59 protein-coding genes and 1 tRNA gene (2 of these 60 cut by a window edge) are annotated in these 55,235 nt (G+C 72.8%); 15 read left to right on the forward strand and 45 right to left on the reverse strand.

Annotated elements, in window-relative coordinates; all coding sequences use genetic code 11:
- The 7 genes from BM223_RS11050 to BM223_RS11080 all read right to left on the reverse strand — a co-directional run.
- On the reverse strand, positions 1-335 hold the 5' portion of the coding sequence (locus BM223_RS11050; protein WP_038677836.1) for a hypothetical protein. 55 nt of this gene lie to the left of the window's left edge; only the first 335 of its 390 coding nucleotides appear in the window; it begins with the start codon at positions 333-335; its stop codon lies off the left edge, out of view.
- Positions 332-1,753, reverse strand: coding sequence for a hypothetical protein (locus BM223_RS11055; protein ID WP_038677835.1), 1,422 nt, complete (start codon positions 1,751-1,753; stop codon positions 332-334). The genes BM223_RS11050 and BM223_RS11055 overlap by 4 nt, the downstream gene beginning before the upstream one ends.
- Before the next feature lie 65 nt (positions 1,754-1,818).
- On the reverse strand, positions 1,819-2,397 hold the full coding sequence (locus tag BM223_RS11060; RefSeq protein ID WP_038677834.1) for a hypothetical protein: 579 nt from the start codon (positions 2,395-2,397) through the stop codon (positions 1,819-1,821).
- A gap of 10 nt (positions 2,398-2,407) precedes the next feature.
- Positions 2,408-2,770: a DivIVA domain-containing protein gene (locus tag BM223_RS11065; protein ID WP_235319215.1), complete on the reverse strand. Its 363-nt coding sequence runs from the start codon at positions 2,768-2,770 to the stop codon at positions 2,408-2,410.
- Positions 2,771-2,779: 9 nt separating this feature from the next.
- Complete coding sequence (locus tag BM223_RS11070; protein ID WP_038677833.1) at positions 2,780-3,508, reverse strand: LOG family protein; 729 nt, start codon at positions 3,506-3,508, stop codon at positions 2,780-2,782.
- Entirely contained in the window at positions 3,505-4,602 is a 1,098-nt protein-coding gene (gene dapE / locus BM223_RS11075) for a succinyl-diaminopimelate desuccinylase (RefSeq protein WP_141267203.1), read from the reverse strand. Before dapE ends, BM223_RS11070 begins: the two co-directional genes overlap by 4 nt.
- A 36-nt stretch (positions 4,603-4,638) precedes the next feature.
- Positions 4,639-5,349, reverse strand: coding sequence for a hypothetical protein (locus BM223_RS11080; protein ID WP_038677831.1), 711 nt, complete (start codon positions 5,347-5,349; stop codon positions 4,639-4,641).
- Positions 5,350-5,407: 58 nt separating this feature from the next.
- Here BM223_RS11080 and BM223_RS11085 point away from each other — a divergent pair, with 58 nt between their 5' ends.
- Positions 5,408-6,007, forward strand: a complete 600-nt coding sequence (locus BM223_RS11085; protein WP_052138396.1) for a DUF6891 domain-containing protein — start codon at positions 5,408-5,410, stop codon at positions 6,005-6,007.
- Positions 6,008-6,059: 52 nt separating this feature from the next.
- On the opposite strand, the gene ileS is transcribed toward BM223_RS11085, so the two are convergent.
- Positions 6,060-9,275 carry an isoleucine--tRNA ligase gene (gene ileS, locus BM223_RS11090; protein WP_038677830.1) on the reverse strand — a complete coding sequence of 1,072 codons (3,216 nt, stop codon included), beginning with the start codon at positions 9,273-9,275 and terminating at the stop codon, positions 6,060-6,062.
- 289 nt (positions 9,276-9,564) lie between these two features.
- Between ileS and BM223_RS27875 the strand changes: the two genes are divergently transcribed.
- Together BM223_RS27875 and BM223_RS11105 are read left to right on the forward strand one after the other, a co-directional pair.
- Positions 9,565-10,809 (forward strand): DUF429 domain-containing protein, encoded by a 1,245-nt coding sequence (locus BM223_RS27875; RefSeq protein ID WP_158510188.1) that lies wholly within the window; start codon positions 9,565-9,567, stop codon positions 10,807-10,809.
- Between the two features lie 28 nt (positions 10,810-10,837).
- Entirely contained in the window at positions 10,838-11,638 is an 801-nt protein-coding gene (locus BM223_RS11105; protein WP_038677829.1) for an acyl-CoA thioesterase, read from the forward strand.
- 11 nt (positions 11,639-11,649) lie between these two features.
- On the opposite strand, the gene BM223_RS11110 is transcribed toward BM223_RS11105, so the two are convergent.
- Positions 11,650-12,042: a hypothetical protein gene (locus BM223_RS11110; protein WP_038677828.1), complete on the reverse strand. Its 393-nt coding sequence runs from the start codon at positions 12,040-12,042 to the stop codon at positions 11,650-11,652.
- 57 nt (positions 12,043-12,099) lie between these two features.
- Between BM223_RS11110 and dapD the strand changes: the two genes are divergently transcribed.
- Positions 12,100-13,041 (forward strand): 2,3,4,5-tetrahydropyridine-2,6-dicarboxylate N-succinyltransferase, encoded by a 942-nt coding sequence (gene dapD / locus BM223_RS11115; protein ID WP_052138395.1) that lies wholly within the window; start codon positions 12,100-12,102, stop codon positions 13,039-13,041.
- Between the two features lie 45 nt (positions 13,042-13,086).
- Positions 13,087-14,049, forward strand: coding sequence for a VldE C-terminal domain-containing protein (locus BM223_RS11120; protein WP_075018559.1), 963 nt, complete (start codon positions 13,087-13,089; stop codon positions 14,047-14,049).
- Between the two features lie 49 nt (positions 14,050-14,098).
- Here BM223_RS11120 and dapC read toward each other — a convergent pair whose 3' ends face one another.
- Together dapC and fdxA are read right to left on the reverse strand one after the other, a co-directional pair.
- Positions 14,099-15,211 (reverse strand): succinyldiaminopimelate transaminase, encoded by a 1,113-nt coding sequence (dapC, locus tag BM223_RS11125; RefSeq protein WP_038683918.1) that lies wholly within the window; start codon positions 15,209-15,211, stop codon positions 14,099-14,101.
- On the reverse strand, positions 15,208-15,534 hold the full coding sequence (gene fdxA, locus BM223_RS11130) for a ferredoxin (protein WP_038677826.1): 327 nt from the start codon (positions 15,532-15,534) through the stop codon (positions 15,208-15,210). The genes dapC and fdxA overlap by 4 nt, the downstream gene beginning before the upstream one ends.
- 137 nt (positions 15,535-15,671) lie before the next feature.
- Here fdxA and BM223_RS11135 point away from each other — a divergent pair, with 137 nt between their 5' ends.
- Positions 15,672-16,586 carry a GNAT family N-acetyltransferase gene (locus BM223_RS11135; protein WP_038677825.1) on the forward strand — a complete coding sequence of 305 codons (915 nt, stop codon included), beginning with the start codon at positions 15,672-15,674 and terminating at the stop codon, positions 16,584-16,586.
- On the opposite strand, the gene BM223_RS11140 is transcribed toward BM223_RS11135, so the two are convergent.
- Entirely contained in the window at positions 16,541-17,029 is a 489-nt protein-coding gene (locus BM223_RS11140) for a GNAT family N-acetyltransferase (protein WP_075018560.1), read from the reverse strand. The two genes, BM223_RS11135 and BM223_RS11140, sit on opposite strands and share 46 nt — an antisense overlap.
- On the reverse strand, positions 17,022-18,407 hold the full coding sequence (locus BM223_RS11145; protein WP_038677824.1) for a cystathionine beta-synthase: 1,386 nt from the start codon (positions 18,405-18,407) through the stop codon (positions 17,022-17,024). Before BM223_RS11145 ends, BM223_RS11140 begins: the two co-directional genes overlap by 8 nt.
- A gap of 36 nt (positions 18,408-18,443) precedes the next feature.
- Between BM223_RS11145 and BM223_RS11150 the strand changes: the two genes are divergently transcribed.
- Positions 18,444-19,496 (forward strand): SGNH/GDSL hydrolase family protein, encoded by a 1,053-nt coding sequence (locus BM223_RS11150; RefSeq protein WP_052138394.1) that lies wholly within the window; start codon positions 18,444-18,446, stop codon positions 19,494-19,496.
- A gap of 199 nt (positions 19,497-19,695) precedes the next feature.
- Here the strand turns inward: BM223_RS11150 and BM223_RS11155 are convergent, their stop codons facing one another.
- The 3 genes from BM223_RS11155 to BM223_RS11165 form a co-directional block, all read right to left on the reverse strand.
- Positions 19,696-20,550: a Bax inhibitor-1/YccA family protein gene (locus tag BM223_RS11155; protein WP_038677823.1), complete on the reverse strand. Its 855-nt coding sequence runs from the start codon at positions 20,548-20,550 to the stop codon at positions 19,696-19,698.
- Positions 20,551-20,667: 117 nt separating this feature from the next.
- Positions 20,668-21,357 (reverse strand): SAM-dependent methyltransferase, encoded by a 690-nt coding sequence (locus tag BM223_RS11160; protein WP_052138393.1) that lies wholly within the window; start codon positions 21,355-21,357, stop codon positions 20,668-20,670.
- 34 nt (positions 21,358-21,391) lie between these two features.
- Positions 21,392-21,823 carry a winged helix-turn-helix transcriptional regulator gene (locus tag BM223_RS11165; RefSeq protein ID WP_235319212.1) on the reverse strand — a complete coding sequence of 144 codons (432 nt, stop codon included), beginning with the start codon at positions 21,821-21,823 and terminating at the stop codon, positions 21,392-21,394.
- Between the two features lie 95 nt (positions 21,824-21,918).
- Here BM223_RS11165 and BM223_RS11170 point away from each other — a divergent pair, with 95 nt between their 5' ends.
- The 3 genes from BM223_RS11170 to BM223_RS11180 all read left to right on the forward strand — a co-directional run bounded on the left by BM223_RS11170 (position 21,919) and on the right by BM223_RS11180 (position 24,353).
- Positions 21,919-23,064, forward strand: a complete 1,146-nt coding sequence (locus BM223_RS11170; protein ID WP_052138392.1) for an MFS transporter — start codon at positions 21,919-21,921, stop codon at positions 23,062-23,064.
- A 66-nt stretch (positions 23,065-23,130) separates the two neighbouring features.
- A complete protein-coding gene (locus tag BM223_RS11175; RefSeq protein ID WP_038677821.1) occupies positions 23,131-23,760 on the forward strand; it encodes a ClpP family protease in 630 nt (209 codons plus the stop codon).
- Entirely contained in the window at positions 23,757-24,353 is a 597-nt protein-coding gene (locus BM223_RS11180; RefSeq protein ID WP_038677820.1) for a ClpP family protease, read from the forward strand. The genes BM223_RS11175 and BM223_RS11180 overlap by 4 nt, the downstream gene beginning before the upstream one ends.
- Here BM223_RS11180 and BM223_RS11185 read toward each other — a convergent pair.
- From BM223_RS11185 to eno, 11 genes are all read right to left on the reverse strand, one after another.
- A complete protein-coding gene (locus tag BM223_RS11185) occupies positions 24,350-24,655 on the reverse strand; it encodes a helix-turn-helix domain-containing protein (protein WP_038677819.1) in 306 nt (101 codons plus the stop codon). The genes BM223_RS11180 and BM223_RS11185 overlap by 4 nt on opposite strands.
- Positions 24,656-24,841: 186 nt before the next feature.
- Positions 24,842-25,387, reverse strand: coding sequence for a hypothetical protein (locus BM223_RS11190; protein WP_141267201.1), 546 nt, complete (start codon positions 25,385-25,387; stop codon positions 24,842-24,844).
- Between the two features lie 50 nt (positions 25,388-25,437).
- Positions 25,438-26,208, reverse strand: coding sequence for a hypothetical protein (locus BM223_RS11195; RefSeq protein ID WP_052138391.1), 771 nt, complete (start codon positions 26,206-26,208; stop codon positions 25,438-25,440).
- Between the two features lie 191 nt (positions 26,209-26,399).
- A tRNA-Leu gene (locus BM223_RS11200) sits at positions 26,400-26,474 on the reverse strand.
- A gap of 19 nt (positions 26,475-26,493) precedes the next feature.
- Positions 26,494-27,048 (reverse strand): peptide deformylase, encoded by a 555-nt coding sequence (def, locus tag BM223_RS11205; RefSeq protein ID WP_038677817.1) that lies wholly within the window; start codon positions 27,046-27,048, stop codon positions 26,494-26,496.
- A complete protein-coding gene (locus BM223_RS11210; protein ID WP_038677816.1) occupies positions 27,045-27,569 on the reverse strand; it encodes a glycine cleavage system transcriptional repressor in 525 nt (174 codons plus the stop codon). The genes def and BM223_RS11210 overlap by 4 nt, the downstream gene beginning before the upstream one ends.
- Positions 27,566-28,297 carry a uracil-DNA glycosylase gene (locus BM223_RS11215; RefSeq protein WP_141267200.1) on the reverse strand — a complete coding sequence of 244 codons (732 nt, stop codon included), beginning with the start codon at positions 28,295-28,297 and terminating at the stop codon, positions 27,566-27,568. The genes BM223_RS11210 and BM223_RS11215 overlap by 4 nt, the downstream gene beginning before the upstream one ends.
- Positions 28,294-29,220, reverse strand: coding sequence for a Ppx/GppA phosphatase family protein (locus BM223_RS11220; RefSeq protein ID WP_038677815.1), 927 nt, complete (start codon positions 29,218-29,220; stop codon positions 28,294-28,296). Before BM223_RS11220 ends, BM223_RS11215 begins: the two co-directional genes overlap by 4 nt.
- Positions 29,213-29,701, reverse strand: coding sequence for a DUF501 domain-containing protein (locus BM223_RS11225; protein WP_052139263.1), 489 nt, complete (start codon positions 29,699-29,701; stop codon positions 29,213-29,215). The genes BM223_RS11220 and BM223_RS11225 overlap by 8 nt, the downstream gene beginning before the upstream one ends.
- A 53-nt stretch (positions 29,702-29,754) precedes the next feature.
- On the reverse strand, positions 29,755-30,360 hold the full coding sequence (locus BM223_RS11230) for an FtsB family cell division protein (protein WP_052138390.1): 606 nt from the start codon (positions 30,358-30,360) through the stop codon (positions 29,755-29,757).
- A 29-nt stretch (positions 30,361-30,389) separates the two neighbouring features.
- On the reverse strand, positions 30,390-31,667 hold the full coding sequence (eno, locus tag BM223_RS11235; RefSeq protein WP_038677813.1) for a phosphopyruvate hydratase: 1,278 nt from the start codon (positions 31,665-31,667) through the stop codon (positions 30,390-30,392).
- A gap of 115 nt (positions 31,668-31,782) precedes the next feature.
- Here eno and BM223_RS11240 point away from each other — a divergent pair, with 115 nt between their 5' ends.
- Entirely contained in the window at positions 31,783-32,145 is a 363-nt protein-coding gene (locus tag BM223_RS11240) for a YidH family protein (protein ID WP_038677812.1), read from the forward strand.
- On the opposite strand, the gene BM223_RS11245 is transcribed toward BM223_RS11240, so the two are convergent.
- Positions 32,135-32,770 (reverse strand): TetR/AcrR family transcriptional regulator, encoded by a 636-nt coding sequence (locus BM223_RS11245; protein ID WP_052139262.1) that lies wholly within the window; start codon positions 32,768-32,770, stop codon positions 32,135-32,137. The genes BM223_RS11240 and BM223_RS11245 overlap by 11 nt on opposite strands.
- 105 nt (positions 32,771-32,875) lie before the next feature.
- Here BM223_RS11245 and BM223_RS11250 point away from each other — a divergent pair, with 105 nt between their 5' ends.
- Entirely contained in the window at positions 32,876-33,763 is an 888-nt protein-coding gene (locus BM223_RS11250) for a sterol desaturase family protein (RefSeq protein ID WP_038677810.1), read from the forward strand.
- On the opposite strand, the gene BM223_RS11255 is transcribed toward BM223_RS11250, so the two are convergent.
- Positions 33,741-34,184 carry a nuclear transport factor 2 family protein gene (locus BM223_RS11255; RefSeq protein WP_038677809.1) on the reverse strand — a complete coding sequence of 148 codons (444 nt, stop codon included), beginning with the start codon at positions 34,182-34,184 and terminating at the stop codon, positions 33,741-33,743. The two genes, BM223_RS11250 and BM223_RS11255, sit on opposite strands and share 23 nt — an antisense overlap.
- Positions 34,181-34,870, reverse strand: coding sequence for a ferritin-like fold-containing protein (locus tag BM223_RS11260; RefSeq protein WP_038677808.1), 690 nt, complete (start codon positions 34,868-34,870; stop codon positions 34,181-34,183). Before BM223_RS11260 ends, BM223_RS11255 begins: the two co-directional genes overlap by 4 nt.
- A gap of 242 nt (positions 34,871-35,112) precedes the next feature.
- Between BM223_RS11260 and BM223_RS11265 the strand changes: the two genes are divergently transcribed.
- Positions 35,113-36,570: a DEAD/DEAH box helicase gene (locus BM223_RS11265; RefSeq protein ID WP_038677807.1), complete on the forward strand. Its 1,458-nt coding sequence runs from the start codon at positions 35,113-35,115 to the stop codon at positions 36,568-36,570.
- A 51-nt stretch (positions 36,571-36,621) separates the two neighbouring features.
- On the opposite strand, the gene BM223_RS11270 is transcribed toward BM223_RS11265, so the two are convergent.
- Positions 36,622-37,401 carry a L,D-transpeptidase gene (locus tag BM223_RS11270; protein ID WP_052138389.1) on the reverse strand — a complete coding sequence of 260 codons (780 nt, stop codon included), beginning with the start codon at positions 37,399-37,401 and terminating at the stop codon, positions 36,622-36,624.
- Position 37,402: 1 nt separating this feature from the next.
- Positions 37,403-38,194: a ParA family protein gene (locus tag BM223_RS11275; RefSeq protein ID WP_038677806.1), complete on the reverse strand. Its 792-nt coding sequence runs from the start codon at positions 38,192-38,194 to the stop codon at positions 37,403-37,405.
- Positions 38,195-38,266: 72 nt separating this feature from the next.
- Here BM223_RS11275 and BM223_RS11280 point away from each other — a divergent pair, with 72 nt between their 5' ends.
- A complete protein-coding gene (locus BM223_RS11280) occupies positions 38,267-39,028 on the forward strand; it encodes an SDR family NAD(P)-dependent oxidoreductase (RefSeq protein WP_038677805.1) in 762 nt (253 codons plus the stop codon).
- Between the two features lie 111 nt (positions 39,029-39,139).
- On the opposite strand, the gene BM223_RS11285 is transcribed toward BM223_RS11280, so the two are convergent.
- From BM223_RS11285 to BM223_RS11310, 6 genes are all read right to left on the reverse strand, one after another.
- Positions 39,140-39,748 carry a MarC family protein gene (locus tag BM223_RS11285; protein ID WP_038677804.1) on the reverse strand — a complete coding sequence of 203 codons (609 nt, stop codon included), beginning with the start codon at positions 39,746-39,748 and terminating at the stop codon, positions 39,140-39,142.
- Entirely contained in the window at positions 39,745-40,626 is an 882-nt protein-coding gene (locus BM223_RS11290) for a PHP domain-containing protein (RefSeq protein WP_038677803.1), read from the reverse strand. The genes BM223_RS11285 and BM223_RS11290 overlap by 4 nt, the downstream gene beginning before the upstream one ends.
- Before the next feature lie 32 nt (positions 40,627-40,658).
- Positions 40,659-42,314: a bifunctional lysylphosphatidylglycerol flippase/synthetase MprF gene (locus BM223_RS11295; RefSeq protein ID WP_052138388.1), complete on the reverse strand. Its 1,656-nt coding sequence runs from the start codon at positions 42,312-42,314 to the stop codon at positions 40,659-40,661.
- 97 nt (positions 42,315-42,411) lie between these two features.
- Complete coding sequence (locus BM223_RS11300) at positions 42,412-44,391, reverse strand: CASTOR/POLLUX-related putative ion channel (protein WP_052138387.1); 1,980 nt, start codon at positions 44,389-44,391, stop codon at positions 42,412-42,414.
- 74 nt (positions 44,392-44,465) lie between these two features.
- The gene (locus BM223_RS11305; RefSeq protein WP_235319210.1) at positions 44,466-45,164 is read right to left on the reverse strand and encodes a DUF6758 family protein; all 699 of its coding nucleotides are present in this window, start codon (positions 45,162-45,164) and stop codon (positions 44,466-44,468) included.
- Between the two features lie 39 nt (positions 45,165-45,203).
- Positions 45,204-45,770 carry a histidine phosphatase family protein gene (locus BM223_RS11310; RefSeq protein WP_038677802.1) on the reverse strand — a complete coding sequence of 189 codons (567 nt, stop codon included), beginning with the start codon at positions 45,768-45,770 and terminating at the stop codon, positions 45,204-45,206.
- 45 nt (positions 45,771-45,815) lie between these two features.
- Between BM223_RS11310 and BM223_RS11315 the strand changes: the two genes are divergently transcribed.
- Positions 45,816-46,991, forward strand: a complete 1,176-nt coding sequence (locus BM223_RS11315; RefSeq protein WP_038677801.1) for an MFS transporter — start codon at positions 45,816-45,818, stop codon at positions 46,989-46,991.
- On the opposite strand, the gene BM223_RS11320 is transcribed toward BM223_RS11315, so the two are convergent.
- The 7 genes in view from BM223_RS11320 to BM223_RS11350 are tightly spaced (at most 9 nt apart) and all read right to left on the reverse strand, a layout consistent with a single transcriptional unit that may run on beyond the window.
- A complete protein-coding gene (locus tag BM223_RS11320) occupies positions 46,975-47,511 on the reverse strand; it encodes a hypothetical protein (protein WP_038677800.1) in 537 nt (178 codons plus the stop codon). The two genes, BM223_RS11315 and BM223_RS11320, sit on opposite strands and share 17 nt — an antisense overlap.
- A gap of 2 nt (positions 47,512-47,513) precedes the next feature.
- Complete coding sequence (locus BM223_RS11325; protein WP_038677799.1) at positions 47,514-49,088, reverse strand: choice-of-anchor P family protein; 1,575 nt, start codon at positions 49,086-49,088, stop codon at positions 47,514-47,516.
- The gene (locus BM223_RS11330) at positions 49,085-49,792 is read right to left on the reverse strand and encodes an ABC transporter ATP-binding protein (protein WP_038677798.1); all 708 of its coding nucleotides are present in this window, start codon (positions 49,790-49,792) and stop codon (positions 49,085-49,087) included. The genes BM223_RS11325 and BM223_RS11330 overlap by 4 nt, the downstream gene beginning before the upstream one ends.
- Entirely contained in the window at positions 49,789-50,571 is a 783-nt protein-coding gene (locus tag BM223_RS11335; RefSeq protein WP_052138386.1) for an ABC transporter ATP-binding protein, read from the reverse strand. Before BM223_RS11335 ends, BM223_RS11330 begins: the two co-directional genes overlap by 4 nt.
- 3 nt (positions 50,572-50,574) lie before the next feature.
- The gene (locus BM223_RS11340; RefSeq protein WP_082003598.1) at positions 50,575-52,572 is read right to left on the reverse strand and encodes a branched-chain amino acid ABC transporter permease; all 1,998 of its coding nucleotides are present in this window, start codon (positions 52,570-52,572) and stop codon (positions 50,575-50,577) included.
- A 9-nt stretch (positions 52,573-52,581) separates the two neighbouring features.
- Positions 52,582-54,081 carry an ABC transporter substrate-binding protein gene (locus BM223_RS11345; protein WP_141267198.1) on the reverse strand — a complete coding sequence of 500 codons (1,500 nt, stop codon included), beginning with the start codon at positions 54,079-54,081 and terminating at the stop codon, positions 52,582-52,584.
- 5 nt (positions 54,082-54,086) lie between these two features.
- Positions 54,087-55,235: the 3' portion of an ABC transporter substrate-binding protein gene (locus BM223_RS11350; protein WP_141267197.1), read on the reverse strand. It continues 330 nt past the right edge of the window; the window shows 1,149 of its 1,479 coding nt (coding positions 331-1,479); the start codon falls outside the window, past its right edge — the gene reads right to left on this strand; it ends in the stop codon at positions 54,087-54,089.

The raw sequence follows: 55,235 nt of genomic DNA on the forward strand, positions 1-55,235 counted from the left end.
CGGACGGCGTCCAGGACCAGCTGCCGGCCCGCAGGGCCCTCCTGCTCCGGGTCGTGCCAGAGCCCGCTCCAGGTCAGGCTCCCGCGGCCGATCCGGCCGTGGATGGAGCGGTACTCGAGGGGTGCGTCGGGGGCGCCGGCGATCCGCTCGAGGACCGTCACGACGCCCGCGTCGAGGGGCTCGTCGCGCTCGCGCTCGTCCATCGCGGCGAGGTCCTCGCGGACCCGGTCGAGCGCGGTCCGCAGCGCCTCCTCGGCGGCACGGGTCTCGAGCGCGGCGAGGCTGGGCTGCTCCGCGGCCCCCTCGCTGGCGTCGTACGACGACGGGCCACTCACACGTAGCCTCCGCTGGAGCTTCCGGAGCCGGAGCCGGGATAGGTGCCCTCGAACGGCCCGGGCGCGAGGATCACCGAGTCGTCGTCGTCATCGTCGTCGTCGAAGTCGCCCGAGTCCTCGGGGTGCAGGCCGGCCAGGTCGTCGATCGCGTCGTTGAGCTTGTCCTGCGCGCCGCTCACCGACTCGTCGAAGCTCGGGACGTCCTCGAGGTTCTTGGTGATCTGGTCGAGGTTGGCCTTGAGGGAGTCGATGCCGCCGCCCACGTTGACGCCGGGCAGCTCCTTGACCAGGTCGAGGATCTTCTCGAAGACCTTGAGCCGGTCGGCCGCGACCTGGGCCCAGGCGTCGACCTCGTCGACGAGCTGCTTGCAGTCCTCGATCATCTGGATGAGCTCCTGGATGTCGTTCCAGATGTCGGTGATCGCCGCGAAGCCCTTGTCGATGATGTCCCAGGCGAGCGAGACCCAGCCGATGATCGGCACCGCCTTGGAGCCGATCCGCGAGGCCACCTTGGCCAGCTTGAGGCTCATCTTGACCATGACCTTCTCGACCACGATCGCGATCTCCTCGGAGACCTTCGCGACCCACGCGTAGACGTGCTCGCCCTGGGCGAGCCCGGTGCCGACGGCCTTGAGGACCAGGTTGTACGCGTTGAGCTGGGCGATCAGGCCGAGGGAGGCCTGGCCCTTGAGCGCGAGCGTGGTCTTGCCGGAGAGCAGGCTGAAGTTGGTGCCCCAGTCGCGCATCGCCTGGCCCATGATCGTGCAGGCGTTGCCGTTGCGCTGGATGACCTCGTAGTTGCCCGAGAGCGGGTAGACGATCATCTCGCGCAGGCTGTCGGTGGGCAGCTTGGGGACGTCGGCGATGTCGACGCCGGCGTCGCGGGCGACGCCGATCGCCCAGTTGATGCCGTCGATGCCGGAGTTGATGGTGTCGCGGAAGCCGTCCCAGGTGTCGCTGGCGACCTGGAACCTGTCGTCGTGCTTGCCGGCGAGCTGCTCGCCGCCCTTCTCGGGCTCGCTGAGGTCGATCGGGACCGGGTCGAGCTTGAGCGCCTCGATGGCCGCGGCGACGTCGGGCGCCCCGCCGTCCTCGGCGATGCCGGCGGCGAGGTTGAGGAACGTGTGGTTGACCGCGCCGTCGGTGAGGTCGATGTCCTTGGCCGAGAGGACGACGGCGTCGCGCACGCCGGACCAGCGCCCGGCGAAGAACGTCTGCATGTCGGTGAAGTAGCCCTGCAGCGTGGGCATCACGTCGGCGATCGGCTTGAGCGCGCAGAGGTCGTAGTCGAAGCCCTCCTTGCTGCAGACCCAGGTGTTCGCGTAGTCGCGGATCTTCTCCGAGTCGGCGCCGACGTCGTCGAACACCGTGAGCAGCTGCTCGAGGTTGCCCCAGTTGATCTCGAGGTCGATGGTCATCGTTCTCCGTCCCGGTACGGTCGCTGCCGGCGGTCGGTGGGAGCACCGCCCTGCCGGCGGGCCGCCTACCCGGGGAGGTCGATCGACAAACCGGGAACGGCCAGGTAGGACGACGCGAGCTCGCGCGCGATCGTCCGCAGCCGCTGCGGCGTCCCGGCCGCCACGTGGTCGCGGTGCGCGAAGACCTCGACCACCAGCGTGCCCTCGTCGAGGGGCACGAACTCCTGGGCGTAGGTCCAGGCCGCGAACTTCCCGGTGGCCTCGGTGACGGTGGTGCCGTCGAGGTCGACCTGCGCGGTCGCCAGCCCCGGCTGCAGCTCGGTGCTGAGCACCCGGTCGAGCTTCTCGGCGCTGGGGTGCAGGTCCCACTCGATGCTGATCGGGTCGCCGAGCTCGGTGTCCACCGCGCAGTGCAGGGCCCCGGAGAGCTCGCTCTGCGGCTTCACGGTGCGCACCGCGCCCGCCCAGTCGGCGGCCTGCTCGTCGGTGACGACGGCGCACACGTCGGCGGGCTGCCCGGAGCCGGAGCTCGCCGGGTCGGAGGCGGCACCGGTGGGGTCGGCCGCGGGCTCGTCGTCGCCGCCGGAGCAGCCGGCGGTGGCGAGCAGGGTGAGGACGGCGAGGGTCCCGAGAGCGGCACGCATGGTCGCGAACCTACTCGGCGGCCTCGACGGCCTCGTCAGCCGGCTCGACGGTCTCGTCAACCGGCTCGGCCGGCTCGGCCGGCTCGGCCGGCTCGGCCGGTGGCGCCGGGGGCCGGGCGGCGCGGTCCATCTCACCGGCCAGGCGCTGCAGGAGCGCGTCGACCTCCGACATCCGGTAGCCGCGGAAGGCCAGCGAGAAGCGCACGGTGCGCAGGTCGCCGGGTCCGATCGGCCGGTCCGACGGGACGAGGGCGTCGGGGCGGTCGTCGTACGCCGTGCGCATCGGCTCGCCGTGCCCGGCAGCGAGGAGCGCGACCCCGCCCATCGCGAGCACGATGAGCACCGCGAACACCCACATCATCGGATGGGACATCCCCGCGCCTCAGCCGTGCACGTCGCGCGCGGCGACCATGAGCGCGACCGCCTCGTCGACGTCGTCGGTGAGGGTGAGCATGTCGAGGTCGGACTGCTTGATGCGGGCGTCCTCGAGCATCGAGCCCTGCATCCAGTCGAGCAGACCCTGCCAGTGCTCCACGCCCATCAGGACGATCGGGAACTGGGTGATCTTGAGCGTCTGGGCGAGCGTCATCGCCTCGAACAGCTCGTCGAGCGTGCCGAGCCCGCCGGGCAGGACGACATAGCCCTGGCTGTACTTGACGAACATCATCTTGCGGACGAAGAAGTACCGGAAGTTGAGCCCGAAGGTGATGTAGTCGTTGAGCTTGGCCTCCCAGGGCAGCTCGATGCCGAGCCCGACGCTCTCGCCGCCGGCCTCGATCGCGCCCTTGTTGGCCGCCTCCATCGCGCCGGGACCGCCGCCGGTGATGACGGCGAAGCCGGCCTTCGCGAGCGCGCCGCCCACCCGCACCCCGATGTCGTACGCCGGGTGGGTGGCCGGGATCCGGGCCGAGCCGAACACGGAGATGGCCGGGCCGACCTCGGCGAGGTCGTTGAAGCCCTCGACGAACTCGGCCTGGATCTTGAGCACCCGCCAGGGATCGGTGTGCACCCATCCGCTGTCGCCGCGGCTGTCGAGCAGTCGCTGGTCGGTGGTCGATCCCTCGGGGCGTCCCGCGCTGGGACGGGGGCCGGGGCCACTGCGCCTGGTCATGCGTTCTCCTCCGTGGTGGGGGTGGTCTCGCCGTGCAGCCAGGCCGCGAGCTGCTGCTCGCAGCGCCGGATCTGGGCGACCTCGACGTGCTCGTCCTGCTTGTGGGCCAGCATCGGGTCCCCGGGACCGTAGTTGACGGCAGGCACGCCGAGCGCGGTGAAGCGGGCGACGTCGGTCCAGCCGAACTTGGGGTGCACCTCTCCCCCGACGGCCTCGACGAAGGCGTGGGCGGCGGGCCGGTCGAGGCCGGGCAGCGCACCGGGGGCGGTGTCGGTGAGGGCGATCTCGAAGCCGTCGAAGAACTCCCGGACGTAGGCGAGCGCGTCCTGCTCGGAGCGGTCGGGCGCGAACCGGTAGTTCACCGTCACCACGCACTCGTCGGGGATGACGTTGCCCGCGACGCCACCGCTGATGCCGACGGCGTTGAGGCCCTCGTGGTACTCGAGGCCGTCGATCACCGGGCGCCGCGCGTCGTACGCGGAGAGCCGGCGCAGCACCTCCCCGGCGCCGTGGATCGCGTTGACCCCGCGCCAGCTCCGCGCGGAGTGCGCGCGCTCGCCGCGGGTGCGGACCTCGACGCGCAGCGTGCCCTGGCAGCCCGCCTCGACGCCCGCGTTGGACGGCTCCATCAGGATCGCGAAGTCGGCCTCGAGCAGCTCCGGGTCGGACTCGGCCAGCAGCCGCAGGCCGTTGAACTCCGACTCGATCTCCTCGGCCTCGTAGAGGACGTAGGTGACGTCGTGCACCGGCTCGGTGACGGTCGCGGCGAGCTTGAGGATGACGGCGTCGCCCCCCTTCATGTCGCACGTGCCGAGGCCGTGCAGGATGCCCGCCGCCTCGTCGTACCGGCTGGGGAAGTTGTCGTTGACCGGCACCGTGTCGAGATGGCCGGCCACCACCACCCGCGAGGGGCGGCCCAGCGCAGTGCGCGCGACCACCGTGTGACCGCGCCGGATCACCTCGAGGTGGGACAGGCTCCGCAGCGCGGTCTCGACCGCGTCGGCGATCTCCTGCTCGTCACGGCTCACCGACTCGATGTCGACGAGCTGGCGGGTCAGGGTGACGACGTCGGCGGTCAGGTCGATCGGAGGCACGGGTGACAGTCAACCAGCACCGGGTTCGCCCGGCGCTCAGGGACGCACGACCGAGCGCGCCAGGCCGCGCGCGGCCGGCAGCACCACCCGGACCGGCGCGCCCTGGCTCGCCCGGGGCAGCCGCGCGACGGCGACGCCGCGACGCGAGGCCCTCGGCCGCTGCACCGTGCGCCACTTGCCCTGGCGCTTGACCTGGACGGCCACCCGCAGGCCGCGGATCGACTTCGCGGGGGCCACCGCGACCTTGGCGCGGGTACCGCTCACCCGGAGCGTGGCGTGGCGGGCGACCGACAGCTTCACGACCGAGGACGTCGACGGCGCCCAGGTGTCGTTCGCGTACGACCGGCCGCCGGTCGTGTGCACCCGCACCCAGACCGCCCGCTTGATCGACCAGGTGCCCTCCCAGCGGACCAGGTACGACGGCTCGGAGTCGACCGTGCGCCAGGTCCGGCCGCGGTCGGCCGAGACCTGGAACTGGGTGTCGCCGGCCCAGATCGTGCCCTGCACCGGGTCGGTGTTGCCCACGCAGTGGGTGTCGAGCTGGGCCGAGAACGAGAAGTGCTCGCCGTAGGTCACCCGCATCCGGCTGGGCACGCCCCAGGTGGCGTGCGACGCGACCCAGCGCGGCGAGCTGGTGCAGGTGGCGTTGGTGGCCTGCGCCGGCGGCGCGGCGACGACGACGGCCAGTCCGGCGGCCACGGCGAGACCGACGAGAGCGCGCGTCATCCGGGTGATCAGGAGGGGCATGGGGGGCATCCTGCGCCGGGCGGGTTCGCCCCAAACGTCGTCCCCCTAGGGTCGGGGCATGCGCCCGTTCTGGAAGAAGCGGCCCCCGGTCGAGCGGCCGGCCCGCCCCGCGACCACCGAGGCGGAGGTGCGCGAGCACGCCGAGGCCGTGGTGCACGCGGGCTTCCTCGACCTCGCGGACGCCGTCGAGCAGGTGACGGAGTACTTCGACGGCGACGGCCCGCCCACCGCGCGGGTCGAGCAGATCGTGCGGGCGGCGTGGGCCGCGCGCGCCGTCGCGGTCGGGTCCGGGAGCGGGACCGACGACCACGCACGGCTGGCGAGCGCGTTCGCGGCGCTGGCCGGCGACGGGATCGTCGGCCGGATGGACTTCACGTGCTGCCAGACGTGCGGGCACGCCGAGATCGACGACGAGCGGGGCCCGGCGCGCGACGAGCGCGGCTACACGTTCTTCCACCAGCAGGACACCGAGCGGATCGCCGACGGCCGCCTCTACCTGGCCTACGGCGCGTTCGACCGGGAGGTGGCCGAGGAGGAGATCGCCGGCACCGTCGTCGACCGGCTGCGTGCCCAGGGGCTGACGGTCGCCTGGGACGGCGAGACCACCTCGCGCATCGAGGTCGAGATCGGCGACTGGCGCAAGCCGCTGCCGGCCTAGGTCTCGCGCCGGCGAGACCTAGACCGGCAGCGCCGGGCGCGGGCAGGCCGGCTCAGGCGCGCTCGAGGCTGAGCGCCGCCTTCTCGCCGTCGCCGACGACGACCTCGGTGGCGCCGGGCGCCCCCTCCTCCGCCACCGTGTACGACGTCGCGAGGGTCTCGCCCGCGATGAGCGCCTCGTGGGCGCGGGCCGCGGCGAGCACCGGCGCACCGCCGGAGACGGTGAGCTCGATCCGGTCGGTGACGTCGAGTCCGCTGTCGCGGCGCAGCTGCTGCACGGCGCGGACCAGGTCGCGGGCCAGGCCCTCCTCGGCGAGCTCGGGCGTGACGACGGTGTCGAGGACGACGAAGCCGCCGCTGGGGAGCATGCCGGTGGCGGTGCCCTCGGCGGCGTCGCCGACGACGGTCTCGAGGGAGTACTCCCCCTCGACCAGGGCCAGGCCGCCGGCGGTGACCGTGCCGTCGGCGGCGACGGACCAGTCGCCGGACTTCGAGCCCTTGATCGCGAGCTGGACGTCCTTGCCCAGGCGCGGGCCGGCCGCGCGGGCGTTGACGCTGAGCTTCTGCTCGACGCCGTAGCCGGCCGCCTCGTCGGAGTCGGCGGCGAGCAGGCGCACGGCGCGGACGTTGACCTCGTCGGCGACGATCGCCGCGAACGGCTCGAGCGCGGCCGGGTCGTCGACCACGACGGTGAGCGCCGAGAGCGGCAGCCGGTTGCGGAGCTTGGCGGCCTTGCGCAGCGCCGACGTCGCGGAGCAGACCTCGCGGACCTGGTCCATGGCGGCGACGAGCGCGTCGTCGGCCGGCAGCGCCGACACGTCGGGCCAGTCGGCCAGGTGCACCGAGCGGCCGCCGGTCAGGCCGCGCCAGATCTCCTCGGTGGTGAGCGGCAGCAGCGGGGCCACCGAGCGGCAGACCACGTCGAGGACGGCGGCCAGGGTCTCGAACGCCTCGGGCTTGCCCTCCCAGAACCGCTCCCGCGAGCGGCGGACGTACCAGTTGGTCAGCACGTCGAGGAAGGTCCGCGTGGTCTCGCAGGCGTCGGCGATCGCATAGTCGTCGAGCTCGCCCGTGAGCTTCTCGACGTACTGGCGCGTCTTGGCGAGCAGGTAGCGGTCGAGCGGGTCGGTCGAGTCGGTGCGCCCGGCCGCGTCGTACTGCTCGGCGTTGGCGTAGAGCGCGAAGAAGTACCAGGTGTTCCAGAGCGGGATCATCACCTGGCGCACGGCGTCCCGGATGCCCTGCTCGGTGACGACGAGGTTGCCGCCCCGCAGGATCGGCGAGGCCATCAGGAACCAGCGCATCGCGTCGGCGCCGTCGCGGTCGAAGACCTCCGAGACGTCGGGGTAGTTGCGCAGCGACTTCGACATCTTGTTGCCGTCGGAGCCGAGGACGATGCCGTGGCTGATGCACGACGAGAACGCCGGCTTGTCGAAGAGCGCGGTGGCCAGGATGTGCAGCGTGTAGAACCAGCCGCGGGTCTGGCCGATGTACTCGACGATGAAGTCGGCCGGGAAGTGCTGCTCGAACCACTCGGCGTTCTCGAACGGGTAGTGCACCTGGCCGAACGACATCGAGCCCGAGTCGAACCACACGTCGAGGACGTCGGTGACCCGGCGCATCGTCGACTTGCCGGTCGGGTCGTCGGGGTTGGGCCGGGTCAGCTCGTCGACCCACGGGCGGTGCAGGTCGCGCTCCCCCTGGGCGTTGCGCGGCAGCCGGCCGAAGTCGCGCTCGATCTCCTCGAACGAGCCGTAGACGTCGATGCGCGGGTACGCCTCGTCGTCGGACTTCCACACCGGGACGGGCGAACCCCAGAAGCGGTTGCGGGTGATCGACCAGTCGCGGGCGTTGTCGACCCACTTGCCGAACTGGCCGTCCTTGATGTGCTCGGGGACCCAGCGGATCTCCTGGTTGAGCTCGGCCATCCGCTTCTTGAACGCCGTCACCTCGACGAACCAGCTGCTCACGCCCTTGTAGATCAGGGGCTCGCGGCAGCGCCAGCAGTGCGGGTACGAGTGGTCGTAGGTCTCGCGGCGCAGCAGCAGCGTGCCCGGCGTGACGGCGCCGCCGGTGCTCTTGAGGTCGTCGATGATGTGCGGGTTGGCGTCGAAGACCAGCATGCCGGCGTACTCGGTGACGGGCGCGGTGAACCGGCCGTCCTTGCCGACCGGCATCACCGGCTCGATGCCCTCGCGGTCGGTGACCTCCTTGTCGACCTCACCGAACGCGCCGGCGCTGTGCACGAGACCCGTACCGTCGGTCGTCGTCACGGCCTCGTCGGCGGCGACGACGCGGAAGGCGTTCTCGTGGCCCGCGTAGTACGCGAACGGGGGCGCGTAGGTCAGCCCGAGCAGGTCGGATCCCTTGCCCTGCCAGGTGATCGCCGGCTCGTCGCCCAGCTCGCGGGCGTACGCCGCCAGGCGGGCCTCGGCGAGCACGAGACGGTCACCGTCGTGCTCGACGACGACGTAGTCGATGTCGGAGCCGACCATCACCGCGAGGTTGCTGGGCAGCGTCCACGGGGTCGTCGTCCAGATCATCAGCTTGGCGCCCTCGAACGGGCCCGGCGTGGTGATGCGGAAGCCCACGGTCACGGCGGGGTCCTGGCGCATCTGGTAGACGTCGTCGTCCATCCGCAGCTCGTGGTTCGACAGCGGCGTCTCGTCGTTCCAGCAGTACGGCAGGACCCGGAAGCCCTCGTAGACCAGGCCCTTGTCGAACAGGCTCTTGAACGCCCACAGCACCGACTCCATGAACTCGGGGTTCATGGTCCGGTAGTCGTTGTCGAAGTCGACCCAGCGCGCCTGGCGGGTGACGTAGTCGCGCCACTCGCCGGTGTACTTGAGCACCGACGCGCGGCAGGCGTCGTTGAACTTGTCGATGCCCATCTCGACGATCTCGTCGGTGGTCTTGATGCCGTTCAGGCGCATCGCCTCGAGCTCGGCGGGCAGCCCGTGGGTGTCCCAGCCGAAGCGGCGCTCCACGCGCTTGCCGCGCATGGTCTGGTAGCGCGGGACGATGTCCTTGACGTAGCCGGTGAGCAGGTGGCCGTAGTGCGGCAGGCCGTTGGCGAACGGCGGGCCGTCGTAGAAGACGAACTCGTTCTCGCCGTTGCTGCCCGGGTCGCGCTGCGCGACGCTCGCCCGGAAGGTGTCGTCCTCGGCCCAGTAGGCGAGGACCCCCTCCTCGATCGCGGGGAAGCGCGGCGAGCTCGGGACGGCACCCTGGCCGGCGGTCGGGTCGGTGGTGACCTTGGGATAGGTCATGGTGGCGGTCTCCTGCGGTGCGTCCGGTGGTTGAGCTTGTCGAAACCCACGAGGACGACGTCTGCCGCGGTACCACCTCGCTTGCCGCTCCCGCCGGTGACGGGGACGACCGCTCGTTGCAGGCTGTGACGGGCCCACCCGCCGGGTTCTACTGAGGTCTCGGTGGTTGAGCTTGCCGAAACCCTTTCTTCCCGGGGCTCGCCGCTGATGACGGCTCGAACGCCTTGTCCCCCAGCGTAGGGCGTGGTGCGCCCGATCGGGAAACCGGTTTGCTCCTAGGGTGGGGCGGGTGAGCGCCTCGGAGCAGCAGCTGTTCGTCGGGATCGACCTGGCCTGGGTCAACGGCCGCACCGGCCTCGCCGCCGTCGACCGGGCCGGAGCGCTGGTCGACAGCACCACCGTGTCGTCCGACGACGAGATCGCGGCGTGGGTCGAGGGGCTGCCCGGCACGGTCGTGGTGGCCGCGGTCGACGCGCCGCTGCTGGTGCCCAACGAGACGGGCCAGCGGCCGGCGGAGACGGCGATCAGCCGGGCCTACGGGACGTTCAAGATCGGCGCCCACACCGCCAACCGGGGCCGTCCCGGGATGGCCGAGCCGCGCGCGAAGGTGCTCGCCGAGCGCTTCGGCTGGAGCGTCGCGCCGACCCACCGCGGCAGCGTCGGCTGGCCGGTGTGCATCGAGGTCTACCCGCACCCCGCGATGGTGGCGCTGTTCGCGCTGCCGGAGCGGCTGACCTACAAGTCGAAGTTCCCCTTCGACGTGCGCCGGGCCGCGTTCGCCGAGCTGGTCGGCCACCTCGAGACCATCACCGAGCTGGGGCTCGGGGGTCACGCGCGCTGGGCGGCGCTCGCGGCCGCCGTCCGGGACGCGGGGACGCAGGGCGACCTCAACGCGGTCGAGGACGAGCTCGACGGCATCCTGTGCGCGCACCTGGCCTGGCGCTGGCACGAGCGTCCCGAGTCGCTGCAGGTCTACCCGAGCCTGCAGGAGTGGGAGGACGGCTACATCGTCGCGCCGGCACCGCCGGTCCGGCCGCTGCCGGCGCCCCCGACCGACGAGCTCGCGAACTACCGCGACTACCTGGGCGTCTACCGCGAGACGCTGGCCCGCAAGTGCGCCGGCCTCTCCCCCGCCGACCTGGCCCGCCGCTCGGTGCCGCCGAGCCGGCTCAGCCTGTTGGGGATGGTGCGGCACATGGCGCGGGTCGAGCACTTCTGGTTCCAGATGGCGCTCCAGGGCCGGCCCGGTCCGCGGCTGCACGACGACGACGGCGACGCCGGCTTCGCCCAGGTCGAGGCCACCCAGGAGGCGGTCGACGCGGCCGACGCCGCCTGGCGCGAGCAGGTCGCGATCGCCGACGCCTGGCTCGACCAGCAGACCGACGCGACGCTCGGTGACGTCGTCACCTTCCGCGAGGGCACCGAGACCGCGAGCGTGCGCGACATCCTGGTGCACATGATCGAGGAGTACGCCCGGCACTGCGGGCACGCCGACCTGCTCCGCGAGTGCATCGACGGCACCACCGGCGAGTGATGTCGGCGCCCTCCGGGAGGATGGGTCCGTGAACCACCTCCTCGACGACGCCGTCGCCTCCGAGCGCCTCGCCGACGGCCGGCACCGGGTCCAGCTCACGGCCGACTGGCACACCGCGAACCAGACGCCCAACGGCGGCTACATCCTCGCGCTGCTCCTCCACGCCGTGCTCCAGGAGTCGAAGCACCCCGACGCGCTGACGATCGCGATCACCTACTTCCGCCCCGCCACGGCCGGACCGGCCGACATCGCGGTCCGCGAGGTCCGCGCCGGCCGCCGCGTCTCGACGTACGACGCGGTGCTGGTCCAGGACGACAAGGAGATCGCGCACGCCGTCGTCAGCACCCACGACTGGGACGCCGCCGGCACGTTCGAGCACACGCCGCACGCCGCGCCCGACGTCCCGGCGCCGGCCGACTGCGCCGACGTGAGCGCGCTCGTGCCCGAGGGCATGGTGCCGATCCTCGACCGCTACACCTACCGCGCGCCGGCCGCCCCCGGGTGGCTCGCGGGCCAGCCCTCCGGCATCACCGAGTCGCTGTGCTGGATCCGCGCCGCCGACGAGCGGCCGGTCGACGCGCTGCTGGCCGGCGCCATGGTCGACGCCTTCCCGCCGGTGACCGCCGAGATCGGTCACCTCGCCTCGGCCACCATCCAGCTCACCGTGCACTTCCGGCGCCGGGTCGAGCCCGGCACGGTGTGGGCGCTCGGGCACGTCACCTCGCGCCACGTGCTCTCCGGCTACCACGACGAGGACGTCGAGCTGTGGGACGAGCAGGGCCGCCTGCTCGCGCAGAGCCGGCAGCTCGCGATCCTCGCCGACGGCTGAGCCGGCCGCGCTCACTGCTCCGCGAGCGTGATCCGCGTCCCCGCGTCGAGGGTGGGGGTCTCGAGCTCGATGCTGCCGCCGCGGTCGAACGAGAACGACGTCGCGAGGTCGCGCAGGCCGCCGTCCACGGCGAGCCGGGCACTGGTCTCGAGCGCGATCTCGCCGCCGTCGACCTGGACGACGGTCACCTCGAGCTCGTCCTCGCCGAGCACGTCGACGGTGAACGAGTCGCCCTCGGCCAGGGTCCGGGTGAAGCGCTCGGGCTCGGGCTGCTCGCGCGACCAGCCGCTCCAGTCCTGGACGGTCACGTCCAGCTCGACCGGGCCGTCGTCCCCGCAGGCGGTGAGCAGGAGCGCGCCCGGGAGCGCCAGGAGAGCGAGCAGGAGCCGGGGTCCGCGTGCCATGTCCGTCCGACGACGCGGGGACGGCGGCGGTTCCCCGGCCCCCTAGACTCTCCTCACGTGACCTCCGCATGGGGCTTCGGCCTGACCACGTACGCCGCCGACGGCGCGACCGTCCTCGACACCTGGTTCCCCGCGCCGGCGCTGGGCACCAAGCCCGCCGACGCGCAGGCGCCCGCCGACCTGCTCGCGCTCGAGGGCGCCGACGAGGCCCGCGGCGTCACCCGCAAGGTCAACCTGGTCGAGATCGCCGACCTGGCCGCCGCCCCGGCCCAGACCACCGACGTCTGGCTGCGCCTGCACCTGCTCTCGTCGCGCCTGGTCGCGCCCCACGGGCAGAGCCTCGACGGCATCTTCGGCCTGCTCACCAACGTCGTGTGGACCTCCGCCGGCCCGTGCGCGGTCGAGGGCTTCGAGCTCACCCGCGCCCGGCTCCAGGCCGCCGGCCAGCACGTCACCGTCTACGGCGTCGACAAGTTCCCGCGCCTGGTCGACTACCTCATCCCCTCCGGCGTCCGGATCGCCGACGCCGACCGGGTCCGCCTCGGCGCGCACCTGGCCGAGGGCACCACGGTCATGCACGAGGGCTTCGTGAACTTCAACGCCGGCACCCTCGGCACCTCGATGGTCGAGGGCCGGATCTCGGCCGGCGTCGTCGTCGGCGACGGCTCCGACGTGGGCGGCGGCGCCTCGATCATGGGCACCCTGTCGGGCGGCGGCAAGGAGACGATCTCCATCGGCCAGAGGTGCCTGCTCGGCGCCAACGCCGGTGTCGGCATCTCCCTCGGCGACGACTGCGTCGTCGAGGCCGGCTGCTACGTCACGGCCGGCACCAAGGTCACCGTCCTCGAGCCCGGCCGCGACGCCCGGGTGGTCAAGGCACGCGAGCTCTCCGGCGCCAGCAACGTCCTCTTCCGCCGCAACTCGGTCTCCGGCGCCATCGAGGCCGTCCCGTGGCAGGGCGAGGGCATCGCGCTCAACGCGGCGCTGCACGCCAACTGACGCGTCGCTCGACGCGCGTTTTTGCCTCTCCGGACACTGGGTCAGGTGAAGAGGAGCGCGGTGGCGGCGGTGGTCGCGGGTGTCGCCGTGGTGGCGGCGGTCGTGACGATCGGCATCGTCGTGCTGCGGGTGACCGACGACCTGGTCGGCGGCCCCGACGGTGACTGCACCGTCACCGTGGCCGACCACACCGTCGACCTGAGCGGCGAGCAGGCCGAGAACGCCTCGCTCATCGCGGCGATCGCGGTCCGGCGCGGGCTGCCCGCGCGGGCGACGTCGATCGCGCTGGCGACGGCCTACCAGGAGTCCAAGCTCCGCAACATCGACTACGGCGACCGCGACTCGATCGGCCTCTTCCAGCAGCGCCCCTCGCAGGGCTGGGGCACCCGCCGCCAGATCCTCGACCCGACCTACTCGACCAACGCGTTCTACGACGCGCTGGTCGAGGTCGACGGCTACGAGGGCATGGAGATCACCGTCGCCGCGCAGACCGTGCAGCGCTCCGCCTACCCCGACGCGTACGCCGACCACGAGGCCGACGGTCGCGCCCTCGCCTCGGCGCTGACCGGCCACTCCCCCGCCAGCTTCAGCTGTGACCTCGACGGCGGCGCGCCCTCGGCCGACACCGAGCTGACCGCGCGCGGGCTGACACCGCGGGCGGACGCCGTCCGGGAGGACCTGCTGCGGCACTTCGGCCGACTCTCTCTCGGCGGCTACGCCCCCGGCGGCGTCAGCAGCGGCCACATGGAGGGCTCGGCCCACTACGACGGCCGCGCGATCGACGTCTTCGTCCGCCCGATCACCAAGGCCAACAACGTCAAGGGCTGGGCGCTGGCGCACTGGGCCGTCGCCAACGCGGCCCGCCTCGACATCCGCACGGTCATCTTCGACGCGAAGATCTGGACCGCCGGGCGCCAGGGCTGGCGCGACTACTCGCCGGCCTCGTCAGCGGGTGACCGGAAGGTGCTCGAGCACCGCGATCACGTCCACATCGACGTCTTCCGCTGAGCCTGCCCTGGACACGGGGGCGCTGCTCGCGCGATCCGCACCGTGACGATCAAGCAGGTGTGAGCCGCTCCACCGCCGCGTCGATCCGCTCGTCCGTCGCCGTGAGTGCGATCCGCACGTGGTGCGAGCCGGCGGCGCCGTAGAACGCGCCCGGCGCGACCAGGATGCCCTGGGCCGCGAGGTCGGCGACGAGCTGCCAGCAGTCGGGGCCGTCGGGGCCCTTGGTCGTCCAGAGGTAGAGCGAGGCCTCGGAGTGGTCGATCGTGTAGCCGGCCGCCTCGAGCGCCGCCCGCAGCCGGGTACGGCGGGCGCGGTAGCGCTCGTGCTGCTCGGCGACATGGGCCTCGTCGCCGAGGACGGCCGCCATCGCGTGCTGCTGGGGCGCGGGCATCATCAGGCCGAGGTTCTTGCGGACGGCGAGCAGCTCGGCGATGACCGAGCGGTCGCCGGCGACGAACGCACAGCGGTAGCCGGCCAGGTTTGAGCGCTTCGAGAGCGAGTGGACGATCAGGATGCCGTCGGAGGAGCCGCCGCAGATGTCGGGGTGCAGGGCGGAGTACGCCTCGCCCTCCCAGACGCAGTCGAGGTAGCACTCGTCGGAGACGAGCAGCACGCCGCGCTCGCGGCACCAGTCGACGACCTTCTTCAGGTGCTCCTTCGGGAGCACCCGGCCCGACGGGTTCGACGGCGAGTTGAGCCACAGCAGCTTCGGCGTCTCGGGGCCGAACGCGGTGAGCGCGTCGGTCGCGAGCGCACGGGCACCGGCGAGCGCCGCCCCGACCTCGTACGTCGGGTAGGCGAGCTCCGGGTAGCCGATCAGGTCACCGGGCCCGAGGCCGAGGTGGGTCGGCAGCGAGGCGATGAGCTCCTTGGAGCCGATCAGCGGCAGCACCTGGTCGAGGCCGAGCCCGGTCACGCCGTGGGTTCCGGCCAGCCATTCGACGACGGCCTGCCGGACCTCCGGGACCCCCACGGTGAGCGGGTACCCCGGGGCGTCGGCAGCGTCGATCAGCGCCTGGCGCGCGACGGCGGGCGTCGGGTCGACCGGCGTACCGATCGAGAGGTCGACGATCCCGCCGGGGTGCGCGCGCGCCTGCTCGGCGTACCCGGTGAGCTTGTCCCAGGGGAAGTCGGGCAGGCGGCCCGAGACCGCGGTGCTCAGTGGTCTTGGTTCTGCGGCTCGAGCGCAGCGACGTACTCGGCGTCCTTGTCGATCTCGCCCATCTTGGCGGCACCGCCGGGCGAGCCGAGGTCGTCGAAGAACTTCACGTTGGCGTCGTAGTAGTCCTTCCACTCCTCCGGGACGTCGTCCTCGTAGAAGATCGCCTCGACCGGGCAGACCGGCTCGCAGGCACCGCAGTCGACGCACTCGTCGGGGTGGATGTAGAGCATCCGCTTGCCCTCGTAGATGCAGTCGACCGGACACTCATCGACGCAAGCACGGTCCTTAACATCGACGCACGGCTGCGAGATGATGTAGGTCATCGGTTCCTCCTGGACCAGGACTAGCGGCAAAAGTCAGACACGAATGTGTTTCGTATCGGGGCCAGCCTAGTATCCCCGGCGTGCCCGATGCGCGCAGACCCCCGGATTCTGGACGTCATCTCCTCGGACCCCACGTCGTGGGGCAGCGGATCGTCGTCCGCCGCGTGCTGCGCGGGCAGACCGGACCGAGCGGCGGACCGGCCTTCACCGACGTCCTCGGGACCTGCCTGGCCTGGGACGCCGACAGCTGCCTGGTCGAGCGCGCCGACGGCGAGCAGGTCCGGATCGTGCTCGCCGACGTCGTCTCCGGCAAGCCGGTCCCACCGCGGCCGCCGGTCCGGATGCGGGTGAGCGCGCGCGACGCCGAGAGCCACACCGCCGCACTGTGGCCCACCGTCGAGACCGCTCCCCTGGGCGCCTGGGTGCTGCGCCACGAGACCGCCCCCGTCGGCCGGCTCCGCAAGCGCGCCAACTCGTGCCTGGCGATGGGCGAGCCCGGCCGTCCGGTCCCCGACGCGCTCGCCGAGGTCGCGGCGTTCTACGCGGCCCGCGACCGCGACCCGCTCGTCCAGGTCGAGACCGGCTCGGACGTCGAGGCGGCCGTCGCCGCCGCCGGCTGGGAGCCGCTCCCGGTCGGCGCGTCCGAGCTCTGGCTCGCCTCCGTCTCCCGGGTGCGGCGCGCGCTGCCGCCGTCCGCCTCGGCGCCCGCGCTGCCGGTCGAGCTGACCGGCACCGGCCCCCACGCGATCGCCGCGGCGGGCACCGGCTGCGACCCCGTCGCCGAGGGCCACGCGGCGCTCGACCGCGACTGGGTCGGCCTGCACGGGCTCGCCGTCGACCCGTCGTACCGGCGCCGGGGGCTGGGCGCCGCCGTCGTCTCGCGCCTGCTCGACTGGGCTGCCGAGCAGGGGGCGCTCACCGCGTGGCTGCACGTCGAGACCGACAACCCGGGCGGGCAGGCGTTCTGGGAGGCGCTGGGGTTCGCCGCGCACCACGGGTGCCGCTACTACGCGCCGGCCAGCTCCGCGAGCGCCGGACCGGTGAGCCGGTAGGTCTCCCACTCGGACATCGGCGTCGCGCCGAGCGCGTCGTAGAACGCGATCGACGGGGCGTTCCAGTCGAGCACCGCCCACTCGACCCGCGCATAGCCGCGCTCGACGGCGATCCGGGCGAGCGCCGCCAGGAGTGCGCGGCCCAGGCCGCTCCCCCGCTGCTCGGGCTCGACGAAGAGGTCCTCGAGGTAGATCCCGGGCTGCCCGGTCCACGTCGAGTAGCTGCGGAACCACAGCGCCATCCCCACCACCCGGCCGCCGGCCTCGGCGACCAGCACGCTGGCCACCGGGTCGTCGCCGAACAGCCAGCGGTGCAGGTCGTCCTCGGTGGTCGCGACGGCGTCGGGCTCGCGCTCGTAGGTCGCCAGCGCCCGGATCAGCCGGAGGACGTCGGGGACGTCCTCCGGCGTCGCCGGACGGATCGGGCCGACGGCCTCAGCCACGCGCCAGGAACAGCAGCAGGTCGTGCCGGGTGAGCACGCCGACCGGCTTGCCGTCCTCGTGCACCAGCACCGCGTCGGCCGACTCGAGCAGCGGGACGGCGGCCGTCGCGTCCTCGGTCGAGCCGATGGTCGGCAGGGCCTCCGACATGTGCTGCTCGACCGGGTCGGTCAGCCGGGCCTTGCCGGAGAACAGCGCGTCGAGCAGCGCCCGCTCAGAGACCGAGCCGGCCACCTCGGCCGCCACGATCGGCGGCTCGGCGCGGACGACGGGCATCTGCGAGACGGCGTACTCCTGGAGGATCGCGACCGCCTCGGCGATGGTCTCGTTGGGGTGCGTGTGGACCAGGGCGGGCAGGCCCTTGGACTTGCCGCGCAGCACCTCGCCGACGGTCTGCGCGGGGCGCGGCTGGCCGGTGCTGAAGCCGTACTGGGCGAGCCAGTCGTCGTTGAAGACCTTGCTGAGGTAGCCGCGGCCCGAGTCGGGCAGCAGGACGACGATCACCGCGTCGTTCTTGCCCTCGGCGGCGAGCTCCTGGGCGAGCTGGCGGGCAGCGAAGGCCGCCATGCCGGACGAGCCGCCGACGAGCATCTGCTCCTCACGGGCCAGGCGGCGGGTGAAGGCGAACGAGTCGGCGTCGGAGACCTCGATGATCCGGTCGGCCACGCCGCGGTCGTAGGTCTCGGGCCAGAAGTCCTCGCCGACGCCCTCGACCAGGTAGGGGCGGCCGGTGCCGCCGGAGTAGACCGAGCCGGCCGGGTCGGCGCCGATCACCTGGACGCCGGCGTTCTGCTCCTTGAGGTAGCGGCCGATGCCGGAGATGGTGCCGCCGGTGCCGACGCCCGCGACGAAGTGCGTGATCCGCCCCTCGGTCTGGCGCCACAGCTCGGGGCCGGTCTCCTCGTAGTGGGAGCGCGGGTTGTGGGGGTTCGAGTACTGGTCGGGCTTCCAGGCGCCGGGCTGGCTCGCGAGCCGGTCGGACACGTTGTAGTAGGAGTCGGGGTGCTCGGGCGCGACCGCCGTGGGGCAGACGACGACCTCGGCGCCGTACGCCTTGAGGACGTTGCGCTTGTCCTCGCTGACCTTGTCGGGGCACACGAAGATGCACTTGTACCCCTTCTGCTGGGCCACCATGGCGAGCCCGACGCCGGTGTTGCCGGACGTCGGCTCGACGATCGTGCCGCCGGGCTGGAGGGCGCCGGACTCCTCGGCGGCCTCGATCATGCGCGTGGCGATCCGGTCCTTCACCGAACCGCCGGGGTTGAGGTACTCCACCTTCGCCAGCACCAACGGTCCGTCGGCGGGAAGGTCGAGGGAACGATTGAGCCGGACCAGCGGGGTGTTGCCGATCAGCTGCAGCAGGGACTCGACGTACTCCATGAGGTCACCGTATCGGTCCCTCCGTAGCATTGCCGCGTGAGCAAAGCGTCCGCCGCCCGCAAGCTCGCCGCCGCCGCGCTCTACGGCGGCGGCGGACTGTCCGCGCTCGGCGCCGGCCTGTACGGCGTCCTCAGCGCCGAGGCCAAGCTGGCGCGCAAGACCATCGGCCCCGCCCGCGAGGAGCCGCCGCCGGACGCGACCGGCTGGTACGGCCGTGGCCGCCCGGGCCCGGCCATCAAGATCGCCGTCCTCGGCGACTCCAGCGCCGCCGGCTACGGCGCCGAGCGGGTCGAGCAGACCCCCGGCGCCCTCATCGCCAGCGCGGTCGCCGAGCACGCCGACCGCCGCGTCTACCTGCGCGAGTTCTGCGTCGTGGGCGCGAAGTCCTCCGACCTCGCGGCCCAGGTCGACCGGGCCCTGCCCATCGAGCCCGACGTCACCGTCATCCTCATCGGCGGCAACGACGTCACCCACACCGTGCGGCCCTCGCACTCGGTGCGCCACCTCTCCGACGGCGTCCGCCGGCTGATGGCGTCCGGCGGCAAGGTCGTCGTCGGCACCTGCCCCGACCTCGGCACCGTCCAGCCGATCGCCCCGCCGCTGCGCCAGGTCGCCCGCGCCTGGTCGCGCCGCCTCGCCGCCGCCCAGACCATCGCCGTCATCGAGGAGGGCGGCCGGACCGTCTCCCTCGGCGACATCCTCGGCCCCGAGTTCGCCGCCGCCCCGGCCCTCCTCTTCGGCCCCGACCAGTTCCACCCCTCGGTCGAGGGCTACCGCGCCCTGGCCGGCGTCCTGGTGCCGTCGGTGCTCGCCGCCCTCGAGCAGGTCCCCGACGAGGAGACGATGCTCGAGGCCTTCCGCGGCGAGCGCGTCCTGCCCGTCACCCGCGCCGCCGTCCAGGCCGTCAACGAGCCCGGTACCGAGCTCGACGGCACCGAGATCGGCGGCCGCCGCGCCGGCGTCCGCGGTCTCTGGGTCGAGCTGCGCCACCGCCGCAGCCGCCGGCACGTGCCGGGCGAGGCGCCGGACGAGCACGAGGGTCACGACGCCCCCGCCCCGGACAGCACGACGGCTCCTGAGCACAGCTGATCGGCGGTCGGGCGACGCGGGGTCGGGCCGGCGCGCACGGCGGTTCCGGCGGGGACTTGACCGATGAAACTCACACCTGACCGCTGATACTTCGTCGGTCAAGTGTGAGTTTCGCCGGTCGACCGGCGAAACTCCCGCGCCCCGAAAACGGCGAAGGCCGCCCGGTGCGATGCACCGAGCGGCCCCGACCGCGACTGGTTCAGTCCTGCTGGAGGATCGCCAGGATCCGGAGCAGGTTGGTGTAGATCCAGACCAGGCTGACGAGCAGGCCGAACGAGGCCCGCCACGACTCGCGCTCCGGCAGGCCGTTGGCGATGCCCTGCTCGACGAAGTCGAAGTCCAGGATCAGCATGAACACACCGAGCACCAGGCCGACGACCGAGAACACGAGGCCGAGGCCACCGAAGCCGAAGAGGCCGAGCTGGGAGTGGAACAGGCTGAGGACGAGCTCCATGAGGCCGAGCGCGACCATGCCGAACATCGCGGCGACGACGAAGGTGCGGAACTTCTGGCCGACCTTGATGTCGAAGAACTTGTACGCCGCGAGCGTGCCCGCGAACGCCGCGAAGGTGCCGACGACGGCCTGCATGACGATGCCGCCGTAGCTGCCCGAGTCGGCGCCGAAGGCGGCGTCGTAGATCTTGCTCAGCGCACCGAGCGCGACACCCTCGGCCAGCGCGAAGGCGATGACCAGGGCCGGGCTGACGACCCGCTTGAACGAGTTGACGAGCGACAGCACGAAGGCGAGGCCGGCACCGACGATCATGGCGCCGGAGAGCGCCGGGAGGGCGGCCTTCGGGTCGTCGGCGACGCTGGGCGTCACGAACCAGGTCACGGCGGCGGCGATGATGGTGACGCCGAGCGTGATGGCGGTGGACTGGACGACGGAGTCGATCGTCATCCGGCCTTCGCGCGTGGGGGCCTCGGGGGTGAGGGTGCCGGGCTGGCCGTAGGCGTCGTAGCCGTTCTGGGCCTGGCCGAAGCCCTGGTAGGCGGCTGCTCCGCTCCGGTTGAACTCTTCCGAGCGCCGGAACACGGGGTTGTTGCTCTGCATGGTCTCCTCCGCAGGCTGTCGTGAGTCTGCTTGGGCGGCCAGGTGGCTGCCCCTCCGCCTTCAGTCTAGGCGTGTTACCGGGGGAACGCGCGAGCGCGTTAGAAGGTTCCCCAATCCTCAGCGGATCCGGCGCAGCCGGACGACGGTGTCGCGGACGGCGAGCGGCCCGTCCTCCGTGGCCTGCTCGCGGGTCGGCGTGGCGGCGGCCTCGACCTCCCAGGGACCGTCCGGGTCGTCGGCGCCGAGGGTCGCCAGGACGCGGTCCGGCTCGAACATCAGGCCGGGGCCGTGGTCGTGCCGGGCGCCGGTCGTGACGTCCTCGGGGTGGTGCGCGGTGACGAGCAGCCGGCCGCCGGGGGCGACGGCGTCCGCGATGCCCCGGTAGATGTCGGCGAAGTCGGGCTGCGGGACGTGCAGGAAGCTGACCGTCACCAGGTCGAACGTGTGCCGGCCGGCAGGGCGCGGGTCGGCCAGGGCGTCGTAGAAGCCGATCTTGATCCGGTCGCCGACGCCCTCGTCCTCGGCGTGCGCGGCGACCTTGGCGAGCGCGACCTCGGAGACGTCGACCGCGGTCACCTTCCAACCCTGCTTCGCGAGCCAGACGGCGTCCCCGCCCTCGCCGCAGGCGACGTCGAGAGCGGTGCCGGGGGTCAGGTCGGCGACCTGCTCGACGAGCCGCTGGTTGGGCCGGCCGCTCCACACCCGGTCGCTGCCGCCGTACCGCTCGTCCCAGAAGGCGGCGCTCAGCGCCTCGCGGAGGGCTTCCGGGGAGGTGTCGTGCTCGTGGTCGTGGTGGTGACGGTGCATGGGAGCCATGCTCCCGGTTCAGGTGGACCTGAAGTCAACCCTCCACGTGGACGACGCGCGAACGGCCCGCCGGCAGCGCCGCTCCCGCGGCGTCGACGGGCACGAGCGGGGGCACCGGGCGGCCCTCGGCGTCGACCAGGGTCGAGTGCGCCTCGCCGTCGGCGAAGGCGTGCCGCTCCCCCCACTGGCGCAGCGCGACGACGACGGCGAAGAGGTCCGCGCCGGCCGGGGTGAGCTCGTAGACGGGACGCTTTCCGGTCGGCCCCGGGCCGCGCACGAGGACGCCGCGCTCGGTCAGCTTGCGCAGCCGGTCGGACAGGATGTTGCGGGCGATCCCGGTCCGGCGCTGGAAGTCGCCGAACGACCGCGCCCCGTCCATCGCGTCCCGGACGACGAGCAGGCTCCACCGGTCGCCGACGAGGTCGACCGTGCGCGCCACCGGGCACTCCGGGTCCGTCCAGTCCACGCTCGCCCTCACTCTCTTCGGTTTCAGATCGCAACCATACCTCCCCTAGGCTCGCGGGAAACAGTTGCAATCTGAAACCGAAGGAGCCGAGGCCGATGGACGACCACCCGAGGGCGCGCACCCTCCTCCTGGCGGCGGTCTGCGCCGTCGCCGTCGCGACGATCTACGCCGCCCAGCCGGTCCTCGTCACGATGGGCGCCGACCTGGGGATCGACGACGGCACGCTCGGCTGGATCGTCGCCGCGGGCCAGCTGGGCTACCTCGTCGGCCTGGTCACGCTGGTCCCCCTCGGCGACCTGGCCGACCGGCGCCGGCTGCTGGCCGGCCACCTCCTCCTCACCGGTACGGCGAGCGCGCTGGTCGCCGTCGCAGGCTCGGCGGGGGTGGTGCTCGCCGGGCTGGCGACCACCGGGCTGTTCGCCGTCGTCGTGCAGACCGCCGTCGCGTACGCCGCGGACCTGACCCCTGCGGCCGAGCGCGGCCGGGCGATCGGCGTGGTCACCAGCGGCGTCGTGCTGGGCATCCTGGGGGTGCGGATGGTCGCGGGCGTGCTCGCGGACGCCGCCGGCTGGCGCAGCGTGTACGCCGTCCTGGCGCTGGCCTCCGTCGTGCTGGCCGTGCTCGTGCTGGTCGTGCTGCCGCGCGACCGGCGGTCCGCGCGGACGTCGTACCGGGCGGTGGTGGGCGGGTTCGGGATGCTGCTGCGCGACCGGCTGTTCCTCTCGCGCGGGCTGGTCGCGTTCTTCCTCTTCGCCTCGTTCGGCACGCTGTGGAGCGGGTTGGCACTGCCGCTCGCCGACCGGCCCTGGCACCTCGGCGCCACGCAGGTAGGACTGTTCGGCCTCGCCGGTCTCGCCGGAGCGCTCGGCGCCGCCCGGACCGGCCGCTGGGCCGACGCCGGCCGCGGACGGTCCACGACCACGACGGCGCTCGTCCTGCTCGTCGTCTCGTGGCTGGCGATCGCCCAGGCCTCGTGGTCGCTGTGGGTCCTCGGCGCCGGCGTGGTGCTCCTCGACTTCGCCGTCCAGGCGGTCCACGTGGACAACCAGCACCGGCTGACCCGCGCCCACCCGGAGCGCGCGAGCAGCGTCATCGGCGGCTACATGGTCTTCTACTCGCTCGGCTCCGCACTGGGTGCCGCGACGACGGCCGCGGCCTACGCGGCCGGCGGGTGGGCGGCGTCCAGCGTCCTCGGCGCGGTGCTCGCGGTCGGCGCGCTCGGGGCGGCCACGCTGCTGTGAGCGGAGCGCCGCCGCTGTGGGCGGAACCGCCTGGTCCGCCGGCCCTGCGCCACGGAGGGTGGCGCCATGAGCAACGACAACGGCCCCCGCCTCTTCGACGACCGGGCACGACGCGAGCTGTACCAGCAGCGCGTCCTGGTCCTCGACGGAGCGCTCGACGACGACAACGGCATGCTGCTGGCCACCCAGGTGATCGCGCTGGCGGCCGAGAACCCCACGGCGGAGATCGCGCTGTGGATCCACTCCCCCGGCGGCTCGGTCCCCGCGATGCTGGCGATCCGCGACGTGATGCGCCTCGTCCCCTGCCCGGTCTCGACGCTGGCGCTCGGGATCGCCTGCAGCGCCGGGCAGTTCCTGCTCTCCGCCGGGGAGCCCGGACGGCGCCGCGCCCTGCCCCACGCGCGGGTGCTCATGCACCAGGGCTCGGCCGGGATCGGCGGCACCGCCGTCGACATCGAGCTGCAGGCCCAGGACCTGCGCCACACCCGCGACACCGTCCTCGGCCTCATCGCCGCCGACACGGGCCAGCCGCTCGAGCGGATCTTCGAGGACTCCCTGCACGACCGCTGGTACACCGCGCAGCAGGCCCTCGACTACGGCTTCGTCGACGAGGTGGTGACGAGCTTCGACGCCGTCGTCCCCCCGCACCGGCGACCGGTCGGCCTCGGCACGTTCACGACGGGAGCGGCCCGGTGAACAGCTACCTCGTCCCCAACGTCATCGCCCAGCACCCGCGCGGGGAGCGGGTGATGGACGTCTACTCGCACCTGCTCACCGAGCGCGTCGTGTACGTCGGCACGGCGATCGACGCCGGCGTCGCGAACACCCTCGTGGCCCAGTTGCTCTACCTCGAGGCCGACAACCCGGACCGCGACATCCAGCTCTACATCAACTGCGAGGGCGGCGACCCGAGCGCGATGCTCGCCGTCCACGACACGATGCAGTACATCCGGCCGCAGGTCGCGACGACCTGCGTCGGCCAGGCGATCGCGGTCGGCGCGGTCCTCCTCGCCGCCGGCGCAGCCGGCAAGCGCGCGGCACTCCCCCACGCCCGGATCGTGCTGCACCAGCCCGCCGCCCAGGGCCGCGGCGCGATCCCGGACCTCATCCTGCAGGCCGACGAGGTGGTCCGGGTGCGCGCGGACATCGAGCAGATCCTGTCCCGGCACACCGGCCAGGACACCGCCACCCTGCGCGCCGACACCGACCACGACCGGGTGTTCACCGCGGCGGCCGCGCGCGACTACGGGCTCCTCGACCACGTGATCGAGGAGCGCGAGCCCCGCTAGGCCGCGAGCGCGAAGGCCGAGGCCGAGCGCAGCCCGCCGGCGGCCTGGACGACGTACAGGTCGCCGGCGATGGCGGCCGTCAGGTCGAGCAGCGTGAGCCCGAGCGCGCCGGCCACGGCGGCGATCATCTCGCTGCTGGGCTCCTTGATGCCGCGCTCGATCTCGGAGAGGTACTGCGGCGAGATGCCCGCGCGGCGCGCCGTCTCGGTCAGCGTCTCCTCGCGCTCGCGGCGCAGGTCCCGCAGTCGTCGTCCCAGCACGTCACGCCACAGCGGCTCTGCCGCCCTCTGCTCCTCGGCCATGCCTCATCGTAGGTCGGCGCCCGAGCCCGTCCGGGGCGTCTGCGGGGAGTTCTGCTGTCAGCAGAAGTCAGCCGGCACGGGACCTGGGCTCGGCCCACGAGCACGCCCGCGCCGCTCCACCACGACTGGAGGTCGACGCGCTGGCGGTGCGTCGCGCCGGCTGACTCCGAGCCCCGAGGCCGAGGCCTACTTCGGGCAGAAGTCCTCACGCGGCCGAGGATCCTCGTCGATGGCCAGGTTCCACCGCTTGCTCAGCGGGAGCACGATCCCGAACTCGAGCACGAACGAGACCGCCAGCATGCAACCGGCCGCCACCACGACGTGCCCGAGGTCGGAGCCGCTGTATCCCACGCCGAACAGGACGATCACGAGCAACGGCAGGATGAACCGGCCCACCACACCGACGAGCACGACGGCCACGAGGCTCACCCCCAGCAGAAGGAGGGTGAAGACGTCCCACCTGCCGTCGTCGTCCTCGTCCTCGTCCGCACCCGCCTCGTCCTCGCTCTCCTGCGAGGGCGCTGCGATGCTGGCCGGGTAGCGGCGCCGGTGCCAGATCCAGAAGGACACCAGCACCACCGCCACGCCCGCTGCAAGCAGGAGACTCGCTCGTCGTGGCCAGGCGACGATGAGCTCGCCCGAGAAGAAGAACGCCGCAGCGATCGGGACGGCCAGGCTCATCGACTCCAGCGTCACCTTGCGCCGGATCTGGCGACGGGTGTGCGCGTCCACGTCATCTCCCTGCACGCCTGGTTCGGAGTTCCTGACGCCCCGGGCGTCGCTCATGGAGTGCAGCGAGACACGAGGTCGCCGAGGCCGCTCATCTCGGATGCGATGCTACCGAGCTTGCTCTTGAGGTAGCTGATCTTGCTCCCCTTGGACATCTTGCGGATGTCCTTGAAGAGCTTGATCAGCTGCTTGGTGCTCTTGAAAACCCTCCAGAACTTGCCGATCATCGCGGCGTTCTCGGCCGCGAACAGCGCGATGGCGGCGGAACACTTGGCGACGAAGATGAAGTCGGGATCGGCCACGACCGGGAACACGGCGCCCTCGGGGGCGACGACCTGCACCAGCGAGCGCCCGTCGACCTCGTAGTGCGTGGCGACCGGCTGCCCGTGAGCATCCGTCGCCCACGGCGCACCCGCCAGACCGACCAGCGCGCCGTCGGCATCCAGCAGCTCCACCGAACCGTCCTCAGCGAGCACCGGCGTCGCGCCCCCGATGTCGAAGGTGTAGCGCGTCGGGGCGCTGGCGTCCGGCAGCACGACCTGGAGCGCCACGGAGACCGAGGTGCTGGCCACCACGACCGCGGCCTCCTGGTCGTCCGCACCCGGGTAGACGACCGTGCCGTCGTCGGTCACCTGCGCGGAGTCGACCGGCAGCTCCCCGGGAAGTCCGATGGTCACGGACCCCTGGTCCGCGACGACGACACCCTGACCGTCCGCCGGGAGCACGGCGACGCCCGCCTGCAGTGTCGCCCCGTCGTCGTCAGCGCTCGCCGCCACCCGCTCGTCCGAGACGACCGTGGAGTCCGCCGGCGCTGCCGCCGCCACGACTGTGCCGTGTGCTCCGCAGCCGCATCGGCCGGACGCGCGCCGTCCGACTCCGCCGCCGTCGCACTTCCCGAGATGAACCCGGCTGCCACCGCAAGGGAGAACGCCACTCCCAACGACTCTCCGCGTCATCTCCGACCCGTCTTGCCTCCCAGGAACATCGACCAGACGTGAGGAGACCCTCGAACCGGTGCCCCCGGTGGGAGTCGAACCCACACTCGGACCGCTTTTAAGGCGGCTTCCTCTACCGGTTGGGATACGGGGGCGGGACGCTCTCGAGCCGGCTCATAAGTAGGTCTGGCGCGGGTAGATCGCGTGCGCCCCGGCGACCCGGTCGAGGAACAGGAAGCCGTCGGTGTGGTCGATCTCGTGCTGCAGCGCGCGCGCCTCGAAGGCGTCGGTGGCGAACGAGACGGTCTCGCCGGTGCCGGGCAGCTGGCCGCGGACGGTGAGGCGCGAGGCGCGCTTCACGTCGCCGGTGAAGTCGGGGACGCTCATGCAGCCCTCGCGGGCCTTCTCGTTGCGGCTCGACTCGACGACCTCAGCGTTGCAGAGGACGAAGGTGCCGTGGTGGGTGCGGGTCTTGGGGTGCTCGACGACGTCGACGCAGAACATCCGGACGCCGACGCCGACCTGGTTGGCGGCGAGGCCGACGCAGCCGGGGCTGACGCGCATGGTGGCGACGAGGTCGGCGGCGAGCTGGACGATGTCGGCGGCGGTGGGGTCGACGTCGGCGCCGCGGGCGGACAGCACGCCCTCGGGCGCGCGGACCACCTCGAGCACCCGCCCGGGCACGCCGAGCTCGGCCTCGGTCCAGGCCGCGACCCGCTCGCTGCTCACAGCTCGTCGGCCTCGGCCGGGCGGAGGGTGGCGGTGACGCCGACCCGCTCGGCGGCCGTGCGGATGGCGGTCGCGACCGCGTCGACGTCGGCGCCGACGGGCAGCGCGAGCTCGGCGACGAGCAGGTAGAGGTCGCCGGACAGACGGGTGGTGAGGTCGGTGATGTTGCCTCCGACGGCGGCGACCTCGGCGATGACGGCCGAGACGATGCCGGAGCGGTCGCCACCGTGGACCGTGAGCACCCAGGAGGTGCCGCCGGCGGCGGGGGCGGGCTCGTCGGCGACCGGGCGGACGGCGACGTCGAGGTCGCCGTCGGCGGCCAGCGGGGCGAGCGCGCGCTCGATGGCGGCGCCGTCGGCCGCGCCGCGGCACAGCAGCATCATCGCGAAGTGACCCCGGAGCAGGGTCATCGTGGAGTCCTCGATGTTGAGCCCGAGCTCGGCGAGGCCCGCAGTGGTCGCGGCGATGATGCCGGGACGGTCGTGGCCGAGGACGGTGACGGCGTACAGGTCGGTGCTCACCGGCCCATTGTCTCAGCGACCTCCCGGGCCCGCAGCAGCACCTCGTCGGTCATCGGCTCGGTGAGCCGGCCGGTGAACGTGTTGTGCTGGCTGGGGTGGAAGCAGCCGAGCAGGACGACGCCCGCGCCGGACCCGCTGCGTCCGGCCCACGGCAGCACCACCTCGGCGCCGTGCCCGAACCGCGGCTTCGGCCGCGGCACCGCCCAGCCGGCCCGGCCGAGCGCGGTGAGCGCCGCCTGCCAGCCGAAGGCACCGAGCGCGACCGCGACCCGCAGCGACGGCCGCAGGATCGCCAGCTCGCGGTCGAGCCACGGCGCGCAGGTGTCGCGCTCCTCGGGCGTGGGCTGGTTGGCCGGTGGCGCGCACCGGATCGGCGCCGCCATCCGGACGTCGTGCAGCGCGAGCCCGTCGCCGATCGCGACGCTCTCGGCCTGGTTGGCCAGGCCGACCCGGTGCAGCGAGGCGAACAGCCAGTCGCCGGCCCGGTCACCGGTGAACATCCGGCCGGTCCGGTTGGCGCCGTGCGCGGCGGGGGCCAGGCCGACGAGGAGGATCCGGGCGTCGGCCGGCCCGAAGCCGGGCACCGGACGCCCCCAGTACTCCTCGTCGGCGTACGCCGCGCGCTTCTCGCGCGCGACCTGCTCGCGCCAGGCGACCAGCCGCGGGCAGCGGCGGCACCGGCTGATCCTGTCGTCCAGCCGCGCCATCGCCTCCGCGGGATCGGTCATCGCACCAGCGACCAGGCGATCCCGTCGAGGATGTCGGTCTCGGCGACGAGCACCGAGCACACCGAGAGCCGTTGCAGCACCCGGGAGACGATGAGCGCACCGGCGTCGATCACGTCGGCCCGGCCGGGGTGCATCCAGCCGAGCTCGCGGCGCTGGGCCACCGTCATGCCGAGCAGCCGCCCGACCTGGATGAGGACGTCGCCCACGGGCAGCGTCCGGCCGTGGATCAGCGTGCGGTCGTACGCCGCGAGGCCGAGCGTGCCCGCGGCAACGGTCGTGTTGGTGCCGGCCACGAGGACGACGGAGGCGGCCGCGGCAGGGTCGACCGGGCAGGCGTCGAGCGCCGCGTCGACGTCGGCGGTGACGGCGGCGATCTCGTCAGTGCTGATCGGGTCGGTGCGCACGTGCCGCTCGTGGAGCCGGACCGAGCCGATGTCCATCGAGAACGCGGCGCTCGGCCCGGAGGCCGGGTCGCCCAGGATGAGCTCGGTCGAGCCGCCGCCGATGTCGACGACGAGCGTCGGGGCGGCGAGACCCGCGTCGGGCAGCCCGCGCACGGCGCCGGCGAACGCGAGGCGTGCTTCCTCCTCGCCGGAGAGGACCTCGGGGTCGATGCCCAGCCGGGCGCGCACACCGGCGGCGAACTCCGCCGCGTTCGACGCGTCCCGGGTCGCGGAGGTGGCGCAGAAGCGCATCCGCTCCGGCGGGACGCCCGCCTCGGCGATGATCGCGGCGAGCTCGTCGATGGCGACCCAGGCCCGCTCGAGCGCCTCGGGCGCCAGCCGCCCGGTCGCGTCGACGCCCTGGCCGAGCCGGATCATCCGGCTCTCGCGGCGGACGCCGTCGGGATCGCCCACGGGGTCGCCGACCAGCAGCTTGATGGTGTTGGTGCCGCAGTCGATCGCGGCGACGGCCTCACTCATCGGCCGACGGCGCGACGCACGGTCCCTTCGCCCACCACTCCCCGAGGATCTCGAGCACCTCGTCGCCGAGCGGGTTCACGCCCGGTCCCGCGGCCAGCGCGTGGCCGGCCAGCACGTGGAGGCACTTGACCCGGTCGGGCATGCCGCCGGCGGAGATCCCGTCGATCTCGGGCACGTCGAAGCCGCCGGCCGCGCCCACCGCGGCCCGGTCGGCCAGGTAGGCCTCGTGCGCGCGGCGGTAGGCGGCGGCGAGCTCGGGATCGGTGCCGAGCCGCTCCTGCATCTCCTTCATCAGCCCGGAGGCCTCGAGGGTGCCGATCCGCGAGTTCACCCGCGGGCAGGTCAGGTAGTACGTCGTGGGGAACGGCGTGCCGTTGGGCAGCCGCGGCTCGGTGGTGACGACGTCGGGGTTGCCGCAGGGGCAGCGGTGCCCGATGGCGTGCACCCCGCGCGGCGGCCGGCCGAGCTGCGCCGCGATCACCGCCTCGTCGGCGGAGTCGGCGGCGCCGGCGGCGTCGGTGGTGGGGGGGGTGCTCACTCCTTCAGGTCCTCCTTGGGAGCCTGGATCTCGTTCTTGGGGCCGCGCACCTTGGGCGGGTGCCCGGCGATCTTGACCGACTCCCAGGTGCCCTCGTACCAGGTCACCTTGTCGGGATCGGCCACCGTCGACGGGTCGCCCAGGTCGGCGGACGCGTCGAGCGGCTTGCCGTTCTCGTCGACGACGACGAACGGCGTCTCGCCCTTCTCGACGTACCCGAAGCGCTCGCGGGCCTGCTGCTTGACGAACTCGGGGTCGTCCCAGCGGGCCTTCTCGCGTTGGAGGTCGTCGATATTGCTCTGGCGCTGGGAGATCTGCGCCTCGAGCCGGTCGATGTTGCCGCGCTGCTGCAGGTAGGCCCGCAGCGACGACGCGTAGGAGACCGCCAGCACCGCGAGGACGAGCACCAGGATCGCCGCGCGGCTGGTCAGCCGGGACTTCTGCTGGTGCTCCTCACGCGCCCGCACGAGGGCCGCCTCGCGCTCGCGCGCGGCCTTCTTGCGCTCGGCCTTGAGCCGCTCGGCGTACCGCGGCCCGGACCGTCCCGCGGCAGGACGGCCCGGCTTGCGGGACGTACGGCGGTCGCCCGGTGTCGCAGCCACGGTGGTCTCCTGGGAAGCCGAAGGTCGGTTCAGCCCTGGTAGCGCGGGAACGCGGCGGCGCCGGCGTAGCGGGCGGCGTCGCCGAGCTCGTCCTCGATGCGGAGGAGCTGGTTGTACTTCGCGACCCGCTCGGACCGGGCCGGGGCGCCGGTCTTGATCTGGCCGCAGTTGGTCGCCACCGCGAGGTCGGCGATCGTGGTGTCCTCGGTCTCGCCCGAGCGGTGGCTCATCATGTTGCGGAAGCCGCTGCGGTGGGCGAGCTCGACGGCGTCGAGGGTCTCGGTCAGCGAGCCGATCTGGTTGACCTTGACCAGCATCGCGTTGGCCTGGCCGCCGGAGATGCCGCGCTGCAGCCGCTCGACGTTGGTGACGAACAGGTCGTCGCCGACCAGCTGGGTCTTGGTGCCGAGCTCGTCGGTGATGGCCTTCCAGCCCTCCCAGTCGTCCTCGTCGAGGGGATCCTCGATGCTGACGATCGGGTACGACGCGACGAGGTCGGCGTAGTAGGCGGTCATCTGCTCCGCGGTCTTCTTCTCGCCCTCGAACGTGTAGGCGCCGTCCTCGAAGAACTCCGAGGCCGCGACGTCGAGCGCGAGCGCGACGTCCTTGCCGAGCTCGTAGCCGGCCTTGCCGACGGCCTCGGCGATGAGGTCGAGCGCGGCCCGGTTGGACGGCAGGTCGGGGGCGAAGCCGCCCTCGTCGCCGACGCCGGTGGCCAGGCCCTTCTCCTTGAGCACGGACTTGAGCGCGTGGTAGACCTCGGCGCCGACGCGCAGCGCCTCGCGGAAGGTCGGCGCACCGATCGGCGCGATCATGAACTCCTGGATGTCGACGTTGGTGTCCGCGTGGGCACCGCCGTTGAGGATGTTCATCATCGGGACCGGCAGCAGGTGGGCGTTGGGGCCACCGACGTAGCGGTAGAGCGGGAGGTCGGCCGAGTCGGCCGCCGCGCGGGCGACCGCGAGCGAGACGCCGAGGATGGCGTTGGCGCCGACCTGCGCCTTGTTGGGCGTGCCGTCGACCTCGAGCAGGGTCTGGTCGATCAGCCGCTGGTCGGCCGCGTCGAGACCCTCGATGGCCGGGCCGAGCGTCTGGATCACCGCGTCGACCGCCTGGTGCACGCCCTTGCCGACGTAGCGGTCGCCGCCGTCGCGCAGCTCGACCGCCTCGAACGCGCCGGTGGAGGCACCGCTGGGGACCGCCGCGCGGGCGAAGGACCCGTCGTCGAGCAGGACCTCGACCTCGACGGTGGGGTTGCCGCGCGAGTCGAGGATCTCGCGGGCTCCGACGGCTTCGATCGCTGCCACGTTGTACTGCTCCTGGATTCGGGGAGGATGCCGACGACGGTGTCGTCGCCGGTCAGCCTAGACCGCAGGGGGCGGTGGATCGGGCAGCACCCGCGGGCTGGTGCATGCTGGTGCCGTGAGCCACCGCCGCCCGTACCGGGTGTACTCCGTCGGGCAGGACCCCGAGCCGCGCGACTCGCTCGCCAACGAGCGCACCTTCCTGGCCTGGGTGCGGACGTCGCTCGCGCTGGTCGCCGGCGCCGTCGCGGTGAGCTCACCGGCCCTGGAGTTCTCGCTCACCGCGCGGCTCGTGCTGTCGGTGGGCCTGGTGCTCGTCGCCGCCGTCGCGCTCGGGGTGGGCTGGCACCGCTGGACCCGGACCGAGATCGCGATGCGCACCGGCGGGGCGTTCCCGGGGTTCACGGGCGGGATGGTGGTGCTGGGTGCGGTCGGGGTGCTGATGGTGGTGGCGCTGGGGAGCGCGCTCCTCAGGCGCTGAGCGTGGTAGCGGCGTCCGCCCCGAACACCGCCGCGAACAGCCGCTCGCACCGCGCACTCATCTCCTCCGGGGTGACGCCGGGGTGGGCGCACCACCAGTCGACGAGCGAGGCGAAGACGCTGCTCCAGACCGCGACCAGGGCGGCGAGGTCGAGCGGGTCGTCGTCCCCGGCGAGAGCGAGGAGCTCGCCGACGCCGTCGTGCGCGAGCCCCTCGAGGCGCTCGCGGTAGGAGCCGAGGAGGGCGTCGGCGCCGGGGGTGCGCGGGGCGGTGGGGTCGTTGGCGACCTGCCACACCCAGGTCCGCCCGGCGAGGACGCCGAAGACGCCGTCGAGGGTGGCCAGCGCGCGGGCGAGGCCGACGACGCCGAGGGCGGCGGTCCGCTCGATCTCGTCGATGAGCAGGTCGGACGCCTCCCCCAGGCAGCGCTCGAAGAGCCCCTCCTTGGAGCCGAAGTAGTTGTAGATCAGCGGCTTGGAGATCCCGGCCTCGCGGGCGATGTCGGCGACATTGGTGGCCGCGAAGCCGCGGGCACCGAAGACCCGGCCGGCGACCTCGAGGATCTGCTGCTCGCGCTCGGGGCGGGCCACGCCCTTGGTTCCGGTACGACGAGCGGCCGTGGTCATGCGGATCACTCTACCCATTGAATTGACTTCGTAGTAACTTACCTTCGAGTCACTTGAACAGTTTCGCCGGTCGACCGGCGAAACTGGCGCCACCGAGGAGTCCCCGTGCACGACCTGCTCGACCCGCTGCAGAACCCGGTGACGTACGCCGTCCCCTTCTTCGTGCTGAGCATCCTCGTCGAGCTCGCGGCCCTCAAGTGGCTCGACCACGACGGCAACGTCACCGGCTACGCGCTGAAGGATGCGCGCACCTCGATCACGATGGGGATCGGCTCGATCTTCTTCCTCACCGTCTTCAAGGTCGGCACCTTCGTCGTCTACTCGGCCATCTCCACCCACCTCGCGCCGTTCCACCTGCCCACCGACACCTGGTGGTACTGGGTGCTGCTCATCGTCGGTCTCGACCTCGCCTACTACGGCAACCACCGCTTCGTGCACCGGGTCAGCATCGGCTGGGCGGCCCACCAGGCGCACCACTCCAGCGAGTACATGAACTTCGCGACCGCGCTGCGCCAGAAGTGGAACCCCTGGTTCGAGTTCTTCTTCTGGCTGCCGCTGCCGTTCCTCGGCTTCGCGCCGTGGACGCTGTACGTCGCCTTCTCGATCAACCTCGTCTACCAGTTCTTCGTGCACACCGAGACGATCGACCGCCTCCCCCGCCCGGTCGAGCTGGTCTTCAACACGCCCTCGCACCACCGCGTGCACCACGGCTCGGACCCGGAGTACCTCGACAGGAACTACGCCGGCATCCTCATCGTCTGGGACCGGCTGTTCGGCACCTTCCAGCCCGAGCGGCAGCGGCCGACGTACGGGCTGACCAAGCCGGTCGAGACCTTCAACCTGATCACGCTCGAGTACGGCGACTACGCCGCCATCGCGCGCAACGTCCGGCGCGCGGCGAGCTGGCGGGAGCGGCTGGGCTACGTCTTCGGGCCGCCGGGCTGGGCGCCCGCGCGGCGGGACGAGACGCTCAGCGCCGCAGGTGGCGACTGAGGTCGCCGGTCAGGTCGACCGACATCGCCCGGGTGCCGAACCACCACTCCCCCTCGACGCGGTGGAAGTCGTCGCGGTAGCGGCCCACGATGATCGGCTGCAGCGCGAACCCCTCGGTCGCCTGCATCACGGTGTACGACGCCGTGCCGGTCGCGGTCCCCGCGGCCTCGTCGACGTCGATGCTCACGTTGGTCGTGAGGTGCCGGGTGCGGGGCGTGCCGTCGTCGTACAGGATCACGAGGGAGCGGTAGAACGCCTCGACCGCCGTGCTGCCCTCGGCCAGGGTGAGCGAACCGTCCGGGCTGTCCTGGGCGATCCGGCCATGGGCGAAGAGCGCGCCGAGCGCGGCCAGGTCGCCGGCGTCGATGGCGTCGGCATAGCGGAACAGCAGCCGCTCGACGGCGCGCTCGGGCGTGCTCACGCGTCGAGGCCGAGCTCGCCCATCCGCGCCATGTGGCGCTCGGTGAGCCGGGTGAACATCCGGCCCATCGCGGCGAGGTCGAGGCCGGGCCGGTCGACACCGCCGGCGAGCAGCGCGGTGAGCGCGTCCCGGTCGGCCGCCACCCGCTGCGCCTGGGTGAGCGCCTCGCCCATCAGCCGGCGTCCCCACAGGGCGAGCCGGCCGCCGAGGCGGCTGTCGTCGGCGATCGCGGCGCGCACCCGGTCGACGACGAACGTCGCGTGGCTGCCCTCCTCCATCGAGGACACGACCAGGTCGCGGGTCTCGGGGTCGAGGTAGGCCGCGATCTCGCGGTAGAAGTCGTTGGCGAGGCCGTCGCCGACGTACGCCTTGACCAGACCCTCGTGCCAGTCGGCCGGGGCGGTGTGGCGGTGGAACTCGTCGAGGGGCTCGCGGAACGGCGCCATCGCCTCGAAGGGGTCGGCGCCGAGCGCGCGGAGCCGGTCGTGCAGGGCGTGGACCTTGGTGAGCTCGCCGCTCGCCATCGTCGCCAGGTCGACCTTGTCGGCCAGGCTCGGCGCGAGCTTGGCGTCCTCGGCGAGCCGCTCGAAGGCCGAGATCTCGCCGTACGCGATGGCGCCGAGGAGGTCGACGACCGCCTCGCGGTAGAGCGGGTCGGCGTCGGCGGACGCGGCGGATTCAGCCATGCGCGCAGCGTACAAGTACCATGGGTCACAGCGAGAGCCAGTCCGTGCCCCCGGAAGACGGGAGCCAGAGCCGGCCCGCCCGGGCAACCTGCCCACGTATGTGCGCGGCTGAGTGTGAATCAGCCGCATTGATTCTGGCGCCACGCCGACCGGCTGACGACACTCACGAAAGCGACACGACACTGACTTCCACGCAGAACACCACTGAGACCACCACGCCCAGCTTCCGCGACCTCGGGGTCATGCCCCAGATCTGCGACGCGCTCGACCGGGCCGGCATCACGCACCCGTTCGCGATCCAGGAGATGACCCTCTCCGTCGCGCTGCTCGGCACCGACCTGATCGGTCAGGCCCGCACGGGCACCGGCAAGACCCTGGCCTTCGGCATCCCGGTGCTGCAGCGCAGCGTCGCGCCGTCCGACCCCGACTACTCCGAGATCCCGCAGGGCAAGCCGCAGGCGCTCATCGTGGCGCCGACCCGCGAGCTCGCCATCCAGGTCTCCGGCGACCTCGAGCTGGCCGGCAAGGACCGCGGCCTGCGCGTCCTGACCATCTACGGCGGCGTCGGCTACGAGCCGCAGATCGAGGCGCTCGAGACGGGCGTCGACATCGTCGTCGGCACGCCGGGCCGCCTCATCGACCTTGCCAACCGCAAGGTCCTCGACCTGTCCCACGTCCACGCGCTCGTGCTGGACGAGGCCGACGAGATGCTCGACCTCGGCTTCCTGCCCGATGTCGAGAAGCTGCTCCGGCTCACGCCCGAGACCCGCCAGACCATGCTGTTCTCGGCGACCATGCCGGCCGCGATCGTCTCGCTGGCCCGGATGCACATGCGGCACCCGATGAACATCCGCGCCGAGTCGTCGTACGAGAACGCGACGGTGCCGGCCACCGCGCAGTTCATCTACCTCGCCCACGACCTCGACAAGCCGGAGATCATCGGCCGCCTGCTGCAGGCCGAGGACGCCGACAAGATGATCGTCTTCACCCGCACCAAGCGGCAGGCCCAGCGCGTCGCCGACGACCTGGTCGAGCGCGGCTTCAAGGCCAGCCCCCTGCACGGCGACATGGCGCAGGTGGCGCGCGAGAAGGCGCTGACGAAGTTCCGCGAGGACAAGATCAAGGTCCTCGTCGCGACCGACGTCGCGGCCCGCGGCATCGACGTCTCCGGCGTCAGCCACGTGGTCAACTACACCTGCCCCGAGGACGACAAGACCTACGTCCACCGGATCGGCCGCACCGGCCGCGCCGGCGCCTCGGGCATCGCGATCACGCTGGTCGACGCGACCGACGTGCACCGCTGGAAGATGATCAACAAGGCGCTCGACCTGCCCTTCGACGAGCCGCTCGAGACCTACTCGACCTCCGAGCACCTCTTCCACGACCAGGGCATCGCCCCCGGGACCAAGGGCCGGATCGTGCCCCCGGCCCCGCCGGCGCCGCGCGCCGACCGTGGCGACCGGGGCGAGCGTGGCGAGCGCTCCGAGCGCCCGGCCCGCAACCGCGACCGGACCCGCACGCGCACCCGCACCCGGGGCGGCCAGCCGGTCGAGTCCGCCGCGTCGACCGCGTCGACCGCATCGACCGCGACGGAGGCGGCCCTGGCAGCCGACGGCGGCACCGAGGCGCCCCGGCGTCGCCGGCGTCGCCGCAGCGGCGGTGGCGGTGGCGGCGGCGCGAAGCCGGCCACCGACGCCTGAGCAGGCACCAGCACGCAGGAGCCCCCGGTCCGCCGGGGGCTCCGGTGCTTTTCAGGCGGTGACGACGACCTTCGTGCCGATCGGCGCGAAGTCCCACAGCGCGATGGCGTTGCCGCGCTCCTGGCGGATGCACCCGTGCGAGCGCGGCGACCCGAGCTGGGCGAGGGTCTGGACCGGCTTGCCGTCGTCGACCGGGATGGTGTGGAAGCCGATCGCGGCGCCCTGGGTGCCCTGGGTGAAGCGGACGAAGTACTCCATCGTGCCGGAGTCGTCGATCCCGATGGCGTTGCGGCTGCGGGAGTAGACCGCGTAGGTGCCGGGCTGGAGGTTGTCGGTGACGCTGCCCGAGACCAGGTAGGTGCGGACCACCTTGCCGGCGCCGTCGACCAGCCAGACCCGCTGCCGGCCCTCGCTGAACACGATCCGCCGCCCGGTGCCGGAGCCCGCAGGCAGGGAGGTGGTCTCGCTCAGCGCGGCGATCTCGCCGCCGCCGGCGTCGACGAGCCCCGGCGTGGAGGTCGTACGACGGGCGTCGGAGCGCGCCGGAGCCTGCTCGCCGTCGGTGCGCTGGGCCGGGGGCGCGATCGCGCCCGAGGCACCCGTGGCGTCGACGGCGCGGGCGCCGTCGGGACCGGAGGGCAGCAGCCCGAAGCCGCCGGCCACGGTGAGCCCGGTGACGGCGAGGGCGGCGCCGAAGGCGGTGATCCGTCCGTAGCGGGGCCGGACGGCGGTCGCCCGGCGGCGCCCGGCCGGCTCGGCGCGACGGCGTCCCGGCGGCGGGGCCTTGCGGCGACCGACCTCGGCCCGGCGGCGTCCTGCTGGCTGGCTCACGTCAGCGCGCCGCCCGGGCGATCAGGGAGCCGGCGACCTCGCGGTAGGCCTCGGCGCCCTTGCTGGTGCGGCTGGTCGCGAGGATCGAGCGGCCCGCGGCAGGCGCCTCCGCGAACTTGATGGTCTTGGGGATCGGCGGCTCGACGACCTCGAGGTCGTAGGTCTCGGAGATCGTGTCGAGCACCGCGCGGGCGTGGTTGGTCCGGCCGTCGTACAGCGTCGGGAGCACGCCCCACACCGCGAGGTCGCGGTTGGTGAAGCGGCGGACGTCGTGCACGGTGTCGAGCAGCTGGCCCACCCCGCGGTGCGAGAGCGTCTCGCACTGCAGCGGGATGAGGACGCCCTGGGCGGCGGTGAGCGCCGCGACCGTGAGCACGCCGAGCGAGGGCGGGCAGTCGAGCAGCACCCAGTCGTAGTGGGTGCCGGCGGCCTGGAGGTCCTCCATGACCCCGCGCAGGACGTGCTCGCGGCCGGTGCGGGTGAGCAGGTCGGCCTCGGCGCGGGCGAGCTCGATCGTCGCGGGGAGGAGGTCGACGCCGTCGTCGGTGGCGATGATCGTCTCGGCGACGTCGGTCCCCTTGGTGAGCACGTGGTGGATCGAGAGCTCGAGGTCCTCGGGGTCGATGCCGAGCGAGAACGTCAGGCAGGCCTGGGGGTCGAGGTCGACGAGCAGCACCGACTGACCTCGCTCGGCCAGCGCGGCGCCGATGGAGGCGACGCTGGTGGTCTTCGCGACGCCGCCCTTCTGGTTGGCGACCGCGAGGATGACGGGGGGAGCCGGCTCGCTGTTCATCGGGGTCCATCATGCCGGACGCGGGCACGTCAGGGGGGCGACACCCGGGGGTCGGCTGGTTGACTGTCGGACATGCCCACCGCACTCGTGACCGGCGCCACCGCCGGCATCGGCCTGGAGTTCGCCCGCCAGCTCGCCGCCTGCGGCGACGACCTCGTGCTCGTGGCCCGCGACCGGGAGCGGCTCGCGACGGTCGCCGAGGACCTGCGGACGTCGTACGGGGTCGCGGTCGAGGTGCTCCCCGCCGACCTGACCTCGCTCGACGAGCTCGCCGCGGTCGAGACCCGGGTGGCCGACCGCGAGCGCCCGGTCGACCTGCTCGTCAACAACGCGGGCTTCGGGCTCAAGGAGCGCTTCCTCGACAACCCGATCGACGTCGAGCAGGCCCAGCAGGACGTGCTGGTCCGCGCCGTCCTGCGGCTGACCCACGCCGCTCTCGGCGGCATGGTCGAGCGCGGCCGCGGTGGCGTCGTCAACGTGTCGAGCGTGGCGGCCTTCCTCCCCCGCGGCACCTACAGCGCAGCCAAGGCGTGGGTGAACTCGTTCAGCGCCTGGGCCCACGCCGAGTACGCCGACCGCGGCGTGACCGTGATGGCCCTGTGCCCGGGCTTCGTGAGGACCGAGTTCCACGAGCGGCTCGGCATCGACCGCGACGCGTCGGCCCCCAAGGTGCTGTGGCTCGAGGCCGACCGGCTGGTCCGCGAGGCACTCGCCGACCTCGACAAGGGCCGCGCCATGTCGATCCCGTCGAAGCGCTACAAGGCGATCGTCGCCGGCAGCCGCGTCGTCCCCCGCGGCGCGCTGCAGCGCCTGCAGTCCCTCGGCCGCAAGTAACCCCCGCGAAGTAGCGCGTTCCGGCGCACGAAGGAGCAAGAACCGGCGGTCGAGGGTTGCGCTCTCGACCGCCGGAACGTGCTACTTCGTGCGCCGGAACGTGCCCCTTCGTCAGCCTTCGCCGGCGATGAAGGCGCGGACGGCGTCGGCGACGAGCTGGACGGCGATGGCCGAGAGCAGCAGGCCGGCGATCCGGGTGACGAGGAGGACGCCGCCCTCGCGGATCAGGCGCAGGATCGGCAGCGAGTAGCGCATGGCGGCCCACAGCGCGAGGTGGACGGCGATCACGCCGAGCGCGACGGACAGGCCGCTGGACCAGTCGTCGACCTGCTGGACGAACAGCATCGTGGCGACGATCGCGCCCGGGCCGGCGAGGAGCGGCGTGCCGAGCGGGACGAGGGCGATGTTGGCGTCGGCGGAGGCGGTCATCTCCTCCTCCTTGCCGGTGAGCAGCTCGAGCGCGACAAGGAGGAGCAGCAGGCCGCCGGCGCACTGGAGCGCGGGCAGCGAGATGTGCAGGTAGTCGAGGACCTGCTGGCCGAAGAGCGCGAACAGCGTGATCACCAGGAACGACACCGCCACCGCCTGCCACGCCGCGCGCTTGGCCGTGGCGTGGCTGCGGCCGGCGGTGAGGGACAGGAAGATCGGCACGGTGCCGACGGGGTCCATGATCACGAAGAGGGTCACGAAGACCTCGACCAGGAGGACGTGCTCGATCATCGGAGCTCCTTGCCCGCCGGGCCGGCCAGCGTGGTGGGTGAGCCGAGCGCGGCGGCGCGGTCGAGGATCCGGCGCAGCTGGTCGGGAGCGGTGGTCTCGACGCCGAGGTCGTGGCCGTTCTTGCCGGCGCCGTGGTGGTCGCTGGAGCCGGTGACCACCAGCCCCAGCCGGACGGCGATCGCGCGCAGCGCGGCCCGGGCGGCGGCGTCGTGGTCGAGGTGGTCGACCTCGATCCCGGCCAGGCCCGCGTCGGCCAGGGTCGTGAACGCCGCCTCGTCGAGGACGTCGGCCGAGCCCCGCCCCCACGGGTGCGCGACGACGGCGACGCCGCGGGCGGAGTCGACCCGGGCGAGCATGTCGAGCAGGTCGGCGGAGTAGCGGTCGACGTACGCCGGTCCGCCGTCGGACAGGTAGCGGGCGAACGCCTCGTCCCGGTCGCCGACGACGCCGAGCCGGACGAGCAGGTCGGCCAGGTGCGGGCGGCCGGTGACCTGGTTGCCCGGGCTGACCGCGGCGAGCGCCTCCTCGGTCGCGGGGATGCCGAGCTCGCGCAGCCGCGCGAGCATGGCGGGCACCCGGTCGGCGCGGCCGGCGACGATCCGGGCGAGCTCGTCCTGCAGGCCCGGGTCGGCGGCGTCGGGGAGGTAGACGAGCAGGTGCACGCCGGCGCCGCGGAAGCGGGTGCTGACCTCGATGCCGCGGACCAGGCCGATGCCCACCTCGACGGCGGCCGCAGCCGCCTCGTCCCACCCGGCGGTGGTGTCGTGGTCGGTCAGGGCGACGACCTCGAGCCCGGCGGCAGCCGCCGCCCGGACCAGCGCCGCGGGCGGCTCGGTGCCGTCGCTGACGCTGGAGTGGGTGTGGAGGTCGATCGTCACCGTACGAGGTTAGTGCTCCCGCCCGGTGCCCGTCAGGCGGCCACGCGCTCCCGCTCGGCGCGCTCGCCGTGCTCGGCCGCGACCCGCTCCGGCAGGGTGAGCGGCGTGCTGGCGTCCCGCGTCTTCGGGGTGACCAGGTAGGCGACCAGCACCGCGGCACCGATCCGCGGCAGCTCGGTCAGGGAGCGGTAGGTGAGGTGCAGCGCCTCGCAGCGCGGGGAGAACTTGGCCTTGAAGGCGTGCAGCGACGAGAAGCCGTAGAGCGGCTCGAGCAGGCGCGCCGAGCGCTCCAGGCCGCGCTGCAGCCAGCCGTCGGGCTCCCCCTCGCTCCGCGCCAGCGGCGCCGCCGAGAGCGAGACCACGCGGGCTCCCTCGGCCCGGAAGGCCAGGCAGGACTCGGCGATGAGGAACTCGATCGCCGGCCGGAAGCCGTCGTCCGGGCGGCGCATCAGGTCGAGCGTCCACCCCTCGATGCGGCCCTGCCCGCCGTGGACCGGCAGCCACGAGAGGAAGCCGTGCACCCGGTCGTCGGCGTCGAGGGCCAGGGCGACCCGCACCCGCGGGTCCATGGCGTGGTCGACGCCGCCGAGGGTGAAGCCGAGCTCGGGGGTGCGCTGGCGGCGCAGCCAGCCGGCGCTGATCTCGCGCACCTGGGCGGCGATGCGCGGGTCGGCGTCCGCGAGGACGACGAGCTCGAACCGGATGCCGTCGCGGGCCGCCCGGTTGCGGGCCGTGCGCACGTCCTGCCAGCGCTTGCCGCGGAACTCCAGGTCGGGCAGGTCGAGCAGCGTGTCCTCGCCGATCTGCAGGCTGCGGCCGCCGACCGCGCGGGCCACCGGACCGGTCACCGCGAAGTGGCTGGGCACGAGGTGCTCGTCGGCGCAGAAGGCGGCGAACTCCCCCGCGGCACGGACCCGCCAGTCCGGCGTGCCGATCGGGTCGCCGAGGGCCAGGGCCACACCGAGGTGCCGGCGGTACGCGATGTAGCCCTCGCCGCGCGGGTCGTAGAAGTAGCGGACGCCGGGCCAGGTGGTCATCCACGACAGCGTGCCGCCGCCGTCGCGGCGCAGGTGCTCGACCGCCCGGTCCCGGTTGACGACGGGCCCGCGGCGCGGGCCGATCGCGGTGCCGATCAGCAGGCCCGCGCCGACGGCGACCAGGTGGACGACGTCGGCGAGGTGCCCGACCAGGAGCACGGAGAGCACGACATAGCCGACCAGGCCGACCCGGGTGACCCGGCGCGCGACCGTGCCGAGGAAGGCGGTCATCACCGCGCCGAGCGCGAGCGCGCCGCCCGACGGCCCGACGTCGCGGGCGTGCTGCAACGAGTCCGGGCCGAGTGCCAGCACGAGCAGGCTGGCCACCACCACGCTGCCGACCTGGGTCACCAGCCAGAGCAGTGCCGTGCGCAGCGTCCCGAGCCGGCGCTCGGCGAACCCGGCGCACAGCCCGAAGCTGAGCAGCACCGGCACGTAGCACCACGGGGAGATCGCCAGCAGCGGGCCGGTCAGCAGCGTCCACCAGTGGCCGGACGCGAGCGCGTCCGGCCCGTAGGCCAGGGCACGGCCCCAGCCGTGGTCGAGGACGTCGCCGGTGGCGGCGCCGGTCGCGATGCCGACGATGACGAGCAGCAGGAGGCCGGCGATCGTGAACGGCCGGCGGCGGACGGAGGACTCGGTGGCTGGCATGTCGTCCAGCCTCGTCGTGCCGGGCCGTCGTGTCAGTGGAGCACGGGCCCGACTCGGGGTAGTGCCCGCACCACCATCTGCAGGTGGGGCGACGACCTCAGAGCTCGGCGAGCACCACGACCCGGTCGCCCGGCGCGACGGTGATCCGCTCCGACTTCGGCGGGTTGACGACGACGCCGAAGCGCGAGCCGGCCTCGGCCAGCGCCGGCGACGAGAAGCCGATGGCGGTCTCGCCCCGGCGCGCGGCCGCGGCGACGACGGTCGCCCAGGCGACCTCGCGGCCCGGGTGGACGTACCCCTCGGCGGGGCGCAGGTAGATCTCGCTGCCCTCGGCCTGGAGCAGGTCGTGGAAGACCGGCTCGATCCGGGCGTCCTCGGAGAGCTGGGTGACGATGAGGCTGACGATCTCGCCGCTGACGACGACGTCGTCGATGTCGGCGACCTGGGCGAGCACTCGGTTGCGGTCGTCCATCATCTCGCTGATCACCGGCGTGCTGCTGTCCGAGGTGGCGAGGATGTCGCGCACGTGGAGCAGGGTGACGAGCGTCGTCGCGTCGGCGGCCTCGGCATCGAGGTCGTCGGAGTAGCAGAGCACGATCACCTGGTCGCAGTCCGCGGGGACGTGCTCGTCGAGCACCGCGCGGCGGGTGGTGCCGGCCTGGACGACGGTGACGGCCAGGTGCTGCGTCGGCGGGACGACGGGCGTGCCGTGCTCGGTCACCACGGTCAGGGTCGAGCCCGGCGCGGCGTACCGGTCGAGCTCGCTGAGGATGATCGGGGCCCGCTCGTTCCAGCCGAGCACCACTGCATGGGTGGCGTGGAGCTCCTCGACGGGCGCCTCGGCGACAGCCGCGAGGTCGGCGACGGCGGTGGAGCGCGGGGCGTCGCCCAGGATCGAGTCGTCCTCGGCGACGACGACCAGCGCGCGGGAGCCGATGACCGTGTCCGCGGGCGGGTTGAGCCGGACGGCGCCGCCCTCGACGACGCCGATCACGCTGAGCGTCTCGTAGTGCAGCAGCGCGTCGGCGTAGGTCGACGTGGCGAGCGGGTGGTCCTCGACGAAGTAGATCTCGTCGCCGTCGTAGTCGAAGAGCTCGCGGTACACGGCGGCGGCGCCGGACTGCCGCGAGGTCTGCACGACCAGCTTGGCGACGGTCTCGCGGATGTCGAGGAGGGACAGGCCCCCGGGCCGGTCGCGCCCGATCAGGCGGGCCACCTCGAGGTTGGCGGGGTCGCGCAGCTGCGCGACGACGCGCGGACCGGCGTCGGTGCCCAGCGTCGAGCGCAGGGCGAGGAGCGACTTGACGACCTCGCGGTCGGGGTCGAAGCTCGCCCGGTCGCGACCACCGGCGTCGGGCGAGAGCAGCACGACCGAGCGGGCGGCGCGCGGGCTGACGATCGCCAGGTCGTCGAGGTCGGCCGGCGAGCCCGACCGGCACACGACCCGGGTGCCGCGCAGCGCGCCGACCTTGGCCCGGATCTCCTCCTCCATCTCGACCTTGTCGCGGTCGGCGAGCACCGCGACGACGGGACGCCGGCGGCTCTCGTTGGCGATGGTGAGCTCGCTGATCACGGTGAAGATCGAGTCCGACCAGCCCAGGATCACCGTGTGGTCCGACTCCAGGACGACGGAGCGGCCGCGGCGCAGCTCGGCGATCCGGGCGTCGATGCCGGCCGCGATGACGCCGATGAGCGCGCTGACGATGAAGAGGCCGGCCACGGTGAGCACCAGCATCGTGACGATGAAGCTCCAGCGGGCGCCCGTGTCGCCGGCGACCGTGCCGGGGTCGAGCGCGTGGAGCAGCGCCTGGAAGGCCGCCTCCCAGAAGCCGATGTGCTGCTCGCGCATCCCGGTGACGATGTCGATGACAGCGAAGACGACCACGAGCAGCACGGTGACGACGAACAGCCAGGCCACCAGCGCGGGCGTGCCGCGGGACATCGTGTTGTCGAAGGCGTACCGGAGGCGGGCCCGCAGGCCGACCGCGGGCGGCCCCGGGCGGACCGTCGTCCCGGTGCGCTGCTGCCCGATCGCCTCCGCCGTACGACGCCGCAGGGTCTGCGCGTTGCGTGCCATGGTGTCCTCCTCGTCCCGACGGAGGATCGTCCCGCATCCGGACCGCTCCGCGCGCCCGAACGCCGGAATCGGCCTCACCAGGAGGGGGCGGGCCCTCCGAACGGCAGGGCGACCAGCTGGGGGCCGGTCGCGGAGACATCGCGCAGGATCCAGTCGTCGCGCAGCAGCAGGATCGCCGAGGCCGGCCGCAGCACCAGCCACAGCCAGCGCCCGCCCGCCTCGCCCGCGAGCACCGAGCGGTCCCACTCCCCCGGCGAGGTGCTGACCGAGACCGGCCAGAGGCCGACGGGGTACTGGTCGACGCGGACCCGGACCGGCGCCGGCCCGTCGCCGACCTCGCGGCCGGGGTCGAGGGGGTCGGTCCCCTCGGCGGCGCCGAGGCCCGCGACCCGGGCGCCGAAGCCGGTGCCCGGCTCCTCGCTGATCACCATGACGTCGACCGGGCCGTCGAGCTGGCTGGTGCCGGCCACGCAGGTCATCGTGGCGCGCGGGAACTCCCCCTCGGCGACCACGGCAGCGAAGTCGCTGACCGCCCAGCCCGGCCCGAGCGGCCAGGGCAGGTACGTCGGGAACCGGCCCACCCGCAGCAGGTGCCCCGCGAACGCCTCGTACGACGACGTGGTGGGCCGCCACAGCGGGACGACCACGCCGTGCTCGGGGCAGGACCACAGCCCGTTGCCGACCTCGGCCACGGGCGCGGGGCAGCGCGGGCACTCGGTCCGCACCGCGACGTCTCCGGCGCCCTCTCCCGGCGCGGGCTCATCGGTCGGCATGACCGACACCGTCCTGCGCGCGGGCTCGTTCGTCAAGCATCACGCGTTCCACCTCACCAGCACCGGCGTCTCGCGCTCACGTCCCAGCGTCGACACGGTCGCGGTGTCGAGCCGGTAGCTGCGACCGCCGGCGACGGGCTGCCCGAGCCAGCGCGCGGCGAGGGCGCGCAGGACGTGGCCGTGCGCGAAGAGCAGCACCGGCCCCGCGGCCTCGGCGGCCCGGATCCGCTCGACGACGCGGTCGCAGCGGGCCGCGACGTCGGCCGCGCTCTCGCCGCCGGGGCACGGGTGGGTCCACACGGTCCAGCCCGGCACCTCCTCGCGGATCTGCGCGGTGGTGCGGCCCTCGTAGTCGCCGTAGCGCCACTCGAGGAGGTCGTCGGTGATCTCGGCATCGGGGAAGCCGGCGAGCTCGGCGGTGCGGCGGGCGCGCTTGAGGGGACTCGTCAGCACCAGGGAGTACGACGGCCCCGCCAGGCGCGCGGGCAGCCCGCGGGCGACGTCCTCGCCCTCGGGGAGCAGCGGCAGGTCGGTGGTCGAGGTGTGCCGCCCCGAGACGCTCCACTCGGTCGCCCCGTGCCGGACCAGAAAGGCGGAATCGGCCATGCGGACATCCTGCCAGCGAGGTGCCCTCGGTGGCAGGATCCGGGCATGCCCCTGTCCCGTCACCGCCTGGCGATCGCGGCCGCGTTCGCCACCCAGGGCTTCGTCTTCATCGGCCTGACCACGCGGCTGCCGGAGATCAAGGACCGCTGGGACCTCTCCGAGCTCGGGATCTCGGGAGTGCTGCTCGCCATCGTCCTACTGGCCGGGGCGGGCTCGGTCGTCGCCGAGAGGCTCGCGGCGCGCACGGCGAGCGCGTCCGTGCTGCGCGCCGGGCTGGTGCTCGTCACGGTCGGCGCCGGGCTGATGCTCGCGGCGCCGGTGTGGGCGGCGTACCTGGCCGGGGTCGCGGTCTACGGCGTCGGGCTGGGCATGGTCGACGCGACCACGAACATGCAGGCGGTGGCGCTCGAGCTGCGCTACGGCCGGCCGATCCTGCCGAGCTTCCACGGCGCGTGGACCTTCGGCGGCCTGCTCGGCGCCGCGCTCACGCTCGCGACCGCGGACGTCGACCTGGCCTGGACCGCCGGCCTCGCCGTGCTCCCCCTGATCGTCGCGGGGGCACGCTTCCTGCCGCGCGACACCGAGACGGCGACCGCGGTGGCGACGGGCTCGACCGCGATCGCCGTGCCCTGGCGCCCGATCCTCATGGTCGGCCTCGGCATGGTCGTCTTCTACATGGTCGACACCGCCGCCCAGACCTGGGGCGCGGTCTACCTCGACGAGGTGGTCGACGCGCCCTCGCGCTTCGTCGCCCTCGCGACGCTCCCCTACCTGGTCGCCAGCCTCGCCGTGCGGATGGCGGGCGACCGCATCGTCCTGCGGTACGGCGCCGTGCCGGTCCTGCGCATCGGGGCCGTCGTTGCCTGCGCCGGGCTCGTCGTGGTCACCGCTGCGCCGACCTGGGGCGTCGCCGTCCTCGGCTTCACGCTCACCGGCGCCGGCATCTCGGTCGTGGCGCCGCTGAGCTTCTCCGCTGCCGCCCGGATCGCCGGCGGCTCGGTCGAGCGGGTCGACGCGGTGATCGCCCGCTTCAACCAGTTCAACTACGTCGGCGGTCTGCTGGGCGCGGTGCTCACCGGCGTCGTGGGCAAGGACGAGCTGCGCTACGGCTTCGTCGTGCCGATGGTGCTCGTGCTCGCGCTGCTGCCGCTGGCGCGCTGGTTCGGCACCGGCCGGCCCGCGGCGCAGACCGAGAGCCCCGAGGTCAGCGCCGAGCGGTAGGCCGGCACACCCGGCACGTCGTCAGGTGGGCGTTGTTCTCGCCCACCGGCGTGAGGTCGTCGCGGTGCGCGATGAGAGCGCAGTCGCGCCGGTGCATCGTCGTCCCGTCGCCGGCGACGACGGGGATCGCGCCCACGTCGAGGCCCTGCTCGTCGGTGCGCGCGTTGGTGGCGGTCACCTCGGCGAGCACGAGCAGCGTGTCGGCGAGCCGCTTGGACGACTCGCGCCCGTCGGCGGCGATCCGGGCCAGCCAGGCGCCGAAGTAGAGGAAGCCGCCGACGAAGGTGAGGCCGAGGCCGAGCATGCCGCCGGAGACGACGTACGACATCTGGTCCCACTGGTACGGCGTGTTCGCGGCGCCGTACCAGCCGAGGATGATGACGACGATGCCGAGCGGCAGCATGATCGCGCCCGCCCAGAAGAGCACGACCTGGAGCAGGGCGTAGTAGTTGTCCTTGAGCGGCGCGACGCCGGAGCGGGAGGACGCGTCGCCGACGCGCGGCAGGCTGCTTGCGGTCATGGTCATGCCTTTCGGAGGTCGGGGAGGCCGCTGTCGAGGCCGTGGGAGCAGGACGCGCCGGCACCGAGGGCGAGGACGCCGAGCCGGCGGAACCAGCTGCCGGCGAAGGCGGCGAGGAGGAAGGCGCCGAGGAGGAGCATCCCCGGGATGGAGAACAGCTCGGGCAGCCCGGCACTGGCCGGGGCCGCGTCGGCCAGGTCGGCCACGGGCGCGCCGCCACCGGCCACCGGCGCCGCGCCGACGGGGGCCGGACCGGCCGCGGGCGGGACGCCGACCGAGCCGGCCGCGGGCTTGCCGCCGGAGGCCGCGGGCGGCGTACCGGCGGCGGGCGGTGCCGCCGTGCCGGGTGTCGGGACGTTCGCGATCGGCGGCACCGTGTCGACGTTCGCCGAGGCGACGCCCAGGGTGACCACGATCTTCGGCGCGAGGCTGGACAGGCCGGCCACGACGCCCTTCAGCGGTCCCGCCTGGGCCGGGATCAGCTGCGCCAGGATGTTGGTCGGCAGCAGCTTGAGCACTGGCGCGAGGATCTTGGTGTCGATCGTGATCTTGAGGCCCTCGGACAGGCTCGTCGCGGCGTCGCCGTCGACCTTGCGGACCGGCGCGGGGATCTCGAACTTCACGCCGAGCTTCTCGAGCGCTGCGACCGGCAGCTTGTTGAGCCCCGGGATCGGCGTGGTCTTGCCCGGGGCGCTCACGCCGTCGGGACCGACCGAGAACTCCTGGCCGGCGATCGCCAGCTTGCCCCAGGTCGCCTTGCCGGTGGCCTTGCCCTTCGCCCCGTCGGAGGTGACCCTGGCGACCGACTCGACGCCGCCCAGCGTGATCAGGCCGCCGAGCAGCCGGATCTCGCCGAGCGTCGCACGGGAGGCGCTCTTGACCGGGCCGTCGGCTGCGGACATCGTGCTGCTCGACACGTAGCCGTCGACGTCGACGAGCGCGGCCAGCTCGGGCGGCAGCCCCGGTGCGGCGGTCTTCTTCTGGCCGGCCAGGCCGCCGGTGAGCGCGCCGCTGAGCTGGTCGAGCAGCTGGGTCAGCGGGTTGCCGCCGGCCGGGGCCTTGCCTCCGCCGTCGGCCGCGTCGGGGCCGAGCACGGCGCCGTCGGGCGAGAAGCCCGTCTCGGCGGTCGCCGTCTTGTCGCCGGACGTCGTGCGCATGATCGTGCCGGGGATCTTCTCGTCGCTCTGGGTCGGGGTGTCGCCCGGGAACTGCGAATTGACCTGGACCGGGTAGCCGTTCTCGGTCAGCGGCGTCGAGGGCAGCCCCAGCTGCTCGGCGAACGTCTTCAGGCCCTCGCCGACCGGGTCGCCCGGCCAGAACAGGCTGGCCCGGCCGGTCGACTGGCCCGAGTCGGCCTTGACCTTGCTGTAGCCCATCTCCATCTCGAGCTGCGGGTCCGCCGGGATGGGGAGGCTGGGCTCGTAGACCTCGATCCGGATCGGCGCGGACCACGCCGTCGTCGAGAAGCCGCCGTACGCCGGCGCGGCGGCCGCAGCAGGCGCGGCGGCCGGCCCGGTGGCCATCGGCACCATCGAGGCGACGATGCCTCCGGCGATGAGAAGTCGGTACCGGCTCATGCTGCTCCCCCCAGGATGACGTCGGCCATGGTGTCGAGGATCTCCCCCGGCTCACCGGAGGCCACGATGCGACCGCCGCTCATCACGGCGGCGTAGTCGGCGACCCGCAGCGCGGTGCGGGCGAACTGCTCGATGCAGAGGATGGACACCCCGGACTCGGCGATCCGGGCGACGGTCTCGTAGAGCTCGTCGACGATCAGCGGCGCCAGGCCCATCGACAGCTCGTCGAGGAGCAGCAGCGCCGGGTCGGAGGCGAGCGCCCGCGACATGGCGAGCATCTGCTGCTCGCCGCCCGACATCGTGCCGGCGAGCTGGTGGCGGCGCTCGTGCAGCCGCGGGAAGTAGCTGTAGGCGGTCTCGAGGATCGCCGGCGCCGGCACGCCCGCGTAGGACATCAGGGTGAGGTTCTCCTCGACCGTGAGGTTGGGGAACACCGACCGGCCCTCGGGGATCGTGCAGAGCCCGACCCGGGCGAGCTCGTCGGAGCTCGCCTTGCGGACGTGGACGCCGCCCAGGTGGATGTCGCCCGAGGTGGGGTCCTTCTGGCCGCTGATCACCTTGACCAGGGTCGACTTCCCGGCGCCGTTGGGCCCGAGCAGTGCCATCACGGCACCGCGCGGCACGGCGAGGTCGACGCCGCGCAGCACCTCGATCCGGCCGTACGCCGCGTGGAGGTCGATGACCTCCAGGATGGGCACGCTCATGACGTCACCGCCTCGATCACGCTGGTGTCGGAGTCGCGGCCGGCGTCCGCGTCGTCGTCGGAGTAGCCGAGGTAGGCGCGCTGCACCTTCGGGTCGGACCGGATCGCGGCCGGAGCGCCGGAGGCGATGATCTCGCCGAAGTCGAGGACGTGGATCTCGTCGCACACGCCCATCACGAGGTCCATGTCGTGCTCGACCATGAGCACCGCGCAACCCTCGGCGGCGAGCTCGACGAGCAGCTCGCCGAAGGCGTCGGTCTCGGTCTCGTCGAGGCCGGACGACGGCTCGTCGAGCAGCAGCAGCTTCGGGTCGCTGGCCAGGCAGCGGGCGAGCTCGAGCAGCCGGGCGGTGCCGGTGGGGATCGAGTCGGCGCGCTCGTCGGCGTAGTCGCGGATGCCGACGCGGTCGAGCAGCGCCTCGATGTTGGTCCGCGACCGGCCGAACCAGGCCAGCGGTCCGCCGTGGATCTCGTGCGCGACCCGCACGTTGTCGCGCACGCTGAGCGAGCCGAACGCCTCGAGCCGCTGGAACGTGCGACCCACGCCGTGCTTGGCCCGCTTGTGCACGGGCCACCCGGTCACGTCGCGCTCGCGGTAGCGGACCTTGCCCTTGGTGGGGCGCTGCAGGCCGGTGATCACGTTGAAGCACGTCGTCTTGCCGGCACCGTTGGGGCCGATCAGGCCGGTGATCTGGCCGCGGTCCGCGGTGAAGGTGGCCCGGTTGACGGCGGTCACGCCGCCGAACCGGACGACGACGTCGTCGACCTCGAGCAGGGCCATGGCTCAGACCACCTTCTCGATCACGCGGGCATCGGGACCGGCACCGGCGCCGGGCACGTCGACCAGCGGGACGTCGACCGCCCCGTCGGCGCCGTCGGCGCTGCCGGCGCGCCCACCGCCGCGGGGCAGCAGGCTCTGCAGCCGTTCGTCGAGGCCGGGCGCCACCCGGTCGCCGACCCAGCGGGCCACCTTGAACAGGTGGTTGGCGAGGCCGTTGGGGTCGCGGCCCAGCAGCACCGCGCCGAAGCCGATCACCACGAACATCAGGCCGGCCAGCTGCGGCGACGAGGCCTGCAGCTCGGGCAGCAGCATGAGCGCCGTCCCGCCGAGCAGGGCGCCGGTGACCGAGGTGGCACCGAAGACGACCGCGAGCAGCAGCACGAGCAGGGACTGGAAGTAGAGGAAGTCGGCGGCGCCGACGGTCCCGCGCAGCCCGGCGAACAGGCCACCGGCCAGGCCGGCGATGCCGGCCGAGAGCGCGAACAGGCCGACCCGGAACCAGCGCATGTCGAGGCCGAGCGTGCCGCAGGCCGACGGGCTGTCGCGCATGGCGATGAGGAGCCGGCCGAGCGCGCCGCGGCGCAGCACGAGCAGGGCCAGGGCGAGCAGCACGAACGCCAGCACCATGAACCACACGTAGGAGGTGTCCTTGCCGATCCGCACGCCGAGGATCGAGAGCCGGTCGGCCGCGAGCGTCCCGTTGAACTTGAACGCGAAGTCGGCGTTGAAGACGACCTTGTCCATGAGGACGGCGAACGCCATGGTCGACAGCGCGAGGTAGAGCCCGGTCAGCCGCAGCACCGGCAGCGCGACCAGCGCACCGACCCCGGCGGCGACGAGCGCGGCCATGGCCAGCCCGAACAGGTTGGGCTCGTCGAGCTTGGCGTAGGTGAGCGCACCGACGCCGGCGAAGGTGAACTGGGCGAGGGAGACGTGGCCGCCGTACCCGGTGAGGAGGACGAGGGACAGCATCACCATCGCGTAGGTCGCCGCGACGCCGATGAGCAGCACCTGGTTGGGCGCGACCACGTTGATGACCACGAACGCCACCGCGAGCAGGACGGCGCCCGACCCGAGGGACTTGCGCATCGTCGGCAGCGGCGCGGTGACGATGCCCTTGACCTGGCCGATCCGCAGCTGGGCCTGGGGCATCAGCACGACGATCGCGAACAGGAAGAGCGCCGGGATCACCGGCCGGAAGGAGCTCAGGAAGCCGTCGGTGGGCAGGTAGCCCACCGCGAGCGACTCGAGGATGCCGAGCGCCATCGCGCCGGCGAAGGTCATCGGCAGGCTCTTGAGCCGCCCGAGCATCGCGGCGGCGTACGCGTTGATGACGAGGAGCGTGAGCGCGTAGTAGTCGAGCAGCACGACGGGCGTGAGCAGGATGCCGCCGAGCGCGGCGAGCGAGATGCCGATCGCCCACGACAGCGCCGCGACCCGGTCGGGCTTGCCGCCGAACAGCTTGAGCAGCTCGGGGTTGTCGACCGAGGCCCGCATCGCGGTGCCGATCCGGGTGCGGTTGAGCAGCAGGTAGAGGCCGACCGCGACCCCGACCGCGCACACGAGCGTGATCAGCTGGTGGGCGGTGATGAAGGTGTCGCCCACCTTCCAGCCCGTCCCGGAGTAGAACGGCAGCAGCACCCGCGGCTCCGGCGGCCACAGCTGCTGGGCCAGGCCGATCAGGCCGACGAGCAGGCCGACGGTGACCACGAGCGCCACCGAGACCGGCCCCTCCCCCAGGCCGCGGGTGACGAAGCGCTGGATGAACCAGCCGATCGCGGGCGCCACCACGCCGAGCACCAGGACGAGCGCGAGCCAGGTGGGCACGCCCTGGCGCTGGGTGAAGTCCCAGAAGACGAAGGAGAGCAGCATGCCGAAGGCGCCATGAGCGATGTTGAAGACCCGCGTCGTCGTGTAGGTGAGGACCAGGCCGCTGGCCATGATCGCGTAGGCCGCGCCCGTGAACAGGCCCAGCAGGGTGAAGGCGAAGAGTGATCCCATGACGCGCGCCTAGCCTCCGACTCCGCTGTTGACGACCTTGCCGCACATGTAGTTGCCCGGGGAGACCTGCTGCCACCGGCCGCTCTTGAACTGGATGAGCTTCAGGCAGGGCGGGGTGGCGCCGGCCGCGATGTTCATCGCGGTGTGGGCGCCGTTGCCGGTCCACGAGCTGGTGCTGCGCACCGCAGCGACCAGCGAGGAGCGGCTGAGCCGGCCGCCCAGCGCGATGGCCTTCTCGACGAACAGGCGCGCCGCCGACCACGCGAAGAGCCCGTAGTAGTTGGGGATCGCGCCGGGCTTCACCTGCTGCAGCCACGAGAGGTAGAGCTGCACCTCGGCGTTCTTGGTGTTCTCGAACAGGTCGTTGGGCGAGAAGACGTAGACGCCCTCGGCGACGCTGCCGGCCTGGTCGACGTAGCGCTTGTCGTAGATCGTGGGGTCCTGCAGGTAGAAGTCCGGCTTGAAGCCCTGCTGCTGCATGGCCTGCTGGAGCTTGACCGTGTTCTGGTAGGGCCCGTAGTAGATGACCGCCTTGATCCCCTTGTCCTTCATCTGCTGGACGTAGGGGGCGAAGTTGAACTCGGCGACGTCGATGCCCTGGATGTACTTGGCGTCCCAGCCGGCTGCGCGCTCGAAGCCCGCGGCGAGGCTCTTGGCGTTGACCGGCGCCGCGCCCGCGTTGATGTAGAGGAAGGCGGCGTTCTTGACCGCCGTCGGGTACTTGGTCGCCAGCCACTTCGCGGCCGGGTCGGAGATCAGGTTGGTCTTGATCGAGTAGGCGCCGAAGCACGACTTGCAGGCCTGCCGCTCGGGGTTGACGATCGTCGAGCGCAGGTCGGGGATGCCGCAGCTGCTCGCCGTGGCGGCGCCGCCCGAGTCGAAGGCCGACATCGAGCCGACGGCGGCGAACGCCTGGTCGCACGCCTTGACGTAGGCCTGCTGGTCGGCGCCCGCATCGGCCCGGCTGTCGAGGTTGAGCAGCTCGAGCTTGCGCCCGCAGATCGAGCCCTGGGAGTTGAAGTACTCCACGTAGGCGCGCGTGGCCTGCTGCGCGGACTCGAAGATGCCGGGCACCGGCCCGGAGATGTCGGAGATGTTGGCCAGGGTGATGGTCTTGTCGGTGACGCCCTTCTGGTTCTTGAAGCCGTCGCACGAGCCGGCCTTGACCCCGCCGGACGCCGACCCGTTGCCGGACGCCGGCGACCCCCCAGTGCCGCCGCTGCCCGACCCACCTCCCGTGCTCCCACCGCCCCCGGCGGCACCGCCGCCGGAGCCGCTCGTGCCCCCACCGGTGCCCCCGCCCGCGGCGGCGCCGCCACCGGTGCCGGAGTCGCCCGTGCCCGTCGTCCCGCCGCCGTCACCGGTGCCGGCGGCCGCGCCCGTCGTCCCGCCCTGGTTGCCGGCCTTCGCGACGGTCTGGGGGTCGAGCTGGGACCCGCACGCCGTCAGTGCCAGCAGCACCAGCGCCACGCCGGCCGTGCGGCGCCAGCGGTTCTGACGTCCTCGCATCGGCGTCAGCCCCCCACACCGGAGTTGACGACGCCGCCGCACAGCCAGGCGCCGGGCGAGATCTGCTGCCAGCGACCACCCTTGTACTGGATGATCTTCTGGCACGGCGGCGTCTGCGCCGTGCCCACCCGCATCGCGGTGTGCGCGCCGTTGCCGGTCCAGCTGTTGACCTTCTTGACCGCCGCGACGAGCGAGGCGCGGCTCAGGTTGCCGCCGAGGGCGACCGCCTGCTCGACGAACAACCGGGCGGCGGACCACGAGAACAGGCCGTAGAAGTTCGGGATCGCGCCGGGCTTCACCTGCTGCAGCCACGAGAGGTAGAGCTGGATCTCCGGGTTGTTCTTGTTCTCGAACAGGTCGGTGGTCGAGTAGACGATCGTGCCCTCGGCCAGCGGGCCGGCCTGCTGGACGTAGCGCTGGTCGTAGACCGTGGGGTCCTGCATGAACACGTCGGGCTTGTAGCCCTGCTGCTGCATGGCCTGCTGGAGCTTGACCGTGTTCTGGTAGGGCCCGGTGTAGACCACCATCTTGATGCCCTTGTCCTTCATCTGCTGGACGTAGGGGGCGAAGTTGAACTCCGCGACGTCGATGCCCTGGGTGTACTTGATCGACCAGCCCATCTTGCCCCAGGCCGCAGCCTGGCTCTTGGCGTTGATCGGGGCCGCGCCACCGTTGATGTAGAGGACGCCGACGTTCTTGACCGCGTCGGGATAGGTCTTGGCCAGCCAGCGCGGACCGGAGTCGGCGATCAGGTTGGGCCGGATCGAGTAGACGCCGAAGCAGGTCGAGCAGCCCGCCCGCTCGGGCGTGGTCATCGCGGCCCGGATGTCGGGGAGGCCGCACGACTGGGCCACGCCCGCGCCGCCCGAGTCGAAGGCGCCCATCGAGCCGATCGCGGCGAACGCCTGGTCGCAGGCCTTGGTGTAGGCCTGCTGGTCGGCGCCGGCGTCGGCCCGGCTGTCGAGGTTGACCAGCTCGAGCTTGCGCCCGCAGATGGTGCCCTGGGAGTTGAAGTACTCGACGTACGCGCGGGTCGCCTGCTGCGAGGCCTCGAAGATGCCGGGCACCGGACCGGACAGGTCCGCCACGTTGGCCAGGGTGATCGTCTTGTCGGTGATCCCCTTCTGGTTCTTGAAGCCGTCGCACGAGCCGGC

The sequence above is a fragment of the Pimelobacter simplex genome, from assembly GCF_900114845.1.
Lineage (GTDB): Bacteria > Actinomycetota > Actinomycetes > Propionibacteriales > Nocardioidaceae > Nocardioides > Nocardioides simplex.

Coding starts and splice junctions, on each gene's coding strand:
- BM223_RS11055 (WP_038677835.1), bottom strand. CDS start 1,753: ATGACCATCGACCTCGAGATCAACTGGGGCAACCTCGAGCAGCTGCTC.
- BM223_RS11060 (WP_038677834.1), bottom strand. CDS start 2,397: ATGCGTGCCGCTCTCGGGACCCTCGCCGTCCTCACCCTGCTCGCCACC.
- BM223_RS11065 (WP_235319215.1), bottom strand. CDS start 2,770: ATGTCCCATCCGATGATGTGGGTGTTCGCGGTGCTCATCGTGCTCGCG.
- BM223_RS11070 (WP_038677833.1), bottom strand. CDS start 3,508: ATGACCAGGCGCAGTGGCCCCGGCCCCCGTCCCAGCGCGGGACGCCCC.
- BM223_RS11080 (WP_038677831.1), bottom strand. CDS start 5,349: ATGCCCCTCCTGATCACCCGGATGACGCGCGCTCTCGTCGGTCTCGCC.
- BM223_RS11085 (WP_052138396.1), top strand. CDS start 5,408: ATGCGCCCGTTCTGGAAGAAGCGGCCCCCGGTCGAGCGGCCGGCCCGC.
- ileS (WP_038677830.1), bottom strand. CDS start 9,275: ATGACCTATCCCAAGGTCACCACCGACCCGACCGCCGGCCAGGGTGCC.
- BM223_RS11110 (WP_038677828.1), bottom strand. CDS start 12,042: ATGGCACGCGGACCCCGGCTCCTGCTCGCTCTCCTGGCGCTCCCGGGC.
- fdxA (WP_038677826.1), bottom strand. CDS start 15,534: ATGACCTACATCATCTCGCAGCCGTGCGTCGATGTTAAGGACCGTGCT.
- BM223_RS11145 (WP_038677824.1), bottom strand. CDS start 18,407: ATGGAGTACGTCGAGTCCCTGCTGCAGCTGATCGGCAACACCCCGCTG.
- BM223_RS11155 (WP_038677823.1), bottom strand. CDS start 20,550: ATGCAGAGCAACAACCCCGTGTTCCGGCGCTCGGAAGAGTTCAACCGG.
- BM223_RS11160 (WP_052138393.1), bottom strand. CDS start 21,357: ATGCACCGTCACCACCACGACCACGAGCACGACACCTCCCCGGAAGCC.
- BM223_RS11170 (WP_052138392.1), top strand. CDS start 21,919: ATGGACGACCACCCGAGGGCGCGCACCCTCCTCCTGGCGGCGGTCTGC.
- BM223_RS11175 (WP_038677821.1), top strand. CDS start 23,131: ATGAGCAACGACAACGGCCCCCGCCTCTTCGACGACCGGGCACGACGC.
- BM223_RS11185 (WP_038677819.1), bottom strand. CDS start 24,655: ATGGCCGAGGAGCAGAGGGCGGCAGAGCCGCTGTGGCGTGACGTGCTG.
- BM223_RS11215 (WP_141267200.1), bottom strand. CDS start 28,297: ATGACCGATCCCGCGGAGGCGATGGCGCGGCTGGACGACAGGATCAGC.
- BM223_RS11220 (WP_038677815.1), bottom strand. CDS start 29,220: ATGAGTGAGGCCGTCGCCGCGATCGACTGCGGCACCAACACCATCAAG.
- BM223_RS11245 (WP_052139262.1), bottom strand. CDS start 32,770: ATGACCACGGCCGCTCGTCGTACCGGAACCAAGGGCGTGGCCCGCCCC.
- BM223_RS11260 (WP_038677808.1), bottom strand. CDS start 34,870: ATGGCTGAATCCGCCGCGTCCGCCGACGCCGACCCGCTCTACCGCGAG.
- BM223_RS11265 (WP_038677807.1), top strand. CDS start 35,113: ATGCCCCAGATCTGCGACGCGCTCGACCGGGCCGGCATCACGCACCCG.
- BM223_RS11275 (WP_038677806.1), bottom strand. CDS start 38,194: ATGAACAGCGAGCCGGCTCCCCCCGTCATCCTCGCGGTCGCCAACCAG.
- BM223_RS11280 (WP_038677805.1), top strand. CDS start 38,267: ATGCCCACCGCACTCGTGACCGGCGCCACCGCCGGCATCGGCCTGGAG.
- BM223_RS11285 (WP_038677804.1), bottom strand. CDS start 39,748: ATGATCGAGCACGTCCTCCTGGTCGAGGTCTTCGTGACCCTCTTCGTG.
- BM223_RS11295 (WP_052138388.1), bottom strand. CDS start 42,314: ATGCCAGCCACCGAGTCCTCCGTCCGCCGCCGGCCGTTCACGATCGCC.
- BM223_RS11300 (WP_052138387.1), bottom strand. CDS start 44,391: ATGGCACGCAACGCGCAGACCCTGCGGCGTCGTACGGCGGAGGCGATC.
- BM223_RS11305 (WP_235319210.1), bottom strand. CDS start 45,164: ATGCCGACCGATGAGCCCGCGCCGGGAGAGGGCGCCGGAGACGTCGCG.
- BM223_RS11310 (WP_038677802.1), bottom strand. CDS start 45,770: ATGGCCGATTCCGCCTTTCTGGTCCGGCACGGGGCGACCGAGTGGAGC.
- BM223_RS11315 (WP_038677801.1), top strand. CDS start 45,816: ATGCCCCTGTCCCGTCACCGCCTGGCGATCGCGGCCGCGTTCGCCACC.
- BM223_RS11320 (WP_038677800.1), bottom strand. CDS start 47,511: ATGACCGCAAGCAGCCTGCCGCGCGTCGGCGACGCGTCCTCCCGCTCC.
- BM223_RS11325 (WP_038677799.1), bottom strand. CDS start 49,088: ATGAGCCGGTACCGACTTCTCATCGCCGGAGGCATCGTCGCCTCGATG.
- BM223_RS11330 (WP_038677798.1), bottom strand. CDS start 49,792: ATGAGCGTGCCCATCCTGGAGGTCATCGACCTCCACGCGGCGTACGGC.
- BM223_RS11335 (WP_052138386.1), bottom strand. CDS start 50,571: ATGGCCCTGCTCGAGGTCGACGACGTCGTCGTCCGGTTCGGCGGCGTG.
- BM223_RS11340 (WP_082003598.1), bottom strand. CDS start 52,572: ATGGGATCACTCTTCGCCTTCACCCTGCTGGGCCTGTTCACGGGCGCG.
- BM223_RS11345 (WP_141267198.1), bottom strand. CDS start 54,081: ATGCGAGGACGTCAGAACCGCTGGCGCCGCACGGCCGGCGTGGCGCTG.